This window comes from Neptunicella sp., assembly GCF_048268085.1.
Classification (GTDB): Bacteria; Pseudomonadota; Gammaproteobacteria; order Enterobacterales; family Alteromonadaceae; genus Neptunicella.
Window position 1 is genome coordinate 57,672 of record NZ_JBLWWF010000016.1, and the last position, 57,671, is coordinate 115,342.

Genomic DNA, 57,671 nt, shown 5'->3' on the forward strand with positions numbered 1-57,671 from the left:
TTGTCTTTAAGTAAAGTAAGCTTGACTTAATATAAACTCAGAAATACTAAAGTCAAGTTTATTTTACATAAAGAGTGGTTTGATTTACTTTTATTGGATGAAAATGCTAATTCGTCGTTGTGGGAGGTTATTCGATTTTATAGGGTAATAAGCTCTGCGCTTGGTTTTTGTATTCGTTTAGCTGCGTGGCTTCTTCGACAACAAAGCGATCTATCGCGTTATGAAAAGCGGGTTCCAGTAATTTATGGGCCGAATAACACCATACCGGCTCGAAGCCGCGCAGGATCTTATGCTCACCTTGAGTGCCGGGATTAAACAGATTGAGTTGATTCTCGATGCAATATTCAATGCCCTGATAAAAGCAGCATTCAAAATGCAGGGCGTCAATTTCCTCCAAACAGCCCCAATAGCGGCCATACAAAGTAGTTTGGTCATGTAAAAATAATGCGGCAGCGACAGGAATACCTTGTCGATAGGCCAAAACCAGCATTAGTTGCTCTGGCATGGTTTGACGTAACTGCTGAAAAAATCCCTGACTGAGATACCCCCCGTGACCACTGCGTTTAAGGTAAGTGGATTGATAACATTGATAAAAGTAGTGCATATCATGGTCGGTTATCGCTTTGCCATTCACACGTTTAACGTCAACTTGGGCTTCAGCAATGCGTTGCCTTTCCCGTTTAATGCTTTTGCGTTTGCGTGATGTGCAACGAGCCAGAAAATCATCAAAGTGCTGGTAATCACGATTAAACCAATGAAACTGAACTGATTTACGTAACGCATATCCGGCTTGCTGTAGTGCTGACTGTTGAGCCTCGGGAATAAAAAGCCAGTGCATGGACGAGAGTGAGTGTTGCTCAAGGTAGGCGTCAATTGCGCTGAATATTTGTTGGGTTTGTTCTTTACTTAGCGGTTTGGTGCTGATTAAACGCTCTCCGGGAACCGGGGTAAAAGGAACTGCCGCTATCAATTTAGGATAGTAGTTTAATTGATGTCGTTGATAGGCCTCGGCCCAGGCAAAATCAAATACATACTCGCCGTAGCTGTGAGTTTTAAGATAACAAGGCACGAATGCCAGTAACTTATTGTTTTCATATGCTGTTAAATAGCGCGGTTGCCAGCCACTGGTTGGGTCGACGCAATGCTGTTGCTCCAGGGCCAGAAAAAATTCGTATTGTAAAAAAGGACAATGATTAAATTGCAAACATTGATATTCATCAGCGTTAATCGCTTCGATGTGATCAATAAAAAGGATATCTAACGGCATAACCTCAACTTTGCAACTAGCTTGAAAAAGTCTGAACTATTACACTGAGCCTATCAGTTTCAATCCGGCTTGTTTAATGATTTTTTTGTACAATGACAGACGATAATGCACAAACGATTCGCGATACGTTAATTAGGTTGCTTTCCCGTCGGGAGCACAGCGTTAAGGAATTGTATTTTAAACTACAGTTAAGAGGTTATAGCGCAAAAGACGTGGAGCCTCAGCTAAACCGTTTAATTGAACTGGATTTGCAAAGTGATCGCCGTTTTGCTGAAAGTTTTGTGCGGCAGCGTGTAGCCAAAGGTCAGGGCGAGCAACGTATACGCAATGAATTACGCGAACGAGACGTGAGCGATGAGTTGATTCACTTCGCCTTGCTTGAAGAACAAGTGGATTGGTTCGAACTGGCTAAGATAGTACATGACAGGAAATTCGGTGAAGCGTCGCCAATACTGAAGGCTAGCGAAAAGCAAAAACATCAGCGTTATTTGCAATATCGCGGTTTTAATTCGGAACAAGTGCGTTATGCCTGCCCTTGTGAATTTCACAGACAATCATTTGGAAAACGAAAGTAACGCTGGATTAGCCTGGTTATCTTGTCACAAGCGTATTTTAAGTATAAATATTGACACTCAAGTGGCATTTAAAGCACATTTTTTTGGTGCAAAAGTGGTTATGCTGTAAATAGTTAACTCTTTAAAGTAGGAAAAATGTCTTGAAAACACAGCAAGGCCAGCTCCACATCGCGGCAAAAGTTATTATTGTTTCTTTTTTTGCACTGCTTGTTAGTCCAATGTCTTATGCCGCACAGGGGCTTATCCAACAGCAAAGTGACGATGTGATCTATATTGGATTAGCTGTTATTGCCGCGGTGGTAATGGGATTGTCCATCTGGATTTTGCTGATTAAATCAGCCTTGAAAAAATCGGCTCAAACTCAGCAACAGCAAGCTACAGTGCTGCAAGACAAGCAAGCTCAACTTGACGGCGCCGAGCAGGCTATTTTGCACCTTAACGCTGCTGGGCAAGTCATTTATGCCAATCAGGCCATTGCATTAGTCTTAAAGACCGATCCGAAACAACTAATAAATCGTGAGTTAACCGAAGTCATCAGCTTGCCTGAAACCGGTAAATTAGTTCGTGTGATGTCGGATGGGATTGCCGCAAGTGAACAAATTGCGCTGGCAGACATAGGTAAGCATCTTGTGGTGGGGATTCGTCCTGCCAAAGATAATCATTCTGAACTGGCTTTTATGGTCTCGATTCAGGATGTTACCCGCCTGCAACAGGCTAAAGATCAGTTGCAATCTGAGTTAACTTTCGAGCAAAAGTTATCTGCTGTGGCACAACTTGGTCACATGAATATTGATTATCAAAATAATACAGTTTGTGTCGATCAAACCTTTGCTCGATTGTTACAGCGCCCGATACCTGAAGTCGATGGTTCATTAGAACAACTTCAAAAGCTGATTGTTAGTGATGACTGGTTATCGTGGAAACAAGCGTTGGAACAGGGAAAACAAGGTCAACCGTTCGAACTTAAATGTCGTTTTTTAACCCCCGATGGCGTGGCATATACGCAATTATACGGCTTGGTACAGGCTCAAGATGAAAAAGGTGAAGTCTTACAATTACGCATACGGGTGCAAGATTTAAATCAATTAGCAGCGTTGGAACAGCAAAATGCAGCCGATCAGTTAAAAATCAACAGTCTACTGGGGGCTAATCCTCATCCCATGTATTTTATGGATGAGCAGAGAAAACTGGTTAACTGTAATGCCGCTTTTGAAAAACTGTTTTCTACCCAATTAAGCCAAATTCGAGGCTGCGGAATCGATGAATTAAGCTTTCTACCTGACGACATCAAACAACAGCATAATGTTGATGAACTGATGTTGATGAGCATGGGAGGCGGCATGCTTAAAGAGATAGAACTGCGGTTAGCGGAAGATGACCTGAGGTCGATTCGTTTTAAACTTCAGGGCTATCGCCGAGCAGATGGAAAAATGGCCGGTTTGATTGGCTTGATAGAAGACATCAGTGAGCTAAAAGCCAGTCAGGCCCTGTTAGAACAGGAACGCCAGCGGTTTAGACAAATGCTCGATTTAGCCCCGGTTGCGGTCGCCATTATCGATCAGGACGACCATATTATTCAGGCGAATAATGCTTTCACTGAGCGCTTAGGATTAAGTGCCAAAGAAATGAAAAAGGGCTCGTTCTATCAATTGTTTAACGATCCGATTAATTCAGGTAAAGCGGCCAAGCAACTGCATAAAACGGGTAAGTTACGCGCATTTGCGGCTGATCTAAAAGGTGCCGGCGAGGACTTGCATCCTAGCGAGTTACATATCGATTTGTTTGATCCCGATACTCAGCAATATCTATGTTGGATTTCCGATATTAGTGATAAACAATTCCATCAGGACAAATTTGAAGGCTTGTTGCAACATAGCAGTATGCCAATGGCGGTGCTGAATGAAGATGGCTTTAGCAAACTTAATCCGGCGGCTTGCGAGTTTTTTGCCATTGAAGATGAAGACGAGTTATTCGGACTTTTCCCTTATTCCCCTGAACTGAATACCAATCAGGAAGCGGTTGAGAAACTGCAACAAAAACTCGACAAATTACGTCAGGATGGTCAGGCACAGAGCCTGGTCTGGCAACATCAGCGCAACGAACAGGCGTTACCCTGTCAGGCGACTTATGTGCCGATGTATAAAGGTCAGGAGCTAGATTCCATTTTATGTATCTGGATGGATATGCGAGCGATTAACCAAGCTGATGAGCAGCGCATGGCCGCAATAAACTTGCAACAGGCTGCTGAACGTCGGGTCGCTGAAAAACAACAATTGCTAGAAAGTAGTCAGGATCAACTTGCCAGTAAAGTGCAGTCATTGACCGACACCGAATCGAAGTTGCAGGAAGTGCAACAAGATTTAACTCAAAAGCAGAGCAAGCTATCAGACTTGGAACAGGCTCACCAGGATGTGACCGACAATTTACAGCGCTTAAAACAGGATTATGATCAAAGTCGCAATCTATTGGCTGAAAGCCAGCAAACTAATGCAGAATTGGAAGACCAGTTACAACAATCCAGCGTTAAAGTGAACGCGTTAGAAAAACAACGCAGCCAGATTGCCGATGCATTACAAAATAGCGAACAACAATATAAACGTGCCCAACAAGAACTGGCAGAAAGTGAAGCCACCAGCGATCGGTTGCAGCAAGAACAGCAGCAGCAGCAGCAAAAAATCAGTGAATTTGTTGAGCAAATCGAAGGCTTAAAATCATCAATTGAACAGAAAGACCAGCAAATTAGCCAGGTAAGTGGCCAGATCACTACCTTGCAGTCGCAGCTTGCCAGCTCCGGTGAAGCGGGAGAAAAATTGCGTGAGCAGTTACTTAATCAGCGTAAAGCCAGTGAACTGGCCGAACAGCAACGTCGCGAACTGGAAGAAACATGTCGCCGAGCGCAAGCTGAATTGTCTGGCAAGGCACGCCGTATCGATCACCTGCAACATGAAATGCAAAAATTTGAGGAAATGTCGAATCAGCAAAAAGGTGATATGGAGCAACAACAGAAGTTATTGCAACAAGAGCTGGAAGCCAAACAACAACAACTGATGGAAACGCAACAAATATTGGACGAAACCAAACGTCAGTCAGAAAAAGAAAAAGTTGAGAAAGAACAGCAGCAACAGCAATTGCAAAAAATGCAGGAAGAACTGGCAGAAGTGGAACGTCGTACTGCCGAACAACAGATGAAAATAGCGGATGCAGATAAACACTGGCAGCAACAACAACAAGCGTTACAGCAAGAGTTAGCGGCTAAACAACAGCAACTGCAACAGACCGAACAAATACTGAATGACGCCAAACAGCAAACAGAGGCCGAAAAGGCTGAAAAAGCCAAGCAGCAAAAAATCTTTGAAAAGTTGCAAGCTGAGTTAGCTGAAGTAGAGCAACGTACGGCCGAACAACAACAAAAAATGGCTGAAAGCGACCAACAATGGCAACAGCGCCAACTGGAGCTTAAACGCGAACTGGAAGAGAAACAGCAACGTCTGCAACAAACCCAGGAACAACTAGATAAAACACAACAGCAATCCGATGCAGAAAAATTACAGCGCATGGAGCAGCAGCAGAAGTTTGATCAGTTAAAAGTTGAGCTAGCGGATGTTGAAACTCGTGCGGTAAAACAGCGGGAAATGATGGAAGGCAGCGATGAACAATGGCGTCAGCATCATGATGAAATAGAACAGCAAAAGAAACAGTTGCAACAAGCCTTGCAGGAAGCTGAGAAACAGAATGCCGCGATTCAGGATCAGCTAAAAAATAGCATGCAGGAATTGCAAAAAGCTGAAAACCAGGTGACCGAAACATTATCCGGAGAACAAAAACTACAAGCCGAACTTGAAGAAGCTCGTCAACAAGCTGAACAACTTAAACAGGCATTGCAGCAACGCGAAGAGCAAGAATCTAAATTGCAGCAACAGCTTGAAGAGCAACAAAAAGTCTTACAGGACAGTGAACAGAATATTTCCAGTCTGGAAGGTGAACAAAAACAACTGACTGAACAATTGCAAGCGGTGCGTGAAGAGTATTCCACTACCCAACAAAGTCTGAGCGCGCAGGATAGTAATCAGTCTCAATTAGCCGAGCAGTTGAAAAAGCTTGAACAAGAATTACAAAACAGTAAACAGCAGTTGGATAGTAAAGAAAACGCCCTGCAAGATGCTCAGAAGAAACTGGAAAGTAGTCAGGCAAAATTAACCGAACAGGAACAGGCCTTGGTGGCTGCCCATAAAGCGGAACTGGAAGAAGCCAAATTGGCAAATCAGAAAGACGCAAAACAAGCGGCGAAACCTATTCCGGAATTTGCCAAGTTACCCATGCCGGAAAGTCCGGATGCCTGGTTTGCCTTGCTGCCCTTTTTACAAAACCATGCCAGTACAGAGCCATTGCCGGTTGCATTGAATTCATTGATGGATGAATTACAACAAGCCACCGATAAAACTAACGCTGCTGTAGAAAAAGAAGATGCCGGACAAATTCTGATTAACGCCAGAAAATTGGTCAATATTGCCAACAAGATTAACTCTGAACCCTTGACCGACCTCAGTACGCAATTGGAAGCTGCCTGTAAACAGGGGCAAGTGGACAGCATCTCGATTTTCTGGCCGAATATGCGTAAATCATTACAAACTACATTGCGGGTGATCTATTCACATTTGCAGATCTAATTTAATCATTCTGACTGAACCATGCCATGGATGGCGTTGAGTCTTAATTGAATATCTATCGCGCGTAAAATTGTTATATTTTTATCACTAATTCCCCGTTAAACCTGTGGCTTGCATCTGTAAACCGGCCCATTTTCATGATATGTTGCGCAGCTAATTTTTTAATCAATTTCGCTTTACCCAGTCAGGATTATCGATGATCAAAACCACCGCCGACCTTAGAAGTGCTTTTCTCAATTATTTTGCACAACATAATCACCAAAAAGTGAGTAGTAGCTCACTGGTTCCGGCCGATGATCCTACCTTGCTGTTTACTAACGCGGGGATGAATCAGTTTAAAGATGTGTTTTTGGGCGCTGATAAGCGCAGTTATACGCGTGCGGTATCGTCGCAGCGCTGTGTTCGTGCCGGTGGTAAGCATAACGATTTGGAAAATGTTGGTTATACCGCGCGTCATCACACCTTCTTTGAAATGTTGGGTAATTTCAGTTTTGGCGATTATTTTAAAACTGAAGCGATTAAATTTGCCTGGACTTTTTTAACTGAACATCTCGGTTTGCCGGCAGAAAAACTGCTAGTAACGGTTTATTCCGAAGACGATGAAGCCTTTGCCATCTGGGAAAATGAAATTGGTTTGCCCGCCGATAAAATTATCCGTATCAGTACATCGGATAACTTTTGGTCAATGGGTGATACTGGTCCTTGTGGCCCTTGTTCGGAAATTTTCTATGATCATGGCGAGCATATCTGGGGCGGTCCTCCAGGCTCCCCTGAAGAAGACGGTGACCGTTTTATCGAAATCTGGAACTTGGTCTTTATGCAGTTTAACCGTCAGGCCGACGGTACGATGGAGCCGTTACCCAAGCCTTCAATCGATACCGGTATGGGATTAGAGCGGATTTCGGCTATTTTGCAAAATGTCCACAGTAACTACGAAATCGATATTTTTCAGAATCTGATCAAAGATGCGGCTGACATTGTAGGTAGTGATGATTTACAGGATAAATCCTTACGCGTGATTGCTGATCATATTCGTTCTTGCGGTTTCTTAATTTGTGATGGGGTGATGCCTTCCAACGAAGGCCGTGGTTACGTTTTACGCCGAATTATTCGTCGTGCGGTACGTCACGGTTATAAACTCGGCGCCAATGATATTTTCTTTTATAAACTCTATGCCTCATTGATTAAACAAATGGGTGAGTTCTATCCGGAACTGCAAGCCCAGCAAGCTACGGTAGAAAAAGTATTACGGGTTGAAGAAGAGCAATTTTCACGCACCTTAGAGCGTGGCATGCATTTGTTAAACGATGCGATCGCTAACTTACAGGGCGATACCATTCCCGGTGAAACCGTATTTAAATTGTATGATACCTATGGCTTCCCAGCCGATTTAACCAATGACGTGGCACGGGAAAAAGATTTAAAGATCGATGAAGCCGGGTTTGAAGCCGCGATGCAGCAGCAACGCAAACGAGCCCAACAAGCCAGTAACTTTGGTACTGATTACAACGATGTATTGAAGTCCGAGCAGAAAACTGAGTTTACCGGTTACGAGTTTGAACAAGGTAATGCCAAGGTCGTCGAGTTATTTAGCCAAGGTCAATCAGTGGATAAACTTGAAGCCGGTGCCGAAGGAACGGTCATTCTGGATCAAACCCCATTTTACGCTGAATCGGGTGGCCAAATTGGTGACAGCGGTGTGCTGCGTTTGGCGAAGGGTGACTTTACCGTTAATGATACGGTTAAGTTAAGTCATGCGGTTGCCCACCAAGGGGTTGCATCGGTAGAACTAAAACTCGGTGATACGGTGAACGCGCAGGTCGCCACAGAGCGTCGTCAGGCAATTCGTCTTAATCACAGCGCCACTCATCTGTTACATGCTGCATTAAAAGACGTTTTAGGTGATCATGTTAATCAGAAAGGGTCACTGGTGGATGCTGAGCGTTTGCGTTTTGACTTCTCGCACTTTGAAGCGGTGAGTAAACAAGAAATTACTCAAATCGAAAATCTGGTCAATCAGCAAGTTCGCCTTAACCATCCGTTACAAACCAAACTGATGGAATTGGAAGAAGCCAAAGCCTCTGGAGCACAGGCCTTGTTCGGCGAGAAATACGATGAACAAGTACGTGTGGTATCGATGGGCGATTTTTCGATTGAATTATGTGGTGGAACACATGTCAAACAAACAGGTGACATTGGTTTGTTCCGCATTATTTCTGAAAGCGGTATTGCCGCCGGTGTGAGACGTATTGAAGCGGTAACCGGCCAGGCCGCGTTGGAATATACCCAGCAACAGGCTTCACAGTTGAATAATGTGGCTGCCTTGATTAAGTCTGATAGTGCCCATATCTACGATAAGGTGGCGCAATTAGTCGAACAAGGTAAAGGACTAGAGAAAGAGATAGCGCAACTCAAGCAAAAACTGGCTAGTCAGGCCGGGTCTGATCTGCTTTCTCAGGTTATTGAAATAAAAGGCATCAAAGTACTGTCTTGTGTATTAGAAGGGGTTGAAGCTAAATCCTTACGTGATATGAGCGATACACTCAAGAGTCAGCTAGGCAGTGGTATTTTAATGTTGGGTCTGGCTAACGGCGATAAAGTCAATTTGATCGCCGGTGTGACCAAAGACTTAATCGGTAAAGTGAAAGCCGGGGAATTGGTTAACTTTGTTGCTCAACAAGTTGGTGGTAAAGGTGGTGGCAGACCCGATATGGCACAAGCGGGTGGGTCACAACCTGAAAATTTAGCTACGGCGATTGCGTCAGTTCCGACTTGGTTGGAAGCGCAACTGTAAATTCGAATTTAGGGTAACCCCCTGATAATCGACCAGTTTTTGAAGTGACAACAGAAACAGGAGAGGTCGATAGCAATATTTGTGCTTCTGCTCAAATATAAGCTAACTTTAGAAGGGACTAATTATTGGAATAAACGGAATAGGAGCAAGAGAATGCTAATTTTGACCCGTCGTGTAGGTGAAACATTAATGGTTGGTGATGAAGTAACAGTCACCGTGTTAGGGGTAAAAGGAAATCAGGTTCGTATCGGTGTTAACGCACCTAAGGAAGTGTCTGTGCATCGTGAAGAAATTTACATGCGCATACAGGCTGAGAAAAACACCAAACTTGCTGCTCATGAAGAACCGTCAGGGGATGATGATTAAGCACCAATAGAGAAGGCTGGTTTTCCCAGCCTTTTTATTATCTTGGCAATACCCTTGAGATTATTACCCAGCCAATCCAAACCATCGTCTAAGCGGTTTGAATCGCTTCAATATCAGTTGTTCAATTCCCCATATTACTATCAGTGACATCCACAACAGGGGCAAAAACAACGCCATCATGGCAACAATTAAGGTGACTGCTTTGCCGGCTTTAGCGTCGGGTAGCGCTTGCGGAGCCCCTAATAGACCTTGTGGTTTACGTCGTCGCCATAATATAAAACCACTGACCATCATAATCACTAATCCGCTGGTGGTGATTAGCCCAAGTAGCTGATTAAACCAACCAAATAACTGTCCTTCATGAGCAGATATACCAATGCCAATGACTCTATCTATCGTTTTACGGTCAGAAAATGTCTCGATTCGTGTTAATTGACCATCGTGACTGAACCACGCATTACTGCGCAACATGCGGTTTTGATGGTTAGATTGTGCCTTCCATTGCTGGGTGTTTTTATCGTCGATGGATAATATTACCGGCGGGGCTAAATCCAGTTTGTTGACACGAGCTAATACCGTTTCACTCAAATCAACATGGTTTAAAGCTGAATGGCTCATGTGCTGGTGTTCTTGGGCTCGACTGATACTCCAATCCTGTTGCACGGGAGTCGCTAACCAACTGCGTACCTCTTTAAATACGCTGCCCCATACCAGTGCCCAAGGTAAACCGGTTAATAATAAAAATAGAGCCAGAGAGGATAACCACATACCAGTTACAGCGTGTATATCGCGCCAGAATAGCCGCTTGCCTTTATTTAAGCGGGGATACAAAACACCCGCCAAGCCGGATGCGTGTTTGGGCCACCATAAATATAAACCGGACACTATCAGCACCATCGCCCAACAACCGGCCAATTCAACTAGCACTGAACCCGTATTGCCAGCTAATAGTTCACCATGAAAGCTGCGCACCAACTCAATAAATTGATTTTCTTTTTTTACCACCTTGAGCACATCGAGGTTGTACGGATTGACATAAACTCGCCACGGTTCCCCTTGCTTTAATAACTGAATAATCACCGCCTCGTTTGCCGATTGAGGCAGTTGATAATTTACAAAACGACTTTCCGGTATGGCCGACAATGCAGCTTGTATTTGCTGGTTGGCGCTAGCGCGATGAGCTTCAACGGTTAATGTATGAAAAGGTTGATCAATCCAGTCTTCTATCTGTGGCTTAAATAAAAATATCGAGCCGGAAATCGCCAGCGTCAGAATAAAGGGCATGCAGAATAACCCGGCATAAAAATGCCAGCGCCAGATGAGCCGATAGAGTTTACGGGAAACATTGTATGTATCCTTGTCAGGGGAGGGGTTACTCGATGCCATGGTGCAGATCCATTAAATATCGTAAGCGACACTGAAATGCCAGGTTCTGCCTGGCCAAGGGTGAGCAACATAGCTGATTTGATTGCTCAGGTTATCCACGCCCAGACTGAATTTAAGATTATCGTCCCAGTGATAGGTAGATTTTAATCCAATACGTAAATAACGGTCTTGTGCTCCATATACATGGTACGCGCTATCCAGATTATCCGTGCGACCATAGCTGTTGCTAGCGTACTGCATATTGGCACCGATATCCCATTGTTCGGATAATGCATAATTGACCAGCAAGTTACCGCGCCATTTCGGCATGCGTGGATAGACTTTACCTTCTATATCTGGATTTACACTATTTTTAATAATTGTCGAATCGGTAAATGCCAGATTGGCATTCAGGTTGAGTCCCTCGAAACCGATATCCCGTTGTTGATAGATCAATTCGACACCGCGAGTCGTGACTTTTTCAATCGGTACAAAGGTACGCACCGATAATCCTCCCGGTAAGGTAGTGGATTGGGACTCAATCACATCATGAATATTTTCACTGAATAAATTCACCCGTACGTAACCTTTGTTTAGCAAGTAATCAGCGGATAGGTTGTGGTGGATCCCTGCTTCCGGGCGTAAATCGGGATTAGCCTGACTAACGGTATTGTAAGCCTGATATTGGCTGAATAACTCTTCTACAATCGGGAAACGATACGCTTGGGCTAACGAATAACGAAAAGCCCAATCCTCATTTGGTTGATAGGCCAGTGAAAACTTGGGTGAAAATTGGCTGTTCGAGGTTTTGGGGACGTTAATGAGATCAAGTTCAGGAGTTTGGCTGTCATCTTGTGAATAATAGCCCTTAGCACTGTGGAACGACTCATAGCGGCCACCTAAGGTCATATCCCACTGTTGAGTCATATGCCAATTAAGTTGCGCAAATAAAGCGTTAATGTCAGTTTCGCCACCGCTGCTATTGTTTAGCTTATCTTTGCTACCATTGGCGTAATCGGCAGAGTCATAAATGGCAATATTGAGCTGGTAAGCCTCATACCGGGCGCCGGTAACCAGGGTTAGATTGTGATTGGCAAACTGCTCAACGGTCAGTTTGACTTCAGCGGTTTTCCAACCTGTATCATGATAATCGGTAATTTGACCAGCTGGAGTATAGGCTGGATGCTTAGGGTTGGTCAGCGATGCCCGTGTCTGGTCATTAATAATGCCAAAGTGACTGAGATTGGCCTCAAGGCCAATGGTGTCAGAAATATATCCTTTTACCCGCAGACCAATAGATAAGCTATCGCGATCCATTTGGCTAACATTCAAGCGGCTGGCGGGAATAGAAAACTGCTGACCATTTTGACTGACATCTCCTCCCCAGACTGGATTTCCATTACTATCGATCACATAACTGTTCGCTGAATCGGCCACTGAACTTCTATCTTCATAAGCGATATTCAGCAAGCTGGACCAATTGCCAAAATCGTAACCCAATTTGAATTTATAATTATCTGTACCGGTATCAACCACTCCGGTGTCACCAAAGAATCGTTGTGAACGCCCGAGCTCATCCATTTCGGAAATAGCGCCGGTAACCTCGATAGGCTGATTGTCTGAGGGCTTTCCTCCGTAGTAAAATGATTGTGGCTGACTGTCATTTTGTAGATGGTTATAAGAGAAATAAACACTCACATCGTCAATTTTATTGCCATAAGAGACAAAACTTTTATAACCACTAACACGGTTATCAAAACCATAATCAGCAAAGTCTTGGCTAAAATAACTGGCATCGAAATGAAATTCTTGTTGCTGAGGAATGGCGGTTTCGATTAATACCACTCCGCCCATCGCATTGCCGCTGTATTCGGCCGAGAAGGGGCCATACAGGACTTCTACTTGTGCAATCTCACTGGCTGACACCATGGTCCATCGCGGTGAACCGTTCCAGCGGGATTGCAATAAATAATGTAATGGTACGCCGTCGGCAAACACCATCGAACGTGAGGTTTGAAACATATTTGAGCCGCGTAATCCTAAGGTGCCATTGGCATCACCGATAAAGCGGCGACGGATCACGATACTCGGAGCAAACTTAACAATATCCTCCGTGGTTGCGGCATTAATACTTTGCATATCTTGTTGCTGCATAGTAAAGCTGGGGCTAACCGATTCTTGATTAAGCGAAGATTGCGCCCCCCATATGGTAACTTTTTCAACGTCTTTATCGGGTGTGTCCGGGCTTTGTTCGGCCAATACCGATGTACCAATCAGCGACAATAACAATGTAAAAATGTGATGACGGGGGATGAAAAACTGCATGCAACTACCGAGGGATTTGAATCGTGCTCAGTAGTTTAAATAATCTCTTTTATTAGACAATGTGGCAAATTGTCGCACCACGGAAAATCGCGACCAACCACATTGCGCTGCTTTTTTAATATTAATTTGTTAGCGTAGGCATATAGCTAATTTCTGGTATGCATTTATGAGCGAACAGCACTTTCCACTCACTGACTTTATCGAATACCCGCAGCAACAGATGTTACAACGGGCACAGCAATACTTGGCGGACTGTCGGCGACGTCATTCAATCCGTCAGTTTTCAACCAAGACAGTACCCCAAGAGATTATTGAACAATGTATCTTGGCGGCTGGCAGTGCGCCCAGTGGAGCCAACCATCAACCCTGGCATTTTGTCGCCATTAGTGATGCAAAGGTTAAGGCACAAATACGCACCGAGGCCGAAGCTTTGGAGCACGCGTTTTATGCCGGTAGAGCAGGGGATGAGTGGCTGGATGCACTCAAACCCTTGGGAACCAATGCTAAAAAAGAGTATCTGACAGAGGCTCCGTGGTTAATTGCCGTGTTTAGTCAAAAACGTGGCGGGATAGAGCAGACCGATGATAAAACTAATTATTATGTGCACGAGTCGGTGGGCTTAGCCTGTGGTTTTTTAATTCAGGCATTACATCATGCGGGGTTGGGAACCTTAACGCATACACCCAAACCAATGAGCTTTTTAACCAAGGTATGTCAGCGAGATGCGGATAATGAACGACCCTTTATGTTGATTGGGACAGGTTATCCGGCTGATAATGCCACCATTCCCGCGCATGCACTTAAAAAGAAAGCACTGGAACAGATTTGTAGTTTTGTTTAGCCCAAAGCAAACATACTAGGTACTTATTTTTGACAACCACATCAGGGATCCCAATGAAAAAATTAAACCTAATACTCAGTAAAGCGTCAATGGTGCTGGTGAGTATATTTGTCATGTCAGCTTGTGTTGCTACCAAGCCAGATGCGCAGACCGCCCCAATTAAATCGGTAAAGCGTACGGTTAATCCTTCATTTGATTGTAACAATGCGGAACTCAGTTCCATTGAACAACTAGTGTGTCAGGATAATGTGTTAGCTCAATTTGATCAGCAATTGGGCAACGTCTATCAGCAAGCCTTAGCGAAGGTGCAGGGACAAATGCTAGACCTATTGAAGTCAGAGCAACGCGGGTGGATAAAAGGCCGGGATGAATGTTGGAAAGCCGATGATAAAGTGCAGTGCACTAGTGATATGTATCATATGCGTATTGCCGAGCTACAGGCACGCTTTAAGCTGGTTGATAGCATTGGCCCGATTACATACCAGTGTGCAGAACCAGCAAATGGCGAGCTTAGCGTCACCTTTTATCAATCTGAACCCGCTACCCTGATTGCAAGCTGGAACAACAGTATGTCTTTGATGTATATCGAACCGGCGGCCAGTGGGGCCAAATATCAAGGTCGCAATACGTTATTTTGGGAACATCAAGGCGAAGCAAAAGTTAAATGGGGGCCAGATAGTCCCGAAGCAATCTGCAAAAAGAAGTAGTGTTATTGGCTTCGCCAACGGTGATTGATGATTAATTACAGACTCGATTTTGGAGCCTGAGCTTATTTGCAAGAGTTTCTGCGCATATCTCAACCACACACGCATAAAAAAAAGCCCCGTCGTATGACGAGGCTAATCTAATATGGCGCGTGTGGAAGGATGACTTCGCACATCCATGTGCTACGCCCTTCGGGCCGCACTGCGTGCGTTCAAAAATGTTCCAGACATTTTTGTCAACCCTCCTTCGTCGGTTCAAATCCTTCATGCAGGCTAAAAAACAAAAAAGCCCCAACGAACTGCGTTGGGGCTTTTCTATTTTATATGGCGCGTGTGGAAGGATTCGAACCTCCGACCGCCTGGTTCGTAGCCAGGTACTCTATCCAGCTGAGCTACACACGCGTGGTAAACTTGTTGAGCAATTTGCTCTTTCACCGAATTAACTATACAGCTAATTGTTAATTCTGGCGAAAATAAATCTTCTCGAAATGGCGCGTGTGGAAGGATTCGAACCTCCGACCGCCTGGTTCGTAGCCAGGTACTCTATCCAGCTGAGCTACACACGCGTAATGGCGGAGAGAGAGGGATTCGAACCCTCGATAGGGATTAACCTATACGCCCTTAGCAGGGGCGCGCCTTCAGCCACTCGGCCATCTCTCCGTTTCGAGACGCCGCAGTTTAATGATTCAGGTGTGGAAGTCAATGGTTTTTTGGTTGGAAAAGACCTTGTGACGGGATTTTGAACAAAACACTCATTTTCTATACAGAAACTATTGAAATATGGTGTGCTGCCAGATATTTATGTCTAAACAAGTTTGGTTTTAGGTATATTTATAAAAAGGGTAATACACCACATAAATAGAATTGAGAGGTGTCATAGTGAGTGGAGTAAAAAGGGAAATTAATTTTCAATTTCTGGCTGAACCGACCGATGTGAACTTTGGTGGTAAAGTACATGGTGGTGCTGTGATGAAATGGATGGATCAGGTCGGTTATGCCTGTGCAGCGCAATGGAGTGGTTATTATTGTGTCACCGTGTCCGTTGGTGGGATCCGTTTTTTTCGGCCCATATTGGTGGGGCAAATGGTCACATTGAATGCCAAAATCGTGCATACCGGCAACAGCAGTATGAATATTTTTGTGGCAGTAAAATCCGGTGATCCACAGAAAAATAATATGGTGGATACCTGTCGCTGCATAATTTCTTTTGTTGCTCAAGATGCATCTGGCTACCCGGTTGATGTGCCAACTTGGGTTGCCGAGACGGATGAAGACAAAGCGCTAGAATCCTACGCGGTGCATGCTAAAGAATTTTCTAAACAGTTGGAAAACGAACTGTTGGCTGCTATCAAAGAATAAAATCAGCGTAGATAGCCATTTTTTTAGTGTCTGTTATTTCGCTGCCATTAATAGTGTAAGAGTGGCTTTATGGATGGCTAAGCATCGTTGGTCACTAAAATACTCACCGCAGGTGGAGCGCTGCGGTGAGTCCGGCAGCGCCGATAAATTGTTACAGACCTAAACGCGAAAGCATTTGTTTGTTTTTGTTGTTCGGATAGTAACGGGCTAACTTTTCTAAGGTTTCTACCATTTTTGCCTGATCTTCTAATTCGTTATAACAGCCTGCAGCTAACTTCAGCCAGCTCTCTTTAGGACTTTCTCCGCGATTTTCACTGTCATTGATTAATTCATTTATCTTTTCTAATGCTTCATCGTAATGAGCCAATTTAAATTTCACTATGGCAAAATTGGATTGTGTTTTATTAGGCAACGTTGGTTGCAATTGATAGCGGTGCTCAAAATAACTTTCAGCTTTATGCCAATCCTCATTTACCATGGCTATCCCGGCTGCCTCATTGAGTACTTTAATGAATGATGATGTCGGTACTGCGTCACCGATTTTAATTGCGTTATTTTGGGCTGTGGCCGCTTCCTGAAGTTTTTGTTGACTAACAAATGCGATGGATAAGGCTTCCCAGTAATAAAATTGCTCGGCCTCGGAGTAACTGGCTATTTCAGGTTGAATTTCTTGTAAGAAGGTAATGGCAGTGGCTCCATTTCCGTCTGAAGTCGACTGATAAGCTTGTTTAAAAAGGCTATTCAGCGACTTATTTGTAAGCGTTGGCGAGTCGACGGATGTGGCATTGGATATGCCCATCCAAGAGGTCATTAAAATCATTGCAATAGGAGCAAATAAATAGCGTTTTTTCATTTTTATTTCCTTATTTAAATGGTTCACCCGTTTTAGGCTGAACTTTTGCTTGGAGCTCATACCTAAAACTGCTTGATTGGGCAAGGAATGAGAGTGTTGAGATAAAATAAGTTGAATTAACTGCTGCTGGTAATGGTGTTGTGGCATCTGGTGACGGCAGTGCTCATCGCAACTCAATTCAATTTGCTGACGGGCATAACGAGCCATTAACCAGATTAGCGGATTCCACCAGAATAACCGCTGTAACAATGTGATGACCCATAGCCAAAGATGATCCTTTTGCTGCCAGTGGGTAAACTCGTGCAATAGGGTACATTTCAATAAGTCTTTATCTTGCAAAGCGTCATCTATCCAGATAATCGGCTTTGGCAGTCCTGTCAGCATGCCGCTGATGGGGGCGGATAAACGGCGGACGGTAACAGGTACATCAGTTTTATCCAGTAATTGCCATAGTTTGTTGTCGTTATGGGAACGTTTATGCCACTGGCGATACAGGCGGCAATATTGAACAATATCTACCAGCATCAGCGTGCTACCGATAGCTAAAACTGCAAGCCACCACCAGTCTAAAAGTGAATTCCAGACAAAGCTGTGATGGCGGGTGACAGAGGCTATATCAAAAGAAGGCAATGGAATGTAGGGTATAAAATCAGCTGACTGCTGAATCGCAGGGGCTAATCTTAATTCGTACAAATAAGGCCAGGGGATCAACCAGCAAAACATACTCATCAGTACAATGTAGAAACGCAATCTGGCGGGGGCATGTTGTAGTGTCAACAAGGCGACCAGGCTAAATAGTGTTGCACAGAGATTAATGTTGAAATAAAGCTCCATATGACTTCACTCCTTATTCTGACGTTGTTTGTCAATAAGCATGGCTTGCAGGGATTCAATATCACTGGTACTTAAGGATTCGTTTTCGATTAAATGGGCAATTAACGTTTTTGGTTTGCCAGCAAAAACACGCTTGAGTAAACCATTCAATAATGGAGTTGATATCGATTCTCTAGCGACTGCGGATGCATAATAGATGGTACGTCCAATTTGACCGGTACGTCGTAAGGCAGATTTTTGTTCCAGCCGATCAATAATGGTTTTGACCGTTGAATAACCGACATCCCGATCTTGACTAATTATTTCGTGTATTTCCGGGGCTGAGGCTTGAGGCTTTTGCCAAAAAAGCTGCATCACATCCAGTTCAAATTCACTCAGTTTCATTTTAACCTCTACAAATGTCGATATAATATCTACATTTGTAGAGTATAAAAACTGAACAGTCAAATCATTTATTTAAAAAGTGCCAAGAAAATGAATTTTGATCCGAAAGTGATTAGCCTGACATTAACTTGGAGTGGCGAGTTATCGCTAAGCTGATTATTCAGTAAAGATGCAATTGCGGCCGGTTCGTTTGGCTTGATATAGCGCTTTGTCTGCTCGTTCAAATAGGGCATCGAAGTCATCATCTTGCTTCATTTGAGCAATACCAATGCTAACGGTGAGGGTCTCTCCTGAGGGAATTTTAACTTGTCTGGCGCGCTGCAGAATACGCTCGGCCACCATTAATGCTGCTTCTGCCTCGGTGTCCGGTAATAACACGATAAATTCGTCGCCCCCAAAACGTCCTAACGAATCAGAAGGACGCAGTGAATACTGTGCCGTTTCAGTTATGTGCTTAAGCGCCATATCACCCACGCTGTGACCATATTCATCGTTGATATGTTTAAAATGATCGATGTCAAACACGATAAGGCAAAGAGGACGTTGCTCCCACTGGCTTCTGCGTAACTCAAGTAACCCTTGCTGTATGATGTGATCTCTGGATGCCACTTGGGTAAGGCTGTCGGTAAAGGCCATATTGCGCAGGTATTGGTTATCTTTGATAAGCGCGGGAATGGCTACGCCAAACATGGTATTGGCCGCAATGACATTGATAGCAAACTGATAAACTAATACATAATCCATTAATCCTAACAGATGCACCAGAAATACGATGATCAGACTGGTTAACGTTAAACTTAAAAAGCTGAATAGTGGGCTTTCAGTACAGGCTATCCACATGTGGGGGATCACTAGGAAAAATATCGCAAACGCACTGACTTCAGCCCCACTTAGTTTGGCCAACAGCATTGATGCCATAACCAATAAAATACAGCCGATTATTTTAAAATAGTAGTGATCAGAAGGGCCTATCAGTTGGCTGTCGACCAGATCTTTGAGGTTGAATTTGGCGTGCTTGAATAGTTTGCTCAAAAGCCCGGTAAACAATGGGGTGAGTATCACAATTCCTGCCATATCGCCAATCCAGAACGGTAACCAGGTTCGATAAAAATCGTCTGCAGGCATCATATTCGAGCCAATTAATGCGATTAAAACGCAAAATGTGGTTATTAATGAAGCCACCGCTGCAGTGACTAAAAAGCTAATAATAAACTGTGGCAAACTTAGTTTTTTGCTGAAGTGGAGCCAGCGTAGAAATTTACTGGCCAGGTAATAGGGCAGAATATGCGCAATACCAAATAATAATCCGGCTTTTAGCAAGTTAAATTGAGTGAGTTGGATATGGTAATCGGATGCCGTTTGCATTGTGACCCATATCGCAGCAATCATTAATGTTGGAACCGCTGTTATGCCGAGCAAGAACAGTGCGGCTAGAGTGAGTCCTGCAGCGGGAAACCACACACTGGCATGGGCGGTATATTCGACTAAGGCACTCAAATACCATACTGCCAGCCAAGCGAGTAGCAGCAAACCGTGTCGTAATAACTTGTTACCAACAGAGCTTGAGATTAAAGCACGGTGTAGGTTGAGTATCATATTAATACTGCCCTTTTAGCGTATGGTTATGAGTACTTTGAGTTGAAAACGAGATAGTAAAATACTTTCCTCAACAGCCAGTTTGCCTATACATGAGTCAACCATAACAACAGGGTATAAAACAGTGCAATGACAGAAGAAAAAATCAGAATGTAGATATAGCCTTTTTTGCCTTGTTCAAAGCTGTAGTCATGTTGTCGTAAATATAAAAACCAACCCAAACATAACAGAGTCGGAATTAGAAACAGAAACTTGATCAAAGCCTACCTCATTAATCACAATTGATTACTCATTTTGATAGGCAAGTATAACTCATTGATTTGTAGATACTACTGCAACGAATTGAATATTGATCTGAGTCAGACGCACTTCAATTAATTGGGGATATCTTAGGGCGTGTTGTCTTCCGCAGTATGGATTTTATTCAATCTAAACCGCAACACACCCTAGTGATGACTAATACTGTTTGGCTTTTTGTTGGTAGTAATCATGCAACACTTGCCAGGCTTTTTTCTTTTTGCCATTGCTGCCAATGATGCCTTTGCGGTTATAGTCGTCCTGAATGTTCGGTAATAAACGTCTGGGGCTGCGGAAATCCACCAGAATCCACGGTGACATACCGCGTAACTGCGGGATTTTCTCCAGCATTTTTAAGCTTTCCTGATACAGATATTCCTGATGCTCCTCGGTCCACATGGTCATCTTGTCACCATGTTTACCTTGCAAGGCACCACCGCCAAATTCGGAAATAAATACTGGTTTATGTTGTTTAATATCCCATTCAATACTGGCGGCTTTATCCGGTAATCCATCGTACCAACCCACATATTCGTTAAAGCTGAGAATATCCACGTAATCGGCAAACCGGTCATCCACGGTAATCACATTGTCTTTGCCCTTCACATAATGTTTTTCCAGCGCAGCACTGATCAGGCGGCTATCATCCATTTCGCGGGCAATAGCAGAAATGCGTTTTAAAAAGTTAAGGCGACTGTCGCCACGAGGCGTTTCATTGGCCATCGACCAGACAATGACTGAGGCGCGGTTTTTATCCCGGCTAATTACCGAACGTAACTGGTTGGCGGCATTGTCAAAGGTGGCGGGATTATCGAACAGGATTGTCCAGTATACGGGATTCTCTTCCCATACGAGAATCCCCATTTCATCGGCGACTTTAAGCATGTTTTCATTGTGCGGATAGTGAGCCAGGCGCACAAAATTGGCGCCCAGTTCTTTAACCCAACCCAGCATCAGGCGGGCATCCTGCTCGGAATAGGCGCGGCCACCGCGTAGCGGATTTTCTTCGTGTAAAGAAATCCCTCGCAAGAAAACGGACTTGCCGTTTAGCAGAATATTATCACCTTCAACACTGATGCTGCGAAAGCCGATTTTGTCGCTGACTTTAGAGTCTTGTGTTTGCGCCAATTGCAGACTGACATCATATAAATTGGGCGATTCCGGTGACCAGTATTGAATGCCGCTGTTGGTTAAACTGAATGTTGCCCGGCCTTTATCGTTGGTTGTACTAACCGTCTTAATCCCTAGCTCTGGAATGGATAAGGTGACTTTTTGATTGCGAATCTTGTCCCCGTCTAATTGGGCGTAACCGCTAATAGTATTGGGATGATCTTTTTCTAGCTGGATACGATAATCCTGAATATAGTTTGCGGGTGTTTCGAGTAGTGTCACATCTCGGGTGATGCCCCCATAATTCCACCAGTCGGTATTGAGAGTAGGCACCGCATCACGACGACGTTTATTATCGACTTTGACCACCAGATAATTACCCTTGGCTTTGAGTAAATTGGTCACTTCAAAATTAAACGGAGTAAAGCCGCCTTCATGCATGCCCAGTTTTTTTCCATTCAGGTATACATGGGCTTCATAATTGACTGCGCCAAAATGCACAAACACGCGCTTACCCTCTTTTAGGGAATAATCAAAATCCTGTCGAAACCAAATCGTACCTTCGTAGTAATAAAGCTTGTCATTTTGAGTGTTCCAGTCACCGGGTATTTGCATGGTAGGTGAAGTGGCAAAATCGAATTCGACCCGATCCGACTTATTTAGCGGTTTCTGATCGATAAAATAAGCTTCAGCGCCAGGATTGTCCTGCTGATCTTTGGGCTCGTAGCGATAGTTATAAAAGCCGTTTTCATAGGGATCGACAATATAGTGCCAATCACCGTTAAGTGACATCACCGTGCGTGCTGACGGGTTCTGAATCAAGTTGCTGGCGTCGGTATGGGTTGCTACCAACAGAAAAACCGAAACCACTAGTGTGGCTAAATGACTACTGATCATTGTTTTAAATGTATGCATAGGGAAATCAACAGGCTAATTGAGTTATTGAAAGCCTAGCATTCCATATCCCGACGCAGAACAAAAGACATCGATTAGTAGTAGATAAAGATCGCCGAATTTTTAATAAAAAGCGGTACAAGTAAAATGGTATCTGGGGCTATTTGCCATCAAAAATACCCACAGTTTGGCGGCTAATGGCAATCAGTTCGCCATCCGGGTCCCAAATATTGGCTTCGGTATGCGCATACCCATCAGCCGCCTGACGAGTGTGAGCCTGATAAGCTATCCAGTCTGTGGGGGAAATAGTGCGGTGTGGGTGAATAAATTCCAGATTCCAGCTCATGCTACTGGCAGGAGCAGGCCAGCGTAACATTTGCAGTGGTGCGGGGGGCCAGGCATCGGCCAGCGCTATGATATGCGCATCTTCTATCTTGGCCGGTGGTTGGGTAAAGCGCATCCAACCATGGATTGCCGAGTGTTTGCTGCCGGTAAAAGGCATGCCGCCTTCGACCAGTGATACATCAAAATGGCGAAGAAATTTGGGCGTGATTTTGGGGATCTGGGGAATATATTTGGGCTTAGCCGGTAATAACATATTGTGTTTAGTCTGGTTTGCTACCCCAATTTTTGAACTTCTGGCAACGGCAAATAGCGCGACACATAACACGCAGACTTTGCCATCCTGAGTGGCGCGAGCTTCGGCCTGAGTGGCATTTTTACCTTCACGTAATATTTCCACCTGGATACTAAACGGGCTGTCGGGATTAAGAGGGCCAACAAAATTGGTGGTTAGTGAGCGTAGTAAGCGCTGCTGATCAATTTGATTACGCATGGTCTGATAAACCAGAGCCGCAGAGATACCACCAAAGGCGGTTCTGCCCTGGGTCCAATCCTTGGGGATCGACAGCGTCACGTCATCATTATCTTGTTGGCGGGCTAAGCCAAGTAATTCATCTATTAACATAGTGATTTCTCTTATTCACGTATTGAATAAGATTATCGTCATTACTGGTCGGATGTCTAGCCTAGTTAAGGCTATTTATCCTTGGTCATGCTTATTATGGATTGCTATTAAAATATTACAGATTTAGAGAAGTTCAGAGGACATAAATATCCTCTGGTTAGATAACTCAATCAATTACTCGTTTATGGTGCACAGTATCATTTCAATTGAATTGCTGGGTAACCCGCTTCTTCCAGTGCCATTATTATATCCTGATCTTCTATTTCACTATAAATAACGGCGGTTCTCTCAGGTAAATCAATTTCAACTTTTGCGGTACTTTCTAACTCTTTGATTGCCTTATTCACTAAGCTAATGCAATGGTTGCAAGTCATATCTTCGATTTTCAGTTTTAACATTAATTGTTCCTCCAAAGGTTAACACGCTTTTGTTAACAATTTCATTTTCAGGCTTACCATCATGGTAAGGTCAATTATTTTAATTTAATTTATTTTATTTTAATTTAATCGGTGATGTAGGCTTGACCTTGCCATAATGGCAAGCTTTAGTATCTAATTCAGTGGAATAAGATAAGCCCATGGGAGCACTTGTATGCACAATACAATCCAGTTGAGAATTGAAGGAATGACCTGTTCATCTTGTGTCGGTCGTGTCGAAAAGGCACTTCAAAAAGTTGAGGGTGTCGAACAGGCCAGTGTTAATTTAGCGGTTGAAACAGCAAGCATTAAAGGTACTGTAAATATTCAAAATCTAGTCGAGGCTGTCGAAGAAGGGGGCTATCAGGTCTCTACCTCCAAGGCCACCTATGGAGTATCGGGAATGACTTGTTCGTCCTGCTCTAGCCGGGTGGAAAAAGCAATGTTGAAGTTACCTCAGGTGCTCAAAGCAAATGTCAATTTGGCAACAGAGCAGCTATCGCTAGTCTTGATTGCAGAATTGTCTGAATCGGAAGTTGCAAGCAGTCTTGAAAATGCCGGATACAAACTTAATTCCGATACAAATAAGGCCGCGGATATTGCTCAAAGTGATAATAATAAAAGCACGTTTTATCAGGCTGACTGGTTTCCTGCTGTAGGTGCTAGTGTGCTTTCATTGCCACTCATTTTACCCATGTTTGGAATGTTGTTTGGTAAAGACTGGATGTTGCCGGCTTTATGGCAATGGATACTGGCTACTCCCGTACAATTTTACTTTGGGGCTAGGTTTTATCGCGCTGGCTTGGGGGCGCTTAAATCTTATACTGGTAATATGGATTTATTAGTCGCGATAGGAACAAGTGCAGCCTATGGTTTATCTATTTATTTATGGTGGATAAGCATCGGTCATGATGGGTTGCCGCATTTATATTTTGAAAGCAGTAGTGTCGTATTAAGTTTGGTGCTGATTGGTAAATACTTGGAACACAGAGCTAAACGGCGAACCACTAGTGCTTTGCGAGCACTGGAGAGTTTGCGCCCTACAACAGCGGCAGTGTGGCGCTTGGATAAATGGCAGCAGGTTAGTGCATCGACCGTTATTTCTGGTGAGCGATTACAAATCAAACCGGGCGAGCGAGTGCCTGTTGATGGTGTCGTGATCTCCGGACAAAGCCATTTGGATGAAGCCCTGATAAGTGGAGAGAGTCTGCCTGTCAGTAAAAAAGAGGGGGATAATGTCACCGGTGGTTCGGTTAATTTAGATGGCATATTAGAGATTAAAGCCAGTAGCGTAGGCACAGAATCGACGCTAGCCAAAATCATTAGGTTAGTAGAAGAGGCACAAGGGGCAAAAGCGCCTGTGCAAGCATTGGTGGATAAAGTGAGTGCGGTCTTTGTGCCTGTTGTTATGCTTATTTCGGCAATAACGTTATTGAGTTGGGGATTACTGACGGGCAATTGGCAACAATCCATTTTAAATGCCGTCGCGGTCCTGGTCATTGCGTGTCCTTGTGCACTTGGTTTGGCAACACCTGCCGCGATTATGGCTGGTACCGGTACAGCGGCACGTTTTGGCATATTGGTTAAAGATGCCAGTGCTTTAGAACAAGCGACTAGCATCGATATGGTCGTGTTTGATAAAACCGGCACCTTGACCGAGGGTAAGCCTGAGTTAAGTCAAATGAACGCCTTTATTGGCTCTGAGCAGGAGCTAATGCAACTTGCGGTGTCTTTACAGCAGCATAGTGAACACTCACTAGCCAAAGCGATACTAAACAAAGCGGCTGAAATGGCTATTTCCCCACAAGATGTTGAGGATTTTCAGGTTGTTTCCGGACTCGGTGTGAAAGCCAAATTAGATGATTCGAATTTATTATTTGGCAGCCAGCATATGATGACTGAACTAGGAATGACTTTGCCCCAAGATGTGATCCAAGTTCAAGGCGCATCAGTATCGTGGTTAGCTAGACAGCAAGGGGATAATTATCAATTATTGGGTTTGTTTTGTTTTTCCGACAAGCTCAAAGAACACGCACAAGCCGCCGTTGAGCAATTAAAGCATCAAGGCATAAAGGTCGCAATGTTGACCGGTGACAGTCACGCCAGTGCTGATTATGTTGCCAATATTTTGCAGCTAGATCAGTATCAGTCGGAAGTCATGCCGGCTGAAAAAGCCGCTTTTATTAAACAGTACCAACAACAAGGCAATCAGGTGGCAATGGTGGGTGATGGCATCAATGATGCGCCAGCATTGGCACAATCAAATCTGGGCATCGCGATGGCTACGGGAACAGAAGTGGCAGTTAGTGCATCAGCAATCACCTTGATGCGAGGCGAACCAAATCTGGTTGCATCAGCGTTGTTAATGGCAAAATTAACTTACCGGAAAATAAAACAGAATTTATTTTGGGCTTTTATTTTTAATGCTATCGGCATCCCGTTGGCGGCACTCGGTTATCTTAGCCCCATATTGGCAGGAGCGGCGATGGCCTGTAGTAGCCTTTTTGTGATTAGCAATGCCTTGCTTTTACAGCGCTGGCGTCCAAAGGAATAACCATAATGAAAAAATTAGTTACGATCGGCGAAGCTGCTAACATTACTGGGCTCTCGGCAAAAATGATCCGACATTATGAAGTGAATGGCCTAATTCCCAAGGTAACTCGTACGGATGCTCAGTACCGATTATATAACAGTCAGCAACTAAAATTACTGGGTGTTATAAAACAAGCCAAGAAACTTGGCTTTTCATTGGTGCAAATACAGGCTTTATCCGATTTGTGGCAAAATCCGAATAGAGCCAGTCGTGAAGTTAAACAACTCGCGGAAGAGCATTTGGATGAAATTAATTTAAAAATTAAAGAACTTAAGCAGATGAAAAAAGAACTGCAAGAACTGGCTAACAACTGCAACGGTGATGAAAATGCCAGTTGCTCAATTCTTGATGGTTTAGATAAAGTATAAACAGTGCAATACTTTATCTGGGGTGGATTACGTTAGGGCGTTTTTCGTTATCTGAAAGCAACAACCATTAGGGGTGAGGGGGTTAGAAATTCGGTCTCACCCTCGTTTCTAATCCTCGTCCAAATCACGAGCGGTTAATATTTGATATTGCTCAGGGGTTAATTGCGGTAATTTTTGCAAAAAAGCCACCATCGCCCAAATACGTTGATCATCGTGAGTCGCTCCCCATGCAGGCATCCCTGAAGCTTTTATGCCATGTTTAATCACCCAAAATTGGCGGCCTGCCAGTTGTGTCGCATCACCATGTTGGTGATCTTCTGTGTGGCTGCTAGCGGATAAATTGGGTGGCGCTGGGTATAAGCCAACACTCATATCACTTTTTTGTTTACCGGGTTTTAAGTGGCATCCCGCGCACATATCATTGTAATTAGGCCCGCCAGTCAGTAGCAAATCGGCAGACTCTAACGACGGTACACTGATTTCGGATGATGCGCGTTCAATCGAGTTTTCGCGTAAATTCTCTAATACCCAAAATTCGGCAGCACTGTGGGGAACATCAGCACCGATAGGATAAATACCAGAATAGATAAAGATCGCTGCTCCACCAATAGTCAGAGCGATGAATGCTAATAATGTATAGATAATTTTCATGGCTGTTGCCCCGTTTAATTAAGCGATCCTAGTGGTGATCATCATTGTGATCGTCATTGCCTTTGTGATCATGGTGATGGTCATCTTCTTCCTTCATGCCATCCATGTGTTTATCTACATGTTTACCATCGGCTTTTTTGTTATCCATCGTTTTGTGACATTTTTTCATCATTGCCATAATGACCGGATCACTTTTATCTACTTTGCCCTGCTCTATGTCTTGCATAACCGCACAATTTGGCGCTTCTTTTTCTTTAGCATGTTCTTTGGGATCATGAGCATAGGCATTCATCGTATAGGCAGATAAAACGAGGGTGAGTATAGAAATCAGTTTATGGGTTTTCATGGTTATTCCTTATTTATGGTTTAAAAATAATGATGCGCCGGGATAAAAAATACCGACACAACACGGATTGGTTTTATTGAAACCAGAAGCGTACTCCGGCTACCCATTGAGTCTGTCTGGTTGAGCGGCCTTCTAATTTAGTAAAGTCAGCGGTATTACCATATTGACCTGTCCACTCCACACCCAGATAGGGAGCGAATTGGCGGTTAAATTCATATCTCAGTCGTACACCGGCAGTTAGCGATGACAGGCCTTTGCCGACACCATTTTGTGCATCATCTTTACCGTAAGCGCTGAGCACCACTCGCGGTTGTAATACCAAGCGCTGGGTAATAAGCAGTTCATACTCGGCTTCAAAATCAAATGCGCTGCGTCCTTCTGCACCTACTGATACACTGGCATCGATCTCAAACCAGTAAGGTGCAATGCCCTGCAAGCCAAAGGTTAGCCATTGTCTTGATGGTCCTTCTGAGGTATCGAATTTGACACCCAGTTGGGTATCCCAAAAGGTTGTAATCGCATGACCCCACAGGATCTGGTTTTCACTCTCTTCCAGTTTACTATCAATAATTTCGCCTTCGCTTTTTACTACTAGGCGATCGTAACTACTGCCATACCAGGTTTGCATATCGTATTGAGTCGCATCGCCCAAGCCACTAGACAATCCATCTGCATATTCAAACCGGTCAAACAAAACCGTCCAAAAAGCGTGTTCATCGGCCATTTTAAGTTGTCTTGGTCCGGGTAAGGCAAAAGCACCACTATCTAGGGTTAAACCATCAGAATAAGCATGGGGATCCCGAGCATTGGGGGGCGGAGTGTTACTTTGACTGGACATATCCATGTCTTGCATCGAATCCATATCGGCCATTGAGCCATGGCCCATAGCGCTGTGATCGATGGCATAGGGATCCATGCTGTCGGTATCCTGATGCTGCATTTTGGAATGATCCATGCCTTGCATTGAATCCATATCGGTCATTGAACCATGTCCCATGGCGCTGTGATCAATAGCATTGGGATCCAGCGGCAATTCATCCGCATTTTTTGTCATAGGCGGTTGTGGATTATCACTATTTTGTTGCTGTGCCACGGTGGCCGTTGAAAACAAACACACTAATGCTGCAACCGCTGTTTTTTTATTTAATATCAATTTATTCCTCATGAAATCACCACTTCGCGAAACATGCCTGCATCCATATGAAATAGAAGGTGACAATGCCATGCCCACCGACCGAGTGCATCAGCGTTGATCAGAAAGCTAATCCGTTGTGCGGGTTGAACTGGGATGGTGTGGCGCCTAACCATAAATTCGCCTTTGTCATTTTCCAGTTCACTCCATACACCGTGCATATGCATGGGATGCGTCATCATAGTGTCATTTTGTAATATCACCCTCACGCGCTCGCCATGACGGAAATGCACCGGGGTGGATTTACCAAACTCGAGACCATCAAATGACCAGGTGTAACGTTCCATATTACCGGTTAGGTGTAATTCGACTTCGCGTTCAGGTAAACGTGGATCCAGCGGCCCCCCTACGGTATGTAAATCAGCCAAAGTTAACACCCGCCTGCCATTGTTACGTAAACCAATGCCTGGATCGTCAAGGTTGGTTCGCGGCATTTCCACCCTAGCATCGACAGACGGACCATATTCACTGCGTGCGTGATTAACGGTTTGTGAAGGCACTGCGAGTGGATTTTTGTGCTTGGCGTGCTTTTTGTGATCCATCGACATGCTACCGTGAGGCATCGAACTATGGTCCATTTGCATATTGCCATGATCCATATTCATGCCTGACATATCATCGCCATGAGACATATTGCCCATCATGTCTTTCATCGCTAGCCAAACGGGTGCATCGACGCTGGGCACTTCGGCTACCAATCCTTGTTTTACCGCCAAAGTACCGCGGGTATAACCAGATCGATCCATCGACTGAGCGAATATACTGTGAGCATCGTCGGTAGGTTTAACAATAATGTCGTAGGTTTCTCCCGGACCGAATCTAAATTCATCGACACTAACCGGTTCAACATCCTGACCGTCAGCCGAGACAACCGTTAATTTTAAGCCGGGAATACGGACATCGAAAAAAGTATTGCTAGAGCCATTAATAAAACGCAGTCGTATCGTTTCGCCGGGTTTAAATACACCGGTCCAATTATCATTGGGTGTGTAACCGTTCATCAGAAAGGTAAACGTTGTAGCGGATAAATCGGCCAAATCGGTAGGGCTCATGCGCATCTCATTCCACATTTTTCGCATGGAAATGGCCTTACCCATACCGTAACGGGACATATCATTGAAGAAATCCCGTGCGGTAGGTTGGTTATAGTTGTAATAGTCGCTTTGCTGCTTTAAATGGGCAAAAACCGACATAGGATGCTCGTTGGTCCAATCTGACAATTGCACCACCATATCCCGGTCAGTACTTATTTTTTCGCCTGCCTTTGGCTCAATGATAATGCTGCCGTACATGCCGGTCATTTCCTGAAAGCCAGTATGCGAGTGATACCAATAGGTACCGGATTGTTGCACTTTAAAGTGATAAGTGAAAGTTTCTCCAGGATCAATGCCCCGATAACTAATGCCGGGGACACCATCCATTTGGAAAGGCAAAAGAATGCCATGCCAATGCATAGAGGTGGACACCGACAAGCGATTAGTTACCCGGATGGTCACCGTTTCGCCTTCACGCCACACTAAAGTGGGAGCTGGAATACTACCGTTTATGGTGGTTGCTATCCGTTTTTCGCCAGTAAAATTAACTGCCGTTTCAGCAACGGTAAGATCAAACTCGTTACCGGTTAAGACATCCGTCTTGGCGGCACTAGCATAGTCTTGACCTTGTGCAGCAGCGATATGTCCCATCCCCATCGCAACAGAACCTGCTACGGCTCCCTTGACAAAATTTCGTCGGGGTAGACTAATAGGGGCAATGGAATTACCAATGTTTTTTTGCATAGTTCCTCTGGTGTTAATTAGCAGGATTGTTGTTGGAATATAGTTTAGATTAACAGTCCTGACTCCAGCATGACGGCTACATTACAAAAATGTAATGTTAGAGTAATCTGGTGGTTAATTAGGTAACGTACAATCCACTGGTAATAGATGAATGGGATAAGACCAATATGCGACTGTTAGTCGTGGAAGATGAGAAAAAAATCGGCGATTATCTGCTAAAAGGGCTGGAGGAATCCGGTTTTGTGGTGCAGCTTGAGCGAAATGGCCTCGATGGTTATCACATGGCAATGTCGGAAACGTTTGACCTGATTATTCTGGATGTGATGTTACCGGATATCGATGGTTGGCAAATTATGCAAAAACTTCGAGCGGCTGATTTATCCGTCCCGGTATTATTTCTGACCGCCAAGGATAGTTTGTCAGATAAGGTTAAAGGCTTGGAGCTAGGGGCTGATGATTATCTGATTAAACCTTTTGCCTTCGCAGAGCTGTTGGCTCGGGTTCGTAGTTTGTTGCGACGCGGTGCGCGTCAGGTTATTCCAGATGTACTAGAAGTGGCAGACTTGTTGCTGGATATTCCTAAAAGACGGGCAACACGGGGTGATACTCGAATTAACCTCACTAATAAAGAATTCTCGTTATTGGAATTATTGGTACGCGGTCAAGGTGAAGTATTACCACGTTCGCTGATAGCCTCACAAGTCTGGGATATGAATTTTGATAGTGAAACCAATGTAATAGATGTCGCCGTTCGCCGTTTACGAGCAAAAATAGATGATCCGTTTGCGACTAAACTGATCCATACCGTAAGGGGCATGGGTTATAAACTTGATGTAGACGATGACGACTAAATTTTCCGTTACAACGCCCATTTCGCTATCAAGCCGGGTGATTTTATTGGTGGGACTGACCTTAGTCCTTTCTTTTATCTTGCTCGGTACAGTGATCGATCATTCAATTCAGCACCATTTTGCTCAACAGGATGCCAATGAGCTGGCAGTGGTCGCACAATCGGTTAAAAATAAATTACAAACCTTGCATCCCGATGCCAATACTGACGAAATCCATAATGCATTAAAACAAGCGGTGGCCGGGCATCATGGTGTTTATTTTGCAATCTATTCCAGTCAAAAACAGCAGTTACTTTATCAACTTGATCAAGTGGATTTATCACCATTACTGTTATTTCCGGCACAGTATCGCTTATCTGCAGATGAATTGATTAGCTGGCAAAGCGGTCAACATGCCTATCGAGGGGGGAATTTGGTGGGATATATGCTGGATGCGCACCCAGTTAATGTTTTGGTGGCCGGTAATATGGATTTTCATATCGATTTCCTTGAACGCTTTCGGCAAACCTTATGGATGATTATGTCCATTGTCTGGTGTATCGCGATGATAGCTGCATGGTGGGCGGTTAAGTTAGGCCATCGGCCACTACTAAAAGTGAGTCGGCAAATACGTGATATCAGCACCGATAATTTACATATTCGTTTAAAGCCTGAAAAAATCCCTGATGAACTACAGGAATTAGTGGTGTCATTTAATACTATGATCAGCCATGTAGAGGCCGGTTTTAAACGCTTATCTTATTTTTCAGCCGATATTGCCCATGAACTACGCACTCCGTTAACCAATCTGGCCACCCAAACCCAAGTCGCGTTAAGCCGTGTCCGTAGTGTGGATGAATATAAAGAGATTCTGTATTCCAATCAGGAGGAGTTCGATCGGTTGACCAAAATGGTCAGTGATATGTTATGGCTGGCAAAAACAGATAATGGATTGATTGTCCCAACTCTCAATGAGGTGAATTTACACAGCGAAGTGCATGAATTATTTGAATATTTCGATGCTTGGGCAGAGGAATCACAATTAACACTGGAACTGACAGGACAAGCCACAATAAAGGCTGACAGAGATATGCTGAGACGGGCATTGAGCAATTTATTATCTAATGCTATCCGTTATTCGGCGGCACAATCTGTGGTGCGGGTATCAATCACAATCAACCAGTCTGAGGCCCAAATTGCGGTTGAAAATAATGGTGAAACCATTCCGCCGGAGCATATTTCACATTTGTTTGATCGCTTCTATCGAGCAGATCAATCCAGAACTCGCAATGGGGAAGGAAGCGGATTAGGCTTGGCCATCAGTAAATCCATTATTGATATTCATCATGGTAATTTGACCGTTAGCTCGTCTCAGGGTCGCACTATTTTTACTATCACATTACCGTTGGTGCGTGCTGGGATTAATCACAAGCAAACACAGGAAACTGCCAGACAGTGCTGATTTTGCCACTTTCGACTAAATAGGTAACAGCACTGCATTGAGGTTGGCCATATAGATTAGTCAGTGAACGGGATTTTTGCATGGTGCTGACATAGTTGCCCTCACCACGAATGCTTATTAGGGTCGCACGGGATTGAATGCCGCTAAAATACAATTCCATTTGCGTTTGTAATTGCTGTTTTCCTGTGGTTTGTGCTCCGATATTACGGCCATTGACCTTATACCAATGAACATCATCGGTGACCAATTCGAGCATTTGTGTCACATCGTGGCGGTTAAACGCCGCCACGAAACCTAACACTACAGACTCACTGGAAGGAGAGTTGGCGGCATTAACACTGACAGACCAACACAACCCCCATAATAAAACAGAATAGTAACGGATCTTTCGATTCAAATTAGTTCCACTCGATACTCGTTTGACTTAAAAACGCTTTATTTTTCTCTACATTAACGCTTTTACCCGAGATGGTAAATTTATCTTGTAAACGAATATCGGCAGAAGAGCTACCTAACATCACGTTTATCTCGCCCGGTTCGACGACCCAATCCATGGCTGCGTCGTAAAAGGCAAGCAGATTGACAGGCAGAGTGAAGGTGATATCGGCCGATTGCCCGGCTTTTAAACTAATACGTTTAAAGGCCTTGAGTTCTTGAACCGGACGGGTGGCACTGGCCACCGGATCGTTAATATACAGTTGTACCACTTCATCGCCTGCGAGTTTACCTGTATTGGTTAAGGTAAAACTCACTTTAACCGCACCATTGGCTTTAGCATTGCTGCTATCAACATGCAGGTTGGTATAGTTGAACGAGGTATAGCTCAGACCATGACCGAAAGGATAAAGTGGTGAAATATCATCAAACAGATAACCCCGCTTGGCCGAGGCTTTATGGTTGTAAAATACCGGAATATGCCCGGCACTGCGTGGAAAGCTTAAGGGTAATTTACCACCTGGATTAGCGTCACCAAAGATTACATTCGCTACGGCGCTGCCAGTTTCCTGACCCAAATACCAGCCCTCAATAATAGCCGGAGCCTGTTCAGCTAGTTCGCCCAAGGCTAAAGGTCGGCCATTCGTCAGCAGCACTACCACTGGTTTACCGGTATCAATAATGGCTTTAGCTAACTCCATTTGATTGCCGACTAATTCAATATGCGCACGATCACCCATATGATTGTCATCCCAGGCTTCTCGGGACAGGCCTTCATTTTCACCTAATACCAGTACCACCGCATCAGATTGTTTGGCTAAATTGACGGCCTCATCTAATAAGCCAGTGCGATCACTATCATCTGCCAGTTGGATATCATCATAAACCCAACGACGTTCAGAAAAGGTCTGGGCCTTTTGTTGTGCATCGTTTATTTCTGGACCAGGTTTAATCAATTTGGTACCGCGAGCAAAGCTGACAGTCGCTTTACCAGCCAGTTTTTGTTTGAGTCCGTCCAAAATGGTTACGGTCTGGCGCGGAACGTTGCTGTATCCGCCTAGCAAGGTTTCATCAGCGTGAGGACCTATCACCGCCAGATGTTTAATCTGGTTAATATCCAGTGGCAAAGTGCCATCATTTTTGAGTAATACCATGGCCTTTTCGGCGACTTCACGGGCAAAATCTCGATGAGTTGGATTGCCTACCGCCTGGTCTGCTTTGCTTGCATCAACAAATGGATGTTCAAATAAACCCAAATTAAACTTTTGGGTTAAAACACGCCGTACCGAACGGTCGATTAACTTTTCATCCAGTTTGCCGTCTTTAACCAATTGAACCAGAGTTAAATAGGCATCCTGATTTGGGGTTTCCACATCGACCCCTGCTTCTAATGCGGCTTTGGCGGCTTCTGGCAGGCTGCTATACAGGCTGTGACGGGTGTTGAGTTCAGTAATGGCATAATAATCGCTGACCACAGTCCCTTTGAAGTGCCATTCATTACGCAATATGCCATTTAATAAGGGTTTGTTGACGTGCGAGGGGATACCGTCAATTTCATTGTAAGAGGCCATAATGCTGCCTGCTCCGGCCAGTTTTACCGCGCCTTCAAAGGGCATTAAAAATACTTCATGCAATTCTCGCTGACCAATACGGGCCGGGGCGATATTGGTGCCTCCGGTTGGCTGACCATGACCGGTCAAATGCTTAAGGGTAGCGATGACTTTATTGTCCGGAATAACCGTATCGGCACCTTGCTCGCCCTGAAAACCTTGCACACCAGCTACACCCAGTGCCGTAATTAAATAAGGATCTTCGCCCATGGTTTCTTCAATTCGCCCCCAGCGGGCATCCCGAGCGACATCCAATATTGGGGTTAACGCTTGATGAGAACCCACAGCGCGCATCTCAATGGCAGCAATGGAATAGACTTGCTTGAAAACTTCCGGCTCCCACGTACTGGCAAGGCCGATGGCTTGCGGGAAACTGGTACCATCGATAGCGGCAAAACCGTGTAAGGCTTCTTCATGCATAATAGCCGGAATTGCTAAACGGGTATGATCGATTAACCATTGCTGGGCGGCATTGGTAAACTCAGCCGTTTGCACTGGTGTTTTAAACTCACTGGGGCGGGCTATTTGGCCAATACCTTGGGATAAATACTGTTTGGCCACATCCGGTTGGAAAACCATATTCTTGTTTTCCATTTTACGACGTTCACTCCAGACGGTTTGTAACTGGGCGACTTTTTCTTCCAGTGTCATACGATTTAGTAAATCGTTAACACGCTGTTCGACAGGTTTTTTGGCATCTTTGTAGGCTGGGACTTGTGCCTGCACTAGTAAGGGCGTTAACAAACTTATTGTTAGTAATGCATTTTTTAGCGTTCTCATCGGGTCACCTTGGTGTTTTCATGTCCGTTTGGATGAAGTGGCAAGATACTATGAGAAAAATAGCTGGCGGGGCAATAGTATTATTAAATGTTGCAATTATGTTATTGCGTGATCCCGTTCCAGACTGAGTATCCGGAACGGGACGATAACAGAAGGTTATTCCTGATAAGGGCTCAAGGTTTGAATTTTGCCATTAGCGTCATAGCTAATTTCCGTCATTTTAACCGAGCGCAAATGAGTCACACCCTCAGATAAAATTGAATCGTGGTAGAACAAATACCATTTACCTTCAAATTCACAAATTGAATGATGAGTCGTCCAACCGACTACTGGTGTTAAAATAGGGCCCTGATAAGTAAACGGACCATAGGGCGTATCGCCGGTGGCATAACAAATAAGATGGGTATCTCCGGTTGAATAAGAGAAGTAATACTTACCGTTATATTTATGCATCCAACTAGCCTCAAAGAAACGACGGTCATGATCGCCGGCCAATATCGGCTGCCCATTTTCATCCAGGATTTGGATTTCCTTGGGGGCTTCGGCACATTCAAGCATATCGTCGCTGAGTTTGGCGACAATTGGACCTAATGCGGGTTCGTTATCCTGAGGTTCCTGATTGGAAGCGTTGTATTGGTTGTTACGGTAGTGTTGTAACTGTCCACCCCAAATTCCGCCCCAGTACATGTAGTAATTGCCATCATCGTCTTCAAACACCGCCGGATCAATGGAATAACTGGCTTTGATAGCTTCTGGCTCTGGAACAAAAGGACCGATGGGAGAGTCGCTAACTGCGACGCCAATCTGGAATATACCATCGGCTTTCTTAGCCGGAAAATACAAATAGTATTTGCCATCTTTATGCGCAGCATCCGGCGCCCACATTTGACGCTCGGCCCACTTTACATCGTTGACATCCAGAGCTACGCCATGGTCAACCGCTTTCGCTTCGGGGTTATCCATCGAAATGACGTGGTAGTCCTGCATACCAAAATGGTCACCGTTGTCATTAAACGGAATACCGGCGTCAATATCATGGGAAGGATAGATATAAATCTTGCCATCAAAAACATGCGCCGACGGATCGGCAGTATAAATATGCTCTACCAATGGTTGGGAAATGGCCTTGCTTTTAAGACGCTGTAGTTCTTGTGGGTCGAATTCGTCAGACATAAATAAGTTCTCTTTTAACTAAAAATAAAAAGGGTCGATAAAAATCGGCCCTTTAGGATAAGAAATATAGCATAGCTAATTATGCAGCGTTGCGGCGCTCAGCGAGTTCACGTTCAATCTTCTGCTCCATATCTTTATTGATGCGGTAAGCAAACATACAAGCAAAGGCCAACAAGAAAGGAATTGAGGCATAAACACTAACCGCTAGCTTCACCCCATTGATGGTGTTAGCGGCTTGAACAGCCAAGTCTGGATTGTAGTTAAAACTGTCAAGGATATTGGTGACCAGGGCTGAGCCAAGCGTTAAGCCTACTTTTAATCCCACAATCATTGCCGAGAAAATAATAGCGGTTGCGCGACGGTTGTTTTTCCACTCTGAATAGTCGGCAACGTCGGCAATCATGGCCCACAATAACGGAATCGTAATACCGTAAAAAAAGCCATGCAGGATTTGCGAGATAAACATCAATCCAATAGATTGAGCGGAGAAGAAATAAAACGCCAGTACAAATAGCGTTGATATAAATAAGGCGACAGCGAATACATCACGTTTACCAAAACGGTCCGCTAAGGGTTTGGAAAAACCAATACCCACAATCATCAAGATAATCCCGCATGCATTAAATAAACTAAACGCAGAGGTGGCTGGATCATCAGGCCAATGGAAATTGCTGAAAACGCTGGTAATGCCGGCAATAAAAGTATTGAAACCTATATCGTCAAGGAAAATAGCGATTTGACCTGCGTCAGCGTAGTCTTTGAAGTAATACACATAAGTGCCACCCTTTAATGCCAACGTGATAAACACCATAACAGTGACTGTTAGCATAATTAGCCAGGGAATATTCTTAAACAGATCGGAGAAATCTTCTTTTATGGTGGATTCTTGTTCTGGTTTAGGAACAATTCGTTCTTTCGTGGTTAAGAACGTAATCAGGAAACAAATAATGCCGACGATGGATAAAAAGGTCATTACCTTTTCAAATCCTACTGCTTTGTCGCCATCCCCCGCCATCAAAACCAACGGTAATAACAAGGCCTGAATAATAAATTGAGCCACCATTACCGCGACAAAACGGTAAGCAGACATACTGTTACGATCTGCCATATTACCAGTGATAACACCGCTTAATGCAGCATAAGGCAAATTGTTTGCAGAGTAGACAAACATCAGTAACAGGTAAGTGGCAAAAGCATAATAGATCTTGCCATCGGGGCTAAAGTCAGGGGTGCTAAAGGCCATTAACGCCAATACGCCGAATGGAACCGAAGTAAATAAAATCCACGGGCGGAATTTACCCCAACGGGTGCGGGTGCGATCTGCTAACAGCCCAATTAATGGATTAAATACAAACGCACCTAAAATCCCACAGGTAAAAATAATTGTGGTGGCTGAACTAGCTGGAATCCGGTACACATCGGTGTAAAAAAAGGCAATGAAAGTGACGAGAGTTTGAAACACCAAGTTCGCTGCCAGATCACCTAGGCTGTAGCCTATTTTTTCGGTAACGGATAATTTATGTGAAGGAATTGTCGTCATTGTTATATTTTTGTTCCATTATTTTTAGTGAGGCTTACTTTAGATATTTTCAGTTGTATAGATATTGTGATTTTAGTTATTTTTATTATTTTATGTGGCTGCCTTGTTGTGCTTGCTTAAAATTTAACCGCTCAGCCAAAAGGCTATCTCCGCGGATATTATTATTTTCCAGCAAAGGGGTTATGAAATTAGGTAAATTGTCTGTTTACTACCTTCAGCGAATGACCCGATAAGTTCAAGTTATTATTTATATATGTTGTTTATGATGATTGATATAACTTGCTGAAACTTCGATTAATTAACGTCTCCAGCCTGGTATGATAGCGATATTCTTGGCTGTTATTTCCAGAATTACCAGGCCATTGACGGACAATCCAGCCGACCCAAAAGGAATTTGTCGCTGCTGAAATTTTGATGTTATGCTCCGGTGCTGCCAGAGATGTTAATGTTTTGTTTCAGTTTTGGGGTTGATAGTGAAACGGTTAACGATCTCAATCTGGCTTCCCGCTAGACAAGTATAACAACATCATTTTGAGGAATTCATTTTGAATAATGTGACAGAGCAAGATAACACCTTATTTATTGCTTTTATTAGTATTGTAGCGACCATTGGGGGCTTTCTGTTTGGATTTGACAGCGGGGTCATAAATGGCACGGTTGACGGTTTACAAACGGCTTTTAACTCCGAAAGTATTGGCACCGGGTTTAATGTTTCCAGTATGTTACTTGGTTGTGCGGTCGGAGCCTTCTTTGCTGGACGTCTAGCCGATAAATATGGTCGACGAGCGCTATTATTAGTCGCTGCAGTGTTCTTTATTATCAGTGCATGGGGATCAGGTATCTCTACCGGCTCTGCTGAATTTGTATTTTACCGTATTTTAGGTGGTTTAGCTGTGGGGGCCGCATCGGTGATGGCACCTGCTTATATTAGTGAAGTCGCCCCGGCGCGTTATCGCGGTATGCTAACCACAGTCCAGCAGGTGGCAATTATTACCGGTTTGTTTATGGCGTTTGTAAGCAACTATGCATTAGCGAATATGGCCGGGTTATCAACTGCCGAATTATGGATGGGCTTCGAAGCCTGGCGCTGGATGTTTTGGATTGAGTTATTCCCAGCGGTACTTTTTTTAGTGGCGCTACTCTTTATTCCTGAAAGTCCGCGTTTTTTGGTCGTCAGTGGCCGTAAAGCGGATGCGAAAGCGGTGTTAATTCGTTTGTATGGTAATGATGCGGGGAATAGAAAATCCGAAGAAATTGAAAAATCTCTGGCTGGAGATCATCATCAGCCACGTTTATCTGATTTAATCGACAAAGTAACAGGTAAAGTCCGGAAAATTGCCTGGATCGGTATTGGATTAGCCGTTTTTCAACAGCTAGTCGGTATTAATGTGGTTTTTTATTATGGCGCAGTTTTATGGCAAGCGGTTGGTTATACAGAATCCGAAGCGTTATTAACTAATGTCATTAGTGGTGCGGTGAGTATTGCCGCCTGTATTGTGACATTAGGCTTGGTCGATAAAATAGGTCGTAAGCCCTTATTAAAATGGGGTTCTATCGGTATGGCCGTCACCTTGGGGATTATGGTGTATTGTTTTCTACAAGCCGGTACGGATGCTAACGGCAATCTTGTATTAGGCGATAACGGGGCACTAGCACTCGGATCTGCACTGGCTTATGTGTTCTGCTTTAATATGTCTTGGGGACCGGTTATGTGGGTGATGTTGGGCGAAATGTTCCCAAATCAGATCAGAGGTTCAGGTTTGGCTATTGCCGGTTTAGCACAGTGGGTGACTAACTTCCTGATAACCTGGACATTCCCGATGTTACTGGCTGGAATTGGCTTGGCAGGTGCATACGGATTATATGCCATTAGTGCCGCAATATCTGCTGTATTTGTAATTAAGTTTGTTTACGAGACTAAAGGGACTGAGCTGGAAGATATGCAAGGATAATGAGCCTACCTGCAGATTAGAGGCTGTGTATCTTTTATATTCGCCTCAATTGAGCAATGAAAATTGCTCAATTGAGGCACAAATAGCCTCGAACCACATATCAATATCAACACAAAAATTAGCACCCACTGTAAAACAACGCGTCTACATTCCCGTTTGTGTACAATGTTTACATAACAGGCAATTGAGCAGCATTTGCCGGATTGTCGAATTATCTTTGCTGGATTGGCAGCAGATATCTGTAGCCAGTAAATGATGTCCGGAAAATAACTGTTGCAGAACACTGCATTTGATTTCTAGCTGCACGTAGTTGTCCGTTGACCAATATGACTGAAAAGGTTGCGGTTCGCCATTGCTAGTGAAAGTGGTGGGAACTAGTTCTGTTTTGCATAGAGACATCAGTATCACCTCGAGTGTTATTGTGTATCAATCCACTTTGATAGCCTAAATCCAGCGATGCGTAGCATTCCAGTAAAGCGGTATGAGCAGCCGAATCCATAGAGCTTTTCCGCAGCTCCAGACGAAGTCGTTCGCGTGACGACGCAAAAACCTGTTGTCTCTCCGTCAACATATTCAGTTGTCTAAAACCATTCGCTAGCAATATGGCGGCATGGGTAAAGTTAATAACGGCAGAAATCGCGTCCTGTGTTTCGGCGGTCATAATGATTTCTGATGTTTCATATGCGCTCCCGCAAAAGGGCAGAGCACTTTGCCAACAACCGGCTTCAATATGGTATTGGGCGGTATCAATACAATGTGCATAGTGACTTGTGGCGGCATGAATATTCAATGTCAGCCATTGACGGTGAGTGGGGCATATAAATGGATAAAGCATAAATTCTCCTTGTTTCAAATAAAGATAATGCAAATGATAATGATTATCAATTAAATTTAAGATTAATGCTTGTATCAAAGAATATGAATAGGACTGGTTTAAATGAATAGTAGTTAAGTTAGATGATAACGGGATGGTATAAAATTTAGGCACTAAAAAACCCGCAATTGCGGGCTTTATCTAATACCGGCTTAATCTGGCCGGTGCAGCAAGTTCTTTAAAAATTAAAGAGCTACGATGTTCTCGGCTTGAGGACCTTTTTGGCCTTGAGTAACAGTAAACTGTACTTTTTGACCTTCAACAAGAGTTTTGAAACCAGAACCAGAGATAGCGCTGAAGTGAGCGAAAACGTCTGGACCAGATTCTTGCTCGATGAAGCCAAAACCTTTAGATTCGTTGAACCATTTTACGGTACCGGTAGTTGTGTTAGACATAATTTTTAATCCTATATATTCAAGAGTATTTTGTGCCTTTAAAAGGCGGGTTTGCTGGAAGTGTTACTATTACTTATGAAATGCAGGACAAAAACCAACACGGACACTAAAATGGTGCACATAAATATAAAACGTACTTTCAAGCTGAATGTATTATATACAGCTCTGGCTTGTGGTCAATCAATATAATCTTATCTTTTCATATGGATATGTAATTAGTAGCTGGCGGCAACGGTAAAACCCAGCCCGATAAAGGCCGGAAGCGCCTGTATCCATAAGATTTTAAGGTTTGCGGTGTAAGCGCCAAATAGCCCTGCAATTATCACACATGTCAGAAAAAATATTTTTGTTTCGGTTTGATTGGTGTCAATTGTCAGGCTCCACAGCAGTCCAGCGGCTAAGAAACCATTGTAAAGTCCTTGATTGGCCGCGAGTATTTTAGTGTGTTGCGCTTTTTCGAGGCTATTGCCAAATACCCGCATGCCGATGGGTTTATCCCATAAAAACATTTCCAAAATGAGAAAGTACCCATGTAATACTGCAATCAGTAAGATGATGCTATTGCTAATAGTTAACATATCCATTCCTATACAGCGCTGTGCTGCACCATTTTTTCCTCCACCTGTTTTTCGGTGGCGGTGTATTTATTCATTACGGTTTCAACGAAGCCATAGCGAAGCAACACTTCTTCAGTAATATCGATTAGGTTTCCGACTCCGGTTACATTCCATAATTGTTCTTCGAGCTGTTTTGCTTTATGCATGGCGTAGATACCGACATAATTCATCTCAGTTCTGATCATTTCCGTGTCGGGTCGTCCAGTCCGAGCGATAAACACTTTTACCGCAAAGAATTGTCCACCACCAATCGCTTTGGCAATAAATTCCCTGCGTAATGCATCTTGCTCAAACTGATCCACAAACTTTACCTTTATCGCCTGTTTGTGATCGGTTGCTAATGGATTAAAAGCGATAAACAATTCGCGCATTACCGGCTTGCTGTGATTACTAAGCTTTTTAAGCGTTTGCGGGATAAAATTAGGAATATTGGTGGCAAACAGTGGATACAGATTCAGTGTTCCTAATTCGGCCTGATAGTCTAACAACGGTAATAAAGGGTGTTCTGCTGGCGGCTTTGCAATAGCGTCCGGGGTGTAATTCACACCTTCTTTACGCATATAAAAGGCAATATTGGGAATATTGGCAGAATAAATATTACGCAGTGCTTCACCTATGCCAGGTATGACTTCATCATCACGATAAGTTTTGAGTTTATTTTTATTGGCTTTAATAAGTTGGTCGAAGAATAATTGGGCATTGTGAGGAAGACTGTTATCCACCACATTTAAATTCAGTACATTGCCGTCACTGCTAATATTTTTGACTTCATAGAGTAAGCCTTTAAGAACAAATTTGGGGCTCATTTTTTGCAATTGTGGAAGGCTTATTGTGACGTCATCGAAGATGCGACCTGGAAAAGCTTTATTCAGCTCTACTTTTATGCCATTACAAGAAATGTCTTCAGTGAGCCCTTCTAATTGAAGATCTCTGAAGTTAATTATGACTTTGCTACGCAGTTGGAAACGTTCTTGGGTCCGTAAGTTTTGATACTTAAAACGGTGTAACGTCACAGGCTCAGCAACTGCTGCACGAGAATGAGCGAAAGGTTTAATGCCGGGCAATGCGGTCTTGTTCAATTTGTTTTTTTGATAGGGAATAGTGTTCCAGTCATCGGTTAAATCGGTTAGCAGAGCAATATATTTTAGCTTGATAAGTCTGGACATTAGCCGAGCAGAAGGCTGATTGTTCTGTTTTTTTACGTTGTTGCTAAGACTATCTGGCAGCGATAAAGGAATGTGGGCTTGTTCTGGCAGCATATCGAGAAGCTGCAGTTTAAAGACTCGCCAACTTGCTTTGCGACTGCCATATCCTAAAAATACCGGTTTGAGTTGAGGGTGGTTTTCTAATTGCTCCGGAGTGGCAGAATAAAAAAACGTTTTCTGATTGTTGAGTCGACTAAAAACGTACAGATAGGTCTCTTTTTGCTCACGTTCAGCCAATTGTTGCAAACGTTGAGAAGTAACTAAATGCTCAATGCGAAGTTGGCCTGTTTCGTCCGTCCAGTAGTGAAGACTATCTTTATTAAAGTCATTGGTTAATACATAACGTGGCTGTAATTGTCCTTGATTTTCCTCGATGAACATCGGTAAGGAATTAAATTGCGGTATGTAATATTGTTCATAGCCTTTGGCTTGAATCGCATCAATGGTATTGTCCATATTGACTTTATAGCGGCGTTTATTGCCTTGAATAAAACGTTCTAAAAAAGCATCAAATTTGGGGGTTTCTCGTTGATGGGTTCGACATAATGTTAAGCGTTGCTCTTCACTCCCTTGCTCAACATTGATCACTTCGTATGATACCCCCTCATTTTTATCCAAGGTGTTATCAGTACCTAATCCACGGAATTGGATCGTTAATGGTTCATGGGGTTTAAACAGTCGATCTTTGCGTAGCTTAACCTTTAAACCATTGATCGATATATCAATAGTGTTGGCGGGAATCGCCTCATTGAGCTGGTTAAATATTTCAATATTAACGACAAAGTTCATTCGTTCTTCGTGTCGTTGCCGATAGTTGGCAAAGTTAATTAGGCGTGCTGGATATAAACTATCTGATTCTGGCTCCGTGTCGCTTGACGTGGGCGACTTTGAACGAGCTAGCAGTTCTTGTTGATGCATAACCCGGAAATTATTTTCAGTATTATTAACAGCCTCGTAGACGCCTACCGTATATTCTCCAAATGCTCGAACCTGGCGCTCGAATACATCAATTGCGATTTGGTCAAGAAAATGAGTCAGCCCGCTGTATTCATAGGGGGAACAACGACCATCAACTAATCCTCGTAAATCAATGATTTGCACACAAGGTTTGGCCTGTCGCTTTAATTCCATTTTGATTAGAAAACGTTTGGGTTTGGAAACATGACTGGCGATAGTCGATAAGGTTTGATTAAAATCGGGTTCGTTAACAACCGGTTTTAATTGCTCGATCAATTCCTGATATTGTTCAAATTCCTGAGTCATATTAGTTTGGTAAAATCCAGCGTTTGCAGAAAATTAACGATAAATGAACACTTTACCCTTCGCAGAGGTTATTTACTATTATCGACTTAATTGAATAATTCTATTCCTTTTTTAAGGTAGAATCCTTGTAATAACGTAACAGACTCTCAACACAAGTATCATTTTATGGCAAAACGTAAAACCGCCTATGTTTGTTCAGACTGCGGCGCAGAATATCCCCGTTGGCAGGGGCAATGTGGTGATTGTAATGCATGGAATACGATCACTGAGTTTGTGGTCAGTCCTGCCAGCGCTAAAGCGACAGGCCCACGTATGGGCTATGCCGGGCAGACAAAGGCCGAAGTCCAAACGCTGAATAAGATTGATTTACAAGCATTACCTCGTTTTAGTTCGGGGTTTAAAGAGCTTGATCGGGTTTTAGGTGGAGGTATCGTTCCTGGAGCCGCAATGTTGATCGGTGGATCACCGGGGGCGGGGAAAAGTACCTTACTGCTGCAAACGATGTGCTTTCTGGCGACTGAGCAGGCTGCCTTGTACGTGACCGGGGAAGAATCACTGCAACAGGTTGCATTGCGTGCCAGCCGGTTAGGTTTACCCACTGATCAGTTACAATTGCTGGCAGAAACTAATATCGAAACAATTTGTGATATTGCTTTACAAGTTAAGCCCAAAATTATGGTGATTGACTCCATTCAAGTGATGCACGTAGCCGATGTGCAATCGGCTCCAGGCAGTGTGTCGCAGGTACGTGAGAGTGCCGCTTACCTGACACGTTTTGCCAAGCAAAATCATATTGCCATGTTCTTGGTGGGGCATGTGACAAAAGACGGAAGCTTGGCCGGGCCAAAAGTTTTAGAGCATTGTATTGATTGTTCGATGATGCTCGAAGGAGAGAGTGATAGTCGTTATCGCACTTTACGCGGCCAGAAAAATCGATTTGGAGCGGTCAATGAGTTAGGTGTTTTCGCCATGACCGGTGGTGGTTTAAAAGAAGTTAAAAATCCATCGGCGATATTTTTGAGTCGGGATGAACAACCATCTCCCGGTTCCGTGGTGATGGTCACATGGGAAGGTACTCGACCACTACTAGTCGAAATACAGGCATTGGTGGATTATTCCCAGATGGCCAATCCTCGTCGAATCGCTGTGGGGTTGGAACAGAATCGCTTGTCAATGTTATTAGCCATTATGCATCGTCATGGTAATGTTCAAATGAATGATCAGGATGTCTTTGCTAACGTAGTGGGCGGGGTCAAAGTATCTGAAACCGGTGCAGACCTGGCGTTACTATTAGCGATGATATCCAGCTTTAAAAACCAGGTGTTAGCGCAGGAATTAATTGTATTTGGTGAAGTTGGGTTGGCGGGTGAAATACGCCCGGTGCCCAATGGGACCGAACGTTTAACCGAAGCCGCGAAACATGGGTTTAAAAAAGCTATTGTACCGTTTGCGAATAAACCCAAGCAGGCCGTCGCGGGTATGCAGGTTATTGGTGTAAAACGTTTGAGTGAGGCTCTCGAAGCAATTTAGTTAGAGGTGGATATGTGACACAGATTATTAAAATTACGATTTAATAATGCATCGTCGCCCATATTCAGTTCAACCAAACGTCGCAACTCACTGATGCTGTCAATATCAATCAATTCAGCTTGGATACCTATTGCGTCATCATTGATGTGGCTGATTTTGCCAATCAATATAATTGCGTTAGGTAGTCCTTCCAGTTCAAATGAAATCGTAAAATCCTTATCTAGATTGGCTTCAAACTCGATAGGCCGAGAAAGGAGTACCCCATGCAAGGATAAATCTATTAACTCACTTTGCCATGAGTGACTTCCTTGACGTAGTAGTACCGGGGCTGAAAAAGCAATACGCGTAAATCGTCTATTATCCATTCATTTATGCCTTAGGTTGAATACCGATCTGTTTAATTTTATTTTTGTTTCAGTCTCTTTTGTTACAAACAAAATGGGCAAACAGACTTATATATGACTAGATTTCATTGTGTTTCTAGCACTAAGCATAGCGTTGTTGGTTAAAGAATCCATCAACAAGGGAATGTTTATTTCATCAAGTTTAAACATTCCCATGGTATTGATGGCTACTTGCTCATTTTTTTATATTTAAGACGGTGAGGTTCAACTACATCCTGTCCAAAGTTCTGTTTCAGCCACGTTTCGTATTCATTGTAGTTACCTTCATAGAAATTAATTTTCCCTTCATCACGATAATCTAGAATGTGTGTGGCAACGCGGTCGAGGAACCACCGGTCATGTGAAATAACCATGGCGCAACCAGGGAAGGCAAGTAACGCATTTTCCAGGGCACGCAGGGTTTCAACATCCAGATCGTTGGTTGGTTCATCGAGCAACAATACATTGCCGCCGGCTTTGAGTAATTTGGCCAGGTGAACCCGGTTACGTTCGCCACCAGAAAGATCTTTAATAAACTTTTGCTGATCGTTGCCACGAAAGTTAAAACGACTTAAATAGGCGCGACTATTTAATTCAGTATTGCCGATACGGATTAAATCGAGTCCGTCTGATACCTCTTGCCAGACAGTATTGTTTTCGTTCATATCATCACGGAATTGATCGACACTGGCTAATTGCACCGTATCCCCAATGATAATTTCACCACTATCCGGTTGTTCTATCTCTGATAACATTCTAAACAAGGTTGATTTACCTGCCCCGTTCGGGCCGATAATGCCGACTATGGCGCCTTTGGGCATGGCAAACGATAAGTCGTCAATCAGTAATCTGTCACCATAGGACTTACGCAAGTTTTTCACTTCAATTACTTGCTCGCCCAATCGTTCACCGACGGGTATGTAAAGCTCGTTGGTTTCGTTGCGGCGCTGGAAGTCATTGCTGTTGAGCTCTTCAAAGCGTGCCATACGGGCTTTGCTTTTAGCTTGACGGCCTTTAGGATTGCTGCGTACCCAATCTAACTCTTGTTGAATCGATTTTTGGCGGGCACTTTCGGTCCTTTCTTCTTGCTTTAAGCGCTGATCTTTTTGTTCTAGCCATGAAGAATAGTTACCTTCCCATGGAATTCCATGACCACGATCCAGTTCCAGGATCCAGCCCGCGACGTTGTCGAGGAAATATCTATCGTGGGTAATCGCTACTACGGTGCCTTCATAATCGTGTAAAAAGCGTTCCAACCAGGCAACTGATTCTGCATCTAAATGGTTGGTGGGTTCATCCAAAAGTAGCATGTCCGGTTTTTCCAATAATAACCGGCATAAAGCAACACGACGACGTTCTCCCCCTGATAAGGTGCTGACATCGGCATCCCACGGTGGTAAACGCAATGCATCAGCTGCACGCTCCAAGGCATTTTCCAGGTTGTGACCATCTTTGGCTTGAATGATCCCTTCCATTTCACCTTGTTCTTTTGCCAACGCGTCAAAATCAGCATCGGGTTCGGCATAAGCCGCATAAATTTCGTCTAAACGTTTTAAGGCATGGGCGACATCGGCTACCGCCATTTCAATATTGCCACGTACATCTTTATCGTGATCCAACTGAGGTTCTTGAGGTAAGTAACCAATTTTTAAACCGGGTTGGGCTCTTGCTTCACCTTCTATGTCGGTATCAATGCCTGCCATGATACGCAGTAACGTTGATTTACCTGAGCCATTTAGCCCCAAAACGCCAATTTTGGCACCTGGGAAAAAGCACAAGGAAATATCTTTTAGTATTTGAGTTTTAGGTGGAACAATTTTGCCCACTCGGGACATGGTATAGACGTACTGGGACATGTGCTTTGATCCTGTAAAAACGCTGATTGATATACGCGGATAGATTATGCAGCGAATTTTACCATCAGTATGGCCTGACAAAAAGCGATGAATTTATCTGTTAGGTAGGATGTTTCGTTCTAAAAAAATAATTAATTATTTTTTATTTATTTTTTTGTGTATGACCTAACCTTATGTTTTTAAAGTAATTATTATTTAAAATAAATTAAAAATAAAACTAAAGTCTTTAATGATACTGCCGATAACTATAGCTGAGGGAAATTCTATTTATAGGATTTTGGGGTTTTGGTAGAGGTACTAAAACCCGTTTTTGAGGCAACTCGCAAGAGTTGAAATTAGGCGAACAGTTCTGGGTATGAGGGTACTCAGAAATGTTTTCAGGAGGTAATAACTATGGGTTTATATGTTAATACAAATATATCTTCATTGAATGCACAGCGTCAGCTGTTTAATTCTGGACAAGCATTGTCGACGTCGTTTGAACGACTATCTTCAGGCTTTCGTATCAATCGGGCGGCAGATGATGCTGCTGGTTTGCAAATTTCCGATCGAATGACGTCACAAATTATGGGCTTGGATCAAGCAGCTCGTAATGCCAATGACGGTATCTCTGTGGTGCAAACCGCAGAAGGTGCGATGGGAGAAATTACCAGTTCGTTGCAACGTATTCGCCAATTGGCGGTACAGGCACAAAATGGTATTAATACCTCTGCGGATCGGACTGCTCTGCAAAAAGAAGTGTCTGCATTGAAAAGTGAAATCAGTCGAATTGGCCAAAATACCCAATTTGGTGGTGTTGATTTACTTAAAGGAACATTCTCTGCAGCATTTTTGGTTGGTGCCAATGCCGGACAAACCATTTCAGTCAATCTATCTCGTGCTGGTGGCTACGGTACATCAGGATTAAGTGTTGGTGATGTATCTGTTAAAACTGTGGCAGAAGCGTCGGCGGCCTTAACCAGTATCGATAATGCATTATCGACTATTGGTGGTGCTCGTGCTGATTTGGGGGCATTACAAAACCGTTTTGCTTCGACTATTCGTAACCTGAGTAACATTTCAGAGAATATTTCCGGTGCTCGTTCACGAATTCGTGATACGGATTTTGCCACCGAAACGGCTGAACTAACACGTAACCAGATTATCCAACAGGCCAGTATTTCAGTACTGAGTCAGGCTAATCAGCGACCACAAGCCGCGTTAACGTTGTTAGGTTAATACAAGGTGGGCTACTATAGTCACTAAAATGATGCGTGAATGAGATAGTTACATTTACTATTATTGACTATTAAGTAGCCGCGCTTTTTTGATTGTTATAAGAGGTGGAAGATGGATATTGATTTTTCACAAGTAGGGCAATCATTTGCTAACAGCAATATTGCCCAACAACTCAAACAACCGCCGGTTACATCGGAGCAGCAATCTGCTCAGGCAGAAAGCACGTCAACTCAACCTGCAATTGATAGTGAAAAAGGTAAAGTTGTCGAACAAACAGCCGATAAATCGTCAGTAAAGGAAGTTGAAACTGCTGTCGCTGAAGTGAATGATTTCGTTCAGTCGCAAAGCAGGCAGTTAAATTTTTCTATTGATGAAAAAAGTAACCGTTCGGTGGTTAAAGTAACAGATTCGGATACCGGCGATGTGATCCGCCAGTTACCGTCCGATGAAGTGCTGAAATTAGCAGCAAAAATCAAAGATCTACAATCTGATGTGGGTGCTGCTGTCGGTGTATTATTCAACAAGCAAGCGTAATTAATGCGTATGCTTGTGTTTTGGTACACTAACTTAAATAAGAGAATGTCAAGGCATTACGTAAGAGGTTTATCATGGCTATTCAATCATTAGGTGTGGGTTCAGGGCTAGCGCTCGATGATCTGGTGACCCAGTTACTGGATGCCGAACGTAAGCCTAAAACAGCTCGCTTAGATGCACGTGAGAAAACAGTCGAAACACAGTTATCCGGAATTGGTAAGCTGAAATCGAAAATGGATGATTTTAAAAAATCTGTTGATGATTTGCGTTTTGACTATGAACTTCGTGGTCGTGAAGCCTTGGCATCTCATCCTAGCGACACGCTAGAACCTTTTACTGCAGAAGCTTCAAATTCCGCCCCTGCAGGTGAATATAAAATTGCGGTTACCAAATTGGCCAGTGGCAGTCGGGTTGAAACGGGAAACCCAAACTTACTTGATCCAAATGATCCAACGGCAGGCTTTGCCAGCTCAAAATCGACCGTATTAAACTCCGGTAGCGGCTCACTAACCTTTAAAATAGATGGAACGGGTGATTCTTTTAGCATTAATGTTAAGGCTGGAATGACGCTGGAACAGTTACGCGCCAAAATAAACAGCAACGAAAATAATTTTGGGGTGAATGCCAGTATTATTAATACCGGCACGGCTGATGGCGGGGCAAAACTGGTTTTTTCTTCAACAATAACCGGTACCGGAAATGATTTAAAAATTGTTAACGATAATGATTTGGCTGATTTAAACCGAGTCTCTACGGAAAGTTCGGATGGATTGACAAGTCACCTGACACCTGTCAAATCGGCACAAAATGCTCAAGTGACAATCGATGGCATTGTCGCTGAAAGTTCCACTAATGAATTTGAAAATGTGCTGGAAAATGTTTCATTTGAAGTCAGTGAATTATCGACGTTGGACGTACTAGGTGATCCTATGACGTCTTCTCTCGAGATTGGTTATGATACCAAAGGGGTAGAGAAAAAAATTCGTGATTTTGTGGATAATTACAACTCTTTAATGTCTGAAATTAATACTCTAACCAAGTACGGTCAATCTGAACTGGAAGACGATGGTGCGTTAGCTGGGGACTTTATGGCACGCAACATTCAATCCAGTTTAGCCAATATTGTTTCGTCTTTTGTGCCTGAATCAGGATTAGGATCGCTGTTCCAGCTCGGTATTTCTTTTGATGACAAAAACAAGCTGAAAATTAGTGATATAGATGAGTATGGACAGGAAAGTGGTGAAGACAAATTAGCCGCAGCACTGGAAGATAATTTCGATGAAATTTCTAATCTGTTTACCGGTGATAATGGTGTCGCATCCAAGTTGTATGATTTCACTTATGAATACACGACTTTCGGTGGATTATTGCGCACCAGAGAGCAGGCATATAAAGATCAAAAAGAGTCAATTTTAGATGAACGTGAGCGTCTGGAATTACAAATGACCAATTATGAAGACTTATTGCGTAGCAAGTATCAAAATCTTGATAAAACAGTGGCACAACTCAATAGTACAGGTTCAGCTTTAATGGCTGCTCTGGGTAATAATTAATTCATCGATAATCATTTAAGAGGTAATTGTCATGGCATTAAAGGGGATCAACGCATATAAAAAAGGCAATATTAAACAGGAAATTGCCAATGCCGATCCACATAAGATTACACTGATGTTGATGCAGGGTGTATTGGATAGATTGGCTTATGCAAAAGGCAATATGGAACGCAAGGATTATGCTGCCAAAGCGGATAACTTGTCTCGTGTAACCTCTATTCTGGTGAGTCTGCGTGATAGCCTTGATATGAAAGCAGGAGGAGAAATTTCTGATAATCTATTCTCCCTCTATGACTATATGCTTCAGCGAGTCACTGATGCCAACGTACAGAATAGCTTGAAGATTATGGATGAAGTGATTAATCTGATGTTACCCATTAAGACGGCTTGGGCACAAATTCCAGAAGCAGCAAAACAGGAAGCCTACGTGTTACAACGTCAAAACCAACAAGCGATTGTGTGAGTCATTTAGAAGCTGATTTTTCGACACCTGAAATTGATGATAACTTTCAGCAAATCAAAACCTTGCTTAAAGACGAAGTACTTAAGCATACGGAATTATTCGAGTTGGTGACTGTCCGGGATAAGCTTATCCTTGATCAATTAGATAAGCTTAACCCCGAACAAAAACAACTGTTCAGCCAATCCGAGTTAGTCAATAATGAATGGCTCCAATCTCACATCAGTTCTCTTTTTGATCAAACTGAAGACCAATTATCCAAACTGATGCGTCATCGTAAAGCTATTAAAAAATATAAATAGTTAACCTGTGTAACCAGTAAAAAGATGGTTTAATAGCACCTTTCTGAGCAATCAATCTGATTGAGCAAGCATATTAGTAATAGATATTGGCATAGTTTATGCCTTATTCTGTCAGGAACTGTGTCGTGATGTTTTATTGACGCTATATTCATGGTACAAAATTAAACTAAGCAATTGCCTAACTGTTAATTATAAGAAGATCAAAAGTATGTTTGATTCTAAAACAATATTAATCACCGGCGGAACAGGTTCTTTTGGGCAAAAATTTATTGCCCGTGTGCTTAAAGATTACAAACCCAAAAAACTCATTGTTTATTCCCGTGATGAACTAAAACAGTTCGATATGCAAAAGAAGTTTAATGCACCCTGCATGCGTTATTTTTTAGGGGATGTGCGGGACAAACATCGTTTAAAAACAGCCATGCGTGATGTGGACTATGTCATTCATGCGGCTGCGCTTAAACAAGTGCCTGCGGCTGAATATAATCCCATGGAGTGCATTAAGACTAATATCATGGGCGCTCAAAACGTGATTGAGGCTTGTATTGAATCGAACGTTAGTCGAGTCATTGCCCTATCAACCGACAAAGCCGCCAACCCGGTTAATTTATACGGAGCCACTAAATTGGCTTCGGACAAATTGTTTGTGGCCGCGAATAACATTTCTGGTGCAAAAGGCACCCGATTTGCAGTGGTACGTTATGGCAATGTGGTCGGCTCGCGAGGGTCTGTGGTGCCTTATTTCGAGGAACTACTTGCCGCAGGGACGCGAAAACTGCCCGTTACCCATAAAGATATGACACGCTTCTGGATTACGTTAGATAAAGGTGTTGAGTTCGTTATCAAAAACTTTCAGCGTATGTATGGCGGTGAAATTTTTGTTCCCAAGATCCCGTCGGTACAAATTATTGATTTGGTTGAATCGATGTCCGGTCATCGTGAATATGAAATTATTGGGATTCGTCCCGGTGAAAAAATCCATGAAATCATGGTTCCGGAAGAAGTGGCCCATCACTCCTTTGAGTTTGATGATCATTTTGTTATTGCCCCAGCGATCATCTTTTTTGACAAAAATATTAAATACAACAAAAACAAGTTGGGCGAAGAAGGGCGTGCTGTAGCTGATAAGTTTGAGTATCACTCGGGTACTAATCCTCACTTTCTGACCGTTGAAGAACTTAAACAGTTGAATGCCGGCTCGCTATGATCCCTTACGGTAGGCATGTTATTGGCCAAGATGATATTGATGCAGTTGTTGATGTATTACAGCATCAATTCTTGACCCAGGGACAACAAGTTCCTCGTTTTGAACAGGCATTGAATCACTATTGTGCCAGCCAATATTGCGTTGCGGTTAATAGCGGTACCTCTGCGTTACACATCGCGTGTTTAGCATTAGGTGTTACGAAAGGTGACCACGTTTGGACGTCGCCTTTATCTTTTGTGGCCTCAGCCAACTGCGCGCTGTACTGCGGTGCAAGTATTGATTTTGTTGATATTGAGGCGGTTAGCCGTAATCTATGTCCACAAAAATTAGCCGATAAACTGGCCCAAGCATCTATCATCCCTAAAGCGGTTATCGTGGTACATTATGCTGGTATCAGCTGTGATATGCAGGCAATAAAACAACTTTCAGTCCAATATGGTTTTGCCATCATTGAAGATGCCAGCCATGCGCTGGGAGGAACTTATCAGGGCCGGCCCATTGGTAGTTGCCAATATTCCGATATGACGGTACTGAGCTTTCATCCGGTTAAGTCGATAACGACCGCCGAAGGTGGTGCGGTTACCACTAATAACGCTGAACTTCATCAACGCTTGGTTTTATTTGCCAAACACGGTATTACCCGTGATCCTGAGTTAATGGAAAACCCGTCTCCCGGTAATTGGTACTACGAACAAATTGAACTGGGTTTTAATTATCGTTTAAGTGATTTGCATGCAGTATTGGGTATTAGTCAGTTAGCAAAGCTGGACGAGTTTGTGAGTAAACGTCAACAAAGGGTTAATCGGTATAACCACAAACTGAATGATTTACCCGTCATATTGCCAACCCAGTCAGAAGCATCACAAAGTGCCTGGCATCTGTATAGTATTGAATTGCGGAAACATGACAGAAGTGCTGTGTACCAGCAGCTTCAGCAACAGGGCGTTGGAGTCAATGTGCATTATATTCCAATTCATTTGCAACCTTATTATCAACGCTTGGGCTTTAAAGCGGGAGATTTTCCCGTTGCCGAGCATTTTTATAAAAATGCATTAACTTTGCCGTTATTCCCTACGTTAAGTGTCGATGATCAAGATAGGGTAATTAATACACTCATCACAATTTTGAGTTAAACAAAGTCATCTATTAAAGGAAATCATCCATTGAATTTGGCTATTATTCCGGCTCGTGGCGGTAGCAAACGTATTCCGTTTAAAAATATTCGTCAGTTTGCCGGTAAACCGCTAATTGCGTATTCGATTCAGGCTGCTCAGCAAAGCGGTTTGTTTGATAAAATTATAGTGTCTACCGACAGTCAAAAGATTGCAGAAGTGGCTCTACAATATGGTGCCGAGGTACCCTTTTTTAGACCGTCTGATTTATCTGATGATCAGACCGGAACGCGGCCGGTGACAAATCATGGCATCGAATATTGTCGAGAGCACTTTTTTGATCCCAGCTTCTGTTGTTGTATTTACGCGACTGCGCCTTTTTTACACAGCGATTATTTGATTCAGGGATTTGAGCAACTTCAGCAACAAACAGATAAAGCCTTTGCCTTTGCTGTTACCAGCTATGCTTTTCCTATCCAGCGTTCGTTGCGGCTAAAAAATCACGGAGTCGAACCTATCTATCCGGATAATATCGCCAAGCGTTCACAAGATTTAGAAGAGGCATATCACGATGCTGGCCAGTTTTATTGGGGACGGACTGAGGATTATTTGTCCTCTAAACGGATATTCTCTGAGTACAGCATTCCAGTTGTGTTACCCCGTCACTTGGTTCAGGATATTGACACCGAAGAAGATTGGCAACGCGCCGAATTAATGTACCAAGCCTATATACGAGAGCGTAATTAATGCAAGTTAAACAAATACTGCTGATCAGGATGTTAGGGTTGGGTGATGTCACCTGTATCGGCATTCCCGCGATTCGTTATTTTAAACAGCGTTTTCCCGACGCCAAAATTAGTTTCCTTACTTTTGCGGCCGGGCAGGACATTATTCGTTTAGCCGAACCTGATGTTGAGGTTCTGGCCTTAGAACAGTGGCCAGAAAATATTGTTCCTGCCATGGAAGCTTTTCTCGGTTTAGCCGAAGATATTGTGGGGGTGGGATATGATCAGATTGTTAACTTAGATACCTGGTTTATGCCCTGTTTTATGAGTCGCTTCCTTAAAGATGCCGGTGAACCGGTGCTCGGTAATGTCATGAATATCTCGGTACAGGATTTAATTGAACAATTTCAGAATCAAACCTTAAAACCCGAATACGTTAATGATCCAGCGGCTTATATGGATAGCAGCTTTATGGGCATGTCTCGCTGGCATACTCCGTGGTGGGAAAGTGCTTTCTTGCCAGATAATGGATATCCTGAATTTTATTTACGTAGCTGTTGTAGCTTTGATCAATTAGAGATGAATTGGCAGATTGACGTTAAAGCCGATCATCAGCTTAAAAAAATAGCCAAAAAGAAAAAGGTCATTGCATTGGCGCCCCATGCACGCACTGCCGAGCGGCATTATCCCCATGGAGATAAACTTAAAACGTTGCTTGAACAAGCAGGGTTTCATGTTTGGACGGGCTTTGATGGTCGTGTTTCCATGCGTCAAACATTGGCACAGCTAAAGTCCAGTCATTTGTTAGTAACGGCTCCTTCGGCACCGCAATGGTTGGCCGCAACGGTAGGATGTCCAAGCTTGGTCATTTGTGGGGATGTGGATCCTAGAACCTTAATGCCAGATTACGCTACTGATCAAACCACTACAGCCATCGCTCCAGAGGCTATGTTAGAAAGTATTGAATCAATTTTTGCCGAGCAGGCCAATGAAGAACATTAATATTGCTGGCCGGTTAATTGGTCGTGAACATAAACCTTTTATCATTGCCGAACTCAGTGGTAACCACAGCCAGCAACTGGATCTAGCAGTTAAAATGGTTGAAGCTGCTGCTGTTGCTGGAGCCGATGCGATTAAATTGCAAACCTATACTGCCGATAGCATGACCTTGGATGTACAAAGCAAAGGTTTTGTAATTGAAGAGCAAGATAGCTTATGGCACGGTGAGTCCTTACATGCCTTATATCAAAAAGCGGCTACGCCTTATGAATGGCACCCCATATTGTTTAACAAAGCACGCGAATTAGGTATGTTGGCCTTTAGCTCGCCTTTTGATGAACAAGCAGTGGATTTTCTGGCCGAGCTGGATGTGCCCTGTTACAAGATAGCGTCATTCGAATTAACCGACTTACCATTAATTGCCAAAGCCGCTAGTCAGGGGAAGCCTTTAATTATGTCTACCGGCATGGCCAGTGTGAGTGAAATAGAACAGGCGGTAGCAACGGCTAAACAGGCCGGTTGTGAAGAGATCATTTTATTAAAGTGTACTAGCACTTATCCTGCGCAAGCTACTAATACCAATCTGCATACCATCGCCAATATGCGCGATGCTTTTGGTTGTCAGGTCGGGTTATCTGATCACACTGCTGGTGTGGGAGTGTCAGTCGCTGCTGTTGCGTTAGGAGCGACGGTCATTGAAAAACACTTTGTACTGGATCGTCATGCCGGTGGGGTGGATGCCGAGTTTTCTCTAGAGCCGAATGAATTGGCACTGTTAGTCAGCGAAACCGAACGAGCTTGGCAAGCGATGGGAAGCGTTGTGTACGGCGGCACAGTGGCAGAAGAAAAGTCCAAACAATATCGTCGTTCAATTTATGTCAGCGACAATATTAAAGCCGGTGACGCTTTAGGACCGCATAATTTACGTATTGTTCGGCCTGCTTTTGGGCTAGCCCCCAAACATTGGCACAGTGTACAAAACTGCGTAGCTAAACAGGATTTAGCTAAAGGTACGCCACTTGACTGGTCGTTAATTGAGTCGGCCGGAATTGAGTAGGTTGTCCGTTCTATGAAGGTATTGTTTCGGGTTGATGCCGATAGTCACATGGGGATT

General features: G+C 43.5%; 47 protein-coding genes and 3 tRNA genes (1 of these 50 only partly in view). 24 read left to right on the forward strand and 26 right to left on the reverse strand.

Annotated elements, in window-relative coordinates; translation table 11 throughout:
• Positions 1-127: 127 nt before the first annotated feature.
• On the reverse strand, positions 128-1,267 hold the full coding sequence (locus ACTD55_RS13500) for a GNAT family N-acetyltransferase (protein WP_438864864.1): 1,140 nt from the start codon (positions 1,265-1,267) through the stop codon (positions 128-130).
• 92 nt (positions 1,268-1,359) lie between these two features.
• On the opposite strand from ACTD55_RS13500, the gene recX reads away from it, so the two are divergent.
• The 4 genes from recX (at position 1,360) to csrA (ending at position 9,669) form a co-directional block, all read left to right on the forward strand.
• On the forward strand, positions 1,360-1,842 hold the full coding sequence (gene recX, locus ACTD55_RS13505; protein WP_438864865.1) for a recombination regulator RecX: 483 nt from the start codon (positions 1,360-1,362) through the stop codon (positions 1,840-1,842).
• Positions 1,843-1,982: 140 nt separating this feature from the next.
• Complete coding sequence (locus ACTD55_RS13510) at positions 1,983-6,509, forward strand: PAS domain-containing protein (protein WP_438864866.1); 4,527 nt, start codon at positions 1,983-1,985, stop codon at positions 6,507-6,509.
• A gap of 196 nt (positions 6,510-6,705) precedes the next feature.
• Positions 6,706-9,303, forward strand: coding sequence for an alanine--tRNA ligase (gene alaS / locus ACTD55_RS13515; protein ID WP_438864867.1), 2,598 nt, complete (start codon positions 6,706-6,708; stop codon positions 9,301-9,303).
• Between the two features lie 153 nt (positions 9,304-9,456).
• Complete coding sequence (gene csrA, locus ACTD55_RS13520; RefSeq protein ID WP_438864868.1) at positions 9,457-9,669, forward strand: carbon storage regulator CsrA; 213 nt, start codon at positions 9,457-9,459, stop codon at positions 9,667-9,669.
• A 63-nt stretch (positions 9,670-9,732) separates the two neighbouring features.
• Here the strand turns inward: csrA and ACTD55_RS13525 are convergent, their stop codons facing one another.
• Together ACTD55_RS13525 and ACTD55_RS13530 are read right to left on the reverse strand one after the other, a co-directional pair.
• Positions 9,733-11,055, reverse strand: coding sequence for a PepSY-associated TM helix domain-containing protein (locus tag ACTD55_RS13525; protein WP_438864869.1), 1,323 nt, complete (start codon positions 11,053-11,055; stop codon positions 9,733-9,735).
• A 12-nt stretch (positions 11,056-11,067) separates the two neighbouring features.
• Positions 11,068-13,359 (reverse strand): TonB-dependent receptor, encoded by a 2,292-nt coding sequence (locus tag ACTD55_RS13530; RefSeq protein ID WP_438864870.1) that lies wholly within the window; start codon positions 13,357-13,359, stop codon positions 11,068-11,070.
• Positions 13,360-13,525: 166 nt separating this feature from the next.
• On the opposite strand from ACTD55_RS13530, the gene ACTD55_RS13535 reads away from it, so the two are divergent.
• Positions 13,526-14,200, forward strand: coding sequence for a nitroreductase family protein (locus ACTD55_RS13535; RefSeq protein ID WP_438864871.1), 675 nt, complete (start codon positions 13,526-13,528; stop codon positions 14,198-14,200).
• Positions 14,201-14,253: 53 nt separating this feature from the next.
• Complete coding sequence (locus ACTD55_RS13540) at positions 14,254-14,907, forward strand: MliC family protein (RefSeq protein ID WP_438864872.1); 654 nt, start codon at positions 14,254-14,256, stop codon at positions 14,905-14,907.
• 322 nt (positions 14,908-15,229) lie between these two features.
• On the opposite strand, the gene ACTD55_RS13545 is transcribed toward ACTD55_RS13540, so the two are convergent.
• The 3 genes from ACTD55_RS13545 to ACTD55_RS13555 form a co-directional block, all read right to left on the reverse strand.
• A tRNA-Arg gene (locus tag ACTD55_RS13545) sits at positions 15,230-15,306 on the reverse strand.
• Positions 15,307-15,393: 87 nt separating this feature from the next.
• Positions 15,394-15,470: transfer RNA gene (locus tag ACTD55_RS13550), tRNA-Arg, on the reverse strand.
• Between the two features lie 4 nt (positions 15,471-15,474).
• Positions 15,475-15,564, reverse strand: a tRNA-Ser gene (locus ACTD55_RS13555).
• A 219-nt stretch (positions 15,565-15,783) separates the two neighbouring features.
• Between ACTD55_RS13555 and ACTD55_RS13560 the strand changes: the two genes are divergently transcribed.
• Positions 15,784-16,263 carry an acyl-CoA thioesterase gene (locus tag ACTD55_RS13560; protein ID WP_438864873.1) on the forward strand — a complete coding sequence of 160 codons (480 nt, stop codon included), beginning with the start codon at positions 15,784-15,786 and terminating at the stop codon, positions 16,261-16,263.
• Positions 16,264-16,414: 151 nt separating this feature from the next.
• Here ACTD55_RS13560 and ACTD55_RS13565 read toward each other — a convergent pair whose 3' ends face one another.
• From ACTD55_RS13565 to ACTD55_RS13590, 6 genes are all read right to left on the reverse strand, one after another.
• The gene (locus ACTD55_RS13565; protein WP_438864874.1) at positions 16,415-17,950 is read right to left on the reverse strand and encodes a M56 family metallopeptidase; all 1,536 of its coding nucleotides are present in this window, start codon (positions 17,948-17,950) and stop codon (positions 16,415-16,417) included.
• Between the two features lie 6 nt (positions 17,951-17,956).
• Complete coding sequence (locus tag ACTD55_RS13570; RefSeq protein ID WP_438864875.1) at positions 17,957-18,334, reverse strand: BlaI/MecI/CopY family transcriptional regulator; 378 nt, start codon at positions 18,332-18,334, stop codon at positions 17,957-17,959.
• A gap of 156 nt (positions 18,335-18,490) precedes the next feature.
• Positions 18,491-19,930 carry a diguanylate cyclase gene (locus ACTD55_RS13575; RefSeq protein WP_438864876.1) on the reverse strand — a complete coding sequence of 480 codons (1,440 nt, stop codon included), beginning with the start codon at positions 19,928-19,930 and terminating at the stop codon, positions 18,491-18,493.
• 456 nt (positions 19,931-20,386) lie between these two features.
• Positions 20,387-22,252, reverse strand: a complete 1,866-nt coding sequence (locus tag ACTD55_RS13580; protein ID WP_438864877.1) for a glycoside hydrolase family 2 protein — start codon at positions 22,250-22,252, stop codon at positions 20,387-20,389.
• Between the two features lie 139 nt (positions 22,253-22,391).
• A complete protein-coding gene (locus ACTD55_RS13585) occupies positions 22,392-23,198 on the reverse strand; it encodes an acyl-CoA thioesterase (protein WP_438864878.1) in 807 nt (268 codons plus the stop codon).
• Between the two features lie 197 nt (positions 23,199-23,395).
• Positions 23,396-23,596, reverse strand: a complete 201-nt coding sequence (locus ACTD55_RS13590; RefSeq protein ID WP_438864879.1) for a heavy-metal-associated domain-containing protein — start codon at positions 23,594-23,596, stop codon at positions 23,396-23,398.
• A 193-nt stretch (positions 23,597-23,789) separates the two neighbouring features.
• On the opposite strand from ACTD55_RS13590, the gene ACTD55_RS13595 reads away from it, so the two are divergent.
• Entirely contained in the window at positions 23,790-26,168 is a 2,379-nt protein-coding gene (locus tag ACTD55_RS13595; RefSeq protein ID WP_438864880.1) for a heavy metal translocating P-type ATPase, read from the forward strand.
• A gap of 5 nt (positions 26,169-26,173) precedes the next feature.
• On the forward strand, positions 26,174-26,575 hold the full coding sequence (gene cueR, locus ACTD55_RS13600) for a Cu(I)-responsive transcriptional regulator (RefSeq protein ID WP_438864881.1): 402 nt from the start codon (positions 26,174-26,176) through the stop codon (positions 26,573-26,575).
• Between the two features lie 108 nt (positions 26,576-26,683).
• Here the strand turns inward: cueR and ACTD55_RS13605 are convergent, their stop codons facing one another.
• The 4 genes from ACTD55_RS13605 to ACTD55_RS13620 all read right to left on the reverse strand — a co-directional run bounded on the left by ACTD55_RS13605 (position 26,684) and on the right by ACTD55_RS13620 (position 30,542).
• On the reverse strand, positions 26,684-27,226 hold the full coding sequence (locus ACTD55_RS13605) for a c-type cytochrome (RefSeq protein WP_438864882.1): 543 nt from the start codon (positions 27,224-27,226) through the stop codon (positions 26,684-26,686).
• Positions 27,227-27,254: 28 nt separating this feature from the next.
• On the reverse strand, positions 27,255-27,572 hold the full coding sequence (locus tag ACTD55_RS13610; RefSeq protein ID WP_438864883.1) for a hypothetical protein: 318 nt from the start codon (positions 27,570-27,572) through the stop codon (positions 27,255-27,257).
• Between the two features lie 73 nt (positions 27,573-27,645).
• Positions 27,646-28,737: a copper resistance protein B gene (locus ACTD55_RS13615; RefSeq protein ID WP_438864884.1), complete on the reverse strand. Its 1,092-nt coding sequence runs from the start codon at positions 28,735-28,737 to the stop codon at positions 27,646-27,648.
• Positions 28,734-30,542: a copper resistance system multicopper oxidase gene (locus ACTD55_RS13620; protein WP_438864885.1), complete on the reverse strand. Its 1,809-nt coding sequence runs from the start codon at positions 30,540-30,542 to the stop codon at positions 28,734-28,736. The genes ACTD55_RS13615 and ACTD55_RS13620 overlap by 4 nt, the downstream gene beginning before the upstream one ends.
• 167 nt (positions 30,543-30,709) lie before the next feature.
• Here ACTD55_RS13620 and ACTD55_RS13625 point away from each other — a divergent pair, with 167 nt between their 5' ends.
• A complete protein-coding gene (locus ACTD55_RS13625; protein ID WP_438864886.1) occupies positions 30,710-31,393 on the forward strand; it encodes a heavy metal response regulator transcription factor in 684 nt (227 codons plus the stop codon).
• Entirely contained in the window at positions 31,383-32,834 is a 1,452-nt protein-coding gene (locus tag ACTD55_RS13630) for a heavy metal sensor histidine kinase (protein ID WP_438864887.1), read from the forward strand. Before ACTD55_RS13625 ends, ACTD55_RS13630 begins: the two co-directional genes overlap by 11 nt.
• Here ACTD55_RS13630 and ACTD55_RS13635 read toward each other — a convergent pair.
• The 4 genes from ACTD55_RS13635 to ACTD55_RS13650 all read right to left on the reverse strand — a co-directional run bounded on the left by ACTD55_RS13635 (position 32,794) and on the right by ACTD55_RS13650 (position 38,372).
• Complete coding sequence (locus ACTD55_RS13635) at positions 32,794-33,231, reverse strand: nuclear transport factor 2 family protein (protein ID WP_438864888.1); 438 nt, start codon at positions 33,229-33,231, stop codon at positions 32,794-32,796. The genes ACTD55_RS13630 and ACTD55_RS13635 overlap by 41 nt on opposite strands.
• 1 nt (position 33,232) lies before the next feature.
• Positions 33,233-35,659, reverse strand: coding sequence for a glycoside hydrolase family 3 N-terminal domain-containing protein (locus ACTD55_RS13640; protein WP_438864889.1), 2,427 nt, complete (start codon positions 35,657-35,659; stop codon positions 33,233-33,235).
• Between the two features lie 156 nt (positions 35,660-35,815).
• Positions 35,816-36,832 (reverse strand): glycoside hydrolase family 43 protein, encoded by a 1,017-nt coding sequence (locus ACTD55_RS13645; RefSeq protein ID WP_438864890.1) that lies wholly within the window; start codon positions 36,830-36,832, stop codon positions 35,816-35,818.
• Positions 36,833-36,911: 79 nt separating this feature from the next.
• On the reverse strand, positions 36,912-38,372 hold the full coding sequence (locus tag ACTD55_RS13650) for an MFS transporter (protein ID WP_438864891.1): 1,461 nt from the start codon (positions 38,370-38,372) through the stop codon (positions 36,912-36,914).
• Between the two features lie 545 nt (positions 38,373-38,917).
• On the opposite strand from ACTD55_RS13650, the gene ACTD55_RS13655 reads away from it, so the two are divergent.
• Positions 38,918-40,324 carry a sugar porter family MFS transporter gene (locus ACTD55_RS13655; RefSeq protein WP_438864892.1) on the forward strand — a complete coding sequence of 469 codons (1,407 nt, stop codon included), beginning with the start codon at positions 38,918-38,920 and terminating at the stop codon, positions 40,322-40,324.
• Positions 40,325-40,679: 355 nt separating this feature from the next.
• Here the strand turns inward: ACTD55_RS13655 and ACTD55_RS13660 are convergent, their stop codons facing one another.
• From ACTD55_RS13660 to ACTD55_RS13675, 4 genes are all read right to left on the reverse strand, one after another.
• Positions 40,680-41,159, reverse strand: a complete 480-nt coding sequence (locus ACTD55_RS13660) for a hypothetical protein (RefSeq protein ID WP_438864893.1) — start codon at positions 41,157-41,159, stop codon at positions 40,680-40,682.
• Between the two features lie 224 nt (positions 41,160-41,383).
• Positions 41,384-41,593 carry a cold-shock protein gene (locus tag ACTD55_RS13665; protein ID WP_416305826.1) on the reverse strand — a complete coding sequence of 70 codons (210 nt, stop codon included), beginning with the start codon at positions 41,591-41,593 and terminating at the stop codon, positions 41,384-41,386.
• A gap of 215 nt (positions 41,594-41,808) precedes the next feature.
• Complete coding sequence (locus ACTD55_RS13670) at positions 41,809-42,171, reverse strand: DUF1304 domain-containing protein (RefSeq protein ID WP_438864894.1); 363 nt, start codon at positions 42,169-42,171, stop codon at positions 41,809-41,811.
• 8 nt (positions 42,172-42,179) lie between these two features.
• Complete coding sequence (locus tag ACTD55_RS13675) at positions 42,180-44,678, reverse strand: PilZ domain-containing protein (protein WP_438864895.1); 2,499 nt, start codon at positions 44,676-44,678, stop codon at positions 42,180-42,182.
• 165 nt (positions 44,679-44,843) lie between these two features.
• Between ACTD55_RS13675 and radA the strand changes: the two genes are divergently transcribed.
• Entirely contained in the window at positions 44,844-46,208 is a 1,365-nt protein-coding gene (radA, locus tag ACTD55_RS13680; RefSeq protein WP_438864896.1) for a DNA repair protein RadA, read from the forward strand.
• On the opposite strand, the gene ACTD55_RS13685 is transcribed toward radA, so the two are convergent.
• Both ACTD55_RS13685 and ettA read right to left on the reverse strand, forming a co-directional pair.
• Entirely contained in the window at positions 46,205-46,573 is a 369-nt protein-coding gene (locus ACTD55_RS13685; protein WP_438864897.1) for a PilZ domain-containing protein, read from the reverse strand. The genes radA and ACTD55_RS13685 overlap by 4 nt on opposite strands.
• Before the next feature lie 206 nt (positions 46,574-46,779).
• Entirely contained in the window at positions 46,780-48,447 is a 1,668-nt protein-coding gene (gene ettA, locus ACTD55_RS13690) for an energy-dependent translational throttle protein EttA (RefSeq protein WP_438864898.1), read from the reverse strand.
• A 393-nt stretch (positions 48,448-48,840) separates the two neighbouring features.
• Between ettA and ACTD55_RS13695 the strand changes: the two genes are divergently transcribed.
• The 11 genes from ACTD55_RS13695 to pseG form a co-directional block, all read left to right on the forward strand.
• A complete protein-coding gene (locus ACTD55_RS13695; protein WP_438864899.1) occupies positions 48,841-49,665 on the forward strand; it encodes a flagellin in 825 nt (274 codons plus the stop codon).
• Between the two features lie 111 nt (positions 49,666-49,776).
• On the forward strand, positions 49,777-50,199 hold the full coding sequence (locus tag ACTD55_RS13700) for a flagellar protein FlaG (RefSeq protein ID WP_438864900.1): 423 nt from the start codon (positions 49,777-49,779) through the stop codon (positions 50,197-50,199).
• Positions 50,200-50,273: 74 nt separating this feature from the next.
• A complete protein-coding gene (fliD, locus tag ACTD55_RS13705) occupies positions 50,274-51,752 on the forward strand; it encodes a flagellar filament capping protein FliD (RefSeq protein ID WP_438864901.1) in 1,479 nt (492 codons plus the stop codon).
• A 31-nt stretch (positions 51,753-51,783) separates the two neighbouring features.
• Complete coding sequence (gene fliS, locus ACTD55_RS13710) at positions 51,784-52,215, forward strand: flagellar export chaperone FliS (RefSeq protein ID WP_438864902.1); 432 nt, start codon at positions 51,784-51,786, stop codon at positions 52,213-52,215.
• Positions 52,212-52,514, forward strand: a complete 303-nt coding sequence (locus ACTD55_RS13715; RefSeq protein ID WP_438864903.1) for a hypothetical protein — start codon at positions 52,212-52,214, stop codon at positions 52,512-52,514. The genes fliS and ACTD55_RS13715 overlap by 4 nt, the downstream gene beginning before the upstream one ends.
• A gap of 208 nt (positions 52,515-52,722) precedes the next feature.
• Complete coding sequence (gene pseB, locus ACTD55_RS13720; protein WP_438864904.1) at positions 52,723-53,721, forward strand: UDP-N-acetylglucosamine 4,6-dehydratase (inverting); 999 nt, start codon at positions 52,723-52,725, stop codon at positions 53,719-53,721.
• Entirely contained in the window at positions 53,718-54,854 is a 1,137-nt protein-coding gene (gene pseC / locus ACTD55_RS13725) for a UDP-4-amino-4,6-dideoxy-N-acetyl-beta-L-altrosamine transaminase (RefSeq protein WP_438864905.1), read from the forward strand. The genes pseB and pseC overlap by 4 nt, the downstream gene beginning before the upstream one ends.
• A 30-nt stretch (positions 54,855-54,884) precedes the next feature.
• Positions 54,885-55,580, forward strand: coding sequence for a pseudaminic acid cytidylyltransferase (gene pseF, locus ACTD55_RS13730; protein ID WP_438864906.1), 696 nt, complete (start codon positions 54,885-54,887; stop codon positions 55,578-55,580).
• Entirely contained in the window at positions 55,580-56,560 is a 981-nt protein-coding gene (locus ACTD55_RS13735; RefSeq protein ID WP_438864907.1) for a glycosyltransferase family 9 protein, read from the forward strand. Before pseF ends, ACTD55_RS13735 begins: the two co-directional genes overlap by 1 nt.
• Positions 56,547-57,614: a pseudaminic acid synthase gene (pseI, locus tag ACTD55_RS13740; RefSeq protein ID WP_438864908.1), complete on the forward strand. Its 1,068-nt coding sequence runs from the start codon at positions 56,547-56,549 to the stop codon at positions 57,612-57,614. The genes ACTD55_RS13735 and pseI overlap by 14 nt, the downstream gene beginning before the upstream one ends.
• A gap of 12 nt (positions 57,615-57,626) precedes the next feature.
• Positions 57,627-57,671: the 5' end (the start) of a UDP-2,4-diacetamido-2,4,6-trideoxy-beta-L-altropyranose hydrolase gene (gene pseG, locus ACTD55_RS13745; protein ID WP_438864909.1), read on the forward strand. 990 nt of this gene lie beyond the right edge of the window; only the first 45 of its 1,035 coding nucleotides appear in the window; the start codon lies at positions 57,627-57,629; the stop codon falls past the right edge of the window.

Excerpts from the sequence above, each read along its gene's own strand:
- ACTD55_RS13665 (WP_416305826.1), bottom strand. The coding sequence starts at position 41,593 with ATGTCTAACACAACTACCGGTACCGTAAAATGGTTCAACGAATCTAAA.
- pseB (WP_438864904.1), top strand. The coding sequence starts at position 52,723 with ATGTTTGATTCTAAAACAATATTAATCACCGGCGGAACAGGTTCTTTT.
- alaS (WP_438864867.1), top strand. The coding sequence starts at position 6,706 with ATGATCAAAACCACCGCCGACCTTAGAAGTGCTTTTCTCAATTATTTT.
- ACTD55_RS13700 (WP_438864900.1), top strand. The coding sequence starts at position 49,777 with ATGGATATTGATTTTTCACAAGTAGGGCAATCATTTGCTAACAGCAAT.
- fliD (WP_438864901.1), top strand. The coding sequence starts at position 50,274 with ATGGCTATTCAATCATTAGGTGTGGGTTCAGGGCTAGCGCTCGATGAT.
- radA (WP_438864896.1), top strand. The coding sequence starts at position 44,844 with ATGGCAAAACGTAAAACCGCCTATGTTTGTTCAGACTGCGGCGCAGAA.
- ACTD55_RS13685 (WP_438864897.1), bottom strand. The coding sequence starts at position 46,573 with ATGGATAATAGACGATTTACGCGTATTGCTTTTTCAGCCCCGGTACTA.
- csrA (WP_438864868.1), top strand. The coding sequence starts at position 9,457 with ATGCTAATTTTGACCCGTCGTGTAGGTGAAACATTAATGGTTGGTGAT.
- ACTD55_RS13535 (WP_438864871.1), top strand. The coding sequence starts at position 13,526 with ATGAGCGAACAGCACTTTCCACTCACTGACTTTATCGAATACCCGCAG.
- ACTD55_RS13570 (WP_438864875.1), bottom strand. The coding sequence starts at position 18,334 with ATGAAACTGAGTGAATTTGAACTGGATGTGATGCAGCTTTTTTGGCAA.
- ACTD55_RS13565 (WP_438864874.1), bottom strand. The coding sequence starts at position 17,950 with ATGGAGCTTTATTTCAACATTAATCTCTGTGCAACACTATTTAGCCTG.
- cueR (WP_438864881.1), top strand. The coding sequence starts at position 26,174 with ATGAAAAAATTAGTTACGATCGGCGAAGCTGCTAACATTACTGGGCTC.
- ACTD55_RS13525 (WP_438864869.1), bottom strand. The coding sequence starts at position 11,055 with ATGGCATCGAGTAACCCCTCCCCTGACAAGGATACATACAATGTTTCC.
- recX (WP_438864865.1), top strand. The coding sequence starts at position 1,360 with ATGACAGACGATAATGCACAAACGATTCGCGATACGTTAATTAGGTTG.
- ACTD55_RS13580 (WP_438864877.1), bottom strand. The coding sequence starts at position 22,252 with ATGCATACATTTAAAACAATGATCAGTAGTCATTTAGCCACACTAGTG.
- ACTD55_RS13585 (WP_438864878.1), bottom strand. The coding sequence starts at position 23,198 with ATGTTAATAGATGAATTACTTGGCTTAGCCCGCCAACAAGATAATGAT.
- pseC (WP_438864905.1), top strand. The coding sequence starts at position 53,718 with ATGATCCCTTACGGTAGGCATGTTATTGGCCAAGATGATATTGATGCA.
- ACTD55_RS13615 (WP_438864884.1), bottom strand. The coding sequence starts at position 28,737 with ATGAGGAATAAATTGATATTAAATAAAAAAACAGCGGTTGCAGCATTA.
- ACTD55_RS13640 (WP_438864889.1), bottom strand. The coding sequence starts at position 35,659 with ATGAGAACGCTAAAAAATGCATTACTAACAATAAGTTTGTTAACGCCC.
- pseI (WP_438864908.1), top strand. The coding sequence starts at position 56,547 with ATGAAGAACATTAATATTGCTGGCCGGTTAATTGGTCGTGAACATAAA.
- ACTD55_RS13645 (WP_438864890.1), bottom strand. The coding sequence starts at position 36,832 with ATGTCTGACGAATTCGACCCACAAGAACTACAGCGTCTTAAAAGCAAG.
- ACTD55_RS13735 (WP_438864907.1), top strand. The coding sequence starts at position 55,580 with ATGCAAGTTAAACAAATACTGCTGATCAGGATGTTAGGGTTGGGTGAT.
- ACTD55_RS13500 (WP_438864864.1), bottom strand. The coding sequence starts at position 1,267 with ATGCCGTTAGATATCCTTTTTATTGATCACATCGAAGCGATTAACGCT.
- ACTD55_RS13620 (WP_438864885.1), bottom strand. The coding sequence starts at position 30,542 with ATGCAAAAAAACATTGGTAATTCCATTGCCCCTATTAGTCTACCCCGA.
- ACTD55_RS13575 (WP_438864876.1), bottom strand. The coding sequence starts at position 19,930 with ATGATACTCAACCTACACCGTGCTTTAATCTCAAGCTCTGTTGGTAAC.
- ACTD55_RS13610 (WP_438864883.1), bottom strand. The coding sequence starts at position 27,572 with ATGAAAACCCATAAACTGATTTCTATACTCACCCTCGTTTTATCTGCC.
- fliS (WP_438864902.1), top strand. The coding sequence starts at position 51,784 with ATGGCATTAAAGGGGATCAACGCATATAAAAAAGGCAATATTAAACAG.
- ettA (WP_438864898.1), bottom strand. The coding sequence starts at position 48,447 with ATGTCCCAGTACGTCTATACCATGTCCCGAGTGGGCAAAATTGTTCCA.
- ACTD55_RS13650 (WP_438864891.1), bottom strand. The coding sequence starts at position 38,372 with ATGACGACAATTCCTTCACATAAATTATCCGTTACCGAAAAAATAGGC.
- ACTD55_RS13675 (WP_438864895.1), bottom strand. The coding sequence starts at position 44,678 with ATGACTCAGGAATTTGAACAATATCAGGAATTGATCGAGCAATTAAAA.
- ACTD55_RS13670 (WP_438864894.1), bottom strand. The coding sequence starts at position 42,171 with ATGTTAACTATTAGCAATAGCATCATCTTACTGATTGCAGTATTACAT.
- ACTD55_RS13625 (WP_438864886.1), top strand. The coding sequence starts at position 30,710 with ATGCGACTGTTAGTCGTGGAAGATGAGAAAAAAATCGGCGATTATCTG.
- ACTD55_RS13630 (WP_438864887.1), top strand. The coding sequence starts at position 31,383 with ATGACGACTAAATTTTCCGTTACAACGCCCATTTCGCTATCAAGCCGG.
- ACTD55_RS13530 (WP_438864870.1), bottom strand. The coding sequence starts at position 13,359 with ATGCAGTTTTTCATCCCCCGTCATCACATTTTTACATTGTTATTGTCG.
- ACTD55_RS13540 (WP_438864872.1), top strand. The coding sequence starts at position 14,254 with ATGAAAAAATTAAACCTAATACTCAGTAAAGCGTCAATGGTGCTGGTG.
- ACTD55_RS13695 (WP_438864899.1), top strand. The coding sequence starts at position 48,841 with ATGGGTTTATATGTTAATACAAATATATCTTCATTGAATGCACAGCGT.
- ACTD55_RS13590 (WP_438864879.1), bottom strand. The coding sequence starts at position 23,596 with ATGTTAAAACTGAAAATCGAAGATATGACTTGCAACCATTGCATTAGC.
- ACTD55_RS13595 (WP_438864880.1), top strand. The coding sequence starts at position 23,790 with ATGCACAATACAATCCAGTTGAGAATTGAAGGAATGACCTGTTCATCT.
- ACTD55_RS13605 (WP_438864882.1), bottom strand. The coding sequence starts at position 27,226 with ATGAAAATTATCTATACATTATTAGCATTCATCGCTCTGACTATTGGT.
- ACTD55_RS13660 (WP_438864893.1), bottom strand. The coding sequence starts at position 41,159 with ATGCTTTATCCATTTATATGCCCCACTCACCGTCAATGGCTGACATTG.